We start from the raw sequence: 44185 nt of genomic DNA on the forward strand, positions 1-44185 counted from the left end.
GATCAAGGCCACCGACACCTACGCCGGCCGCGCCCTGGCCAGCCAGGACGGCCTGTCCGACCTGCAGAAGCGGTCCTACCAGGACTGGGTGGACGACAGCTCGACCAAGATCGAGCAGATGTCGAAGATCGAGCACACGCTCCTCGAGGAGATGGACCAGAAGGCCCGCGAGCTGCGCTCGGTCTCCGAGCGCGAGGCGATCATCTCCGGTGCGCTGATCCTGCTCGTGCTCGGTGTCTCCCTCGTCGGCGCCTTCGTCGTGGCCCGCTCCATGATCCGCTCGCTGCGCCGGCTGCAGGAGACCGCCACCAAGGTCGCCCAGGACCGGCTGCCCGAGCTGGTCAAGCAGCTGTCGGAGTCGGACCCGCAGGACGTCGACACCTCCGTCGAGTCGGTCGGTGTGCACTCCCGGGACGAGATCGGCCAGGTGGCCGCGGCCTTCGACGACGTGCACCGCGAGGCGGTCCGCCTCGCCGCCGAGCAGGCCCTGCTGCGGGGCAACGTCAACGCGATGTTCACCAACCTCTCGCGCCGCTCCCAGGGCCTCATCCAGCGCCAGCTCTCGCTCATCTCCGAGCTGGAGTCCCGCGAGGCCGACCCGGACCAGCTGTCGTCGCTGTTCAAGCTCGACCACCTCGCGACGCGTATGCGCCGTAACGGTGAGAACCTCCTCGTCCTCGCCGGTGAGGAGCCCGGCCGGCGCTGGACCCGTCCGGTCCCGCTGGTCGACGTGCTGCGCGCCGCCGCGTCCGAGGTGGAGCAGTACGAGCGCATCGAGCTGGCCGCCGTGCCGACCACCGAAGTGGCCGGCCGCGTGGTCAACGACCTCGTGCACCTGCTCGCCGAGCTGCTGGAGAACGCGACCTCCTTCTCCTCGCCGCAGACCAAGGTCAAGGTCACCGGTCACGCGCTGCCCGACGGCCGGGTGCTGATCGAGATCCACGACACCGGCATCGGTCTCTCGCCCGAGGACCTCGCGGCGATCAACGAGCGGCTCGCCTCGCCGCCCACCGTGGACGTCTCCGTCTCCCGCCGCATGGGTCTGTTCGTGGTCGGCCGCCTCTCGCAGCGCCACGGCATCCGCATCCAGCTGCGCCCGTCCGACTCCGGTGGTACGACCGCGCTGGTCATGCTGCCCGTCGACGTCGCCCAGGGCGCCAAGAAGCCCGCTCCGGGCAAGCCCGGCCAGGGCGGTCCCGGTGCCTCCGGCGGCCCGGCCGCCGCGCAGGCCGCCGCCGGTGCGGCCGCGGCCCGCCGGCAGGCCGGCGCGGGCGCCCCGGGCGGTCCGGCTCTCGGCGCGGGCGCGCCGGGCGGTGCGCTCGGCTCCGGTGCCCCGTCGGGCGGCGGCGGTCGGCTCGGGGCCGGTCAGGGGCCGCGAGCCGCGCTGCCGGGCGCGGGCCAGAACGGCGGCCGTCCGGGTGCGCCGGGCGGTGCGCGCGGACCGCAGTCCCCGGCCGTTCCGCCGCAGGGCCGGCCGGCTCCCGCCGGTGCGGGCGCCGGGTTCGGCCAGGCGCCGGGTGCGCCGCAGGGCCTGCAGGCCGCGGGCACGGGTCAGGACGCCTTCGGCGGTCGCGGTCCGGTGCCGCCGCAGTCCGCTCCCGCGGGCTCCGGTGGCGGCGAGCAGGGCGGCCGGCGCGGGCTGCTCGGCCGTGGCGGCCCGCGGGCCGAGCTGCCGGGCGGCAACCAGCAGCCCCGCACGCCGAGTTGGAGCGACGAGAACGCGCAGCCGCCGGTGCCGCGCGCCTCGCTCGACACCCCGCGCGGCCACGACGAGACCTCCCCCATGCCGCGCGTCGACGACCGGCAGGGCCCCGGCTCCACCTCGGAGTTCCCCCGCCCGGACTTCGGCGCCCCGGCCCCGAACGGCCGCCAGGACACGGGCCGGTTCGGCCGCTCCGGCCAGGACACCGGCCAGTTCCCGCGCCCCGACCTCGGCCGGGCCGGCCAGGACCCCGCGCAGAGCACCGGCCAGTTCCCCCGTCCGGACTTCGGCACCCCCGCGCCCGCCCCGGCTGCGAACAGCGGTCAGAACACCGGCCAGAACACCGGCCAGTTCGTCCGCTCGGACGTCTTCGGTGCGCCCAGCGGCCAGAACAACAACCCGAACGACCCGGCCAACACGGGCCAGTTCGCCATCCCACAGGCCTACGACAGCGGCTCCACCGGCCAGTTCGCCACCGGCGGCTTCGACGGCTCCTCCACCGGGCAGCACAACCTGCCGGGCCGTCAGAACCCGTCCCAGACCGGCCAGTTCGAGCGGCCGCAGGTCAACGGCGACCGGGGTGCGGCGGACTTCGGCGTCCCGCGCCCGCCCGTCCCGCCGCGTCCGCAGCAGCGGCCCGCGCCGCGTCAGGAGCCCGAGGCCCTGCCGCCGGCGACCGGCCCCGGTGACGGCCGTACGCCGCTGTACGACACCCTTGAGACCAACTGGTTCCACGGCGGCCAGCAGGAGCGGCAGCAGCACAACGGCTCGGCTCCGGCCGCGCCGCAGCCGCAGGCTCCCGCGGCCCCCCAGCGTCCCGCCGCCCAGGCTTCCTGGCGCAGCTCGCCCAACGACGACCTCGTGCGGCAGGCGGAGCGCGTCCGGCAGCCGGCCGCGGGCGGCGTCACCACCTCCGGCCTGCCGCGCCGGGTGCCCCGGGCGAACCTCGTCCCGGGCACGGCTCAGCAGCAACAGCACCAAGCCGGTCCGCAGGTCTCGCGTGCGCCTGACGACGTACGCGGCCGGCTGACCAATCTCCGTCGGGGCATCGCGCAGGGTCGTCAGGCCGGCACCGGCCAGACGGGCACCTTCCCGAGCCCCACTCACCAGCAGGAGCGATAGTTGAGCCAGATGAGCCAGGCGGCACAGAACCTCAACTGGTTGATCACCAACTTCGTGGACAACACCCCCGGTGTGTCCCACACCGTCGTCGTGTCCGCCGACGGTCTCCTTCTGGCGATGTCGGAAGGCTTCCCGCGTGACCGCGCCGACCAGCTGGCGGCCGTCGCGTCCGGGCTCACCTCGCTGACCGCCGGGGCCTCCCGGATCTTCGAGGGCGGCAACGTGGCGCAGACGGTCGTCGAGATGGAACGCGGCTTCCTCTTCTTGATGTCCATCTCGGACGGCTCGTCCCTGGCCGTGCTCGCACACCCCGAGTGCGACATCGGCCTGGTCGGCTACGAGATGGCGCTCCTGGTCGACCGCGCGGGCGCGGTTCTCACGCCCGACCTGCGCGCCGAGCTCCAGGGCAGTCTGCTTCACTGACCGGCACCGACACCACCCGTCTCACCAAATCACCGTCCGGCCGCCACAATCCCCCCACCGGCCCCGTCAGACGGCTTGCCCGACCGACTTGCTGTCCCGCCCGGAGGATTCATGACCCCGCCCACCGCCTCTCATGATCCGTACGCGGAGCCGTACGAGGATGAGGGCGACCAGCCACTGGTACGTCCGTACGCGATGACCGGTGGCCGGACCCGGCCGCGTTACCAGCTCGCCATAGAGGCGCTGATCAGCACCACGGCCGACCCGGCAGCGCTCATGGGGCTGCTCCCGGAGCACCAGCGCATCTGCCACCTGTGCCGTGAGGTCAAGTCGGTCGCCGAGGTGTCGGCGCTGCTGGCCATGCCGCTGGGCGTGGCCCGGATCCTTGTCGCGGACCTGGCCGAGGCCGGGCTCGTCGCCATCCACCAGCCTGGTGGCGACGAGACGACCGGTGCGCCGGACGTGACCCTGCTCGAAAGGGTGCTCAGTGGACTTCGCAAGCTCTGAACCGAGCCGGGCCACCACCTCCGCGAAGATCGTGGTGGCGGGCGGCTTCGGCGTCGGCAAGACGACCTTCGTGGGTGCCGTCTCGGAGATCAACCCGCTGCGCACCGAGGCCGTCATGACGTCCGCGTCCGCGGGCATCGACGACCTCACCCACACCGGGGACAAGACCACCACCACGGTGGCCATGGACTTCGGCCGTATCACGCTCGACCAGGACCTGATCCTGTACCTGTTCGGCACCCCCGGCCAGGACCGCTTCTGGTTCATGTGGGACGACCTGGTGCGCGGTGCGATCGGCGCGGTGGTGCTCGTGGACACCCGGCGCCTGGCCGACTGCTTCCCGGCGGTGGACTACTTCGAGAACAGCGGGCTGCCGTTCGTCGTCGCCCTCAACGGCTTCGACGGGCACCAGCCCTACTCCCCGGAGGAGGTGCGCGAGGCGCTGCAGATCGGTCCGGACACCCCGATCATCACGACGGACGCCCGGCACCGGGCCGACGCCAAGAGTGCGCTGATCACCCTGGTCGAGCACGCACTCATGGCACGGCTGAGGTAGATCACCAATTCCGTGCCCGCGTACGGCAGTTGTCGTAGATATACCGGAGTCGACTGTGGCCTTTGACACGGTCGACCCCGGTGTTCATAACGTTTTGACAGAGGAATCGGGTGGTACGGCCACGCGTCGCGGTCAGCCGGTGTCGCTCCGTCCACATAGGCCCCGTCATTTGACGGGGCTCGCTCTTTATGACCGTTTTATCTGGTCCTTACATTGTGCCGAATCATCGCCTTCCACTGTTTGGAAGAGCACTGGTCGACATGCTGGAATGCCTGAACTGCCCAATAGTCAAAGACGTACTCATCAGTCGATGACGCACCGGGCTCTGAGAGACTGCGGCACGACGAAGGTGCCGACCGCCGAGAGGTTGTTGGTCGAGTGAGGCGAAGCAAGAACGGTCCCGAGCCGTCGGCACGGGGCAACTTCACCCCGCCGCCGCGCGGAGCGGCGCCCGCCCCTGTGCCCGGATCCGAGCCGACGGCCCCACCGGCACCCAGTGGCGGCCGTCTCTCGCCGCGCAACTGGCGGGTGCCGACCCGGCTGAACGCGATCCTGCTCATACCCGTGCTGGTCGGCCTGGTCATGGGCGGCTTCCAGGTGAAGAGCTCGATCGACACCTGGCAGGACGCCGAGGACGCCGAGAACACCGCACGCCTGGTGCGCGCCTCCCTCTCCTACGCCGACGCCCTCTACAACGAGCGCGACATCACGGCGGCACCCCTGCTCAAGGGCGCGGCGGCCGAGACCGCCGCCGACAAGAAGACCGTCACCGACGTCCGCGCCGCGACGGACAAGGCAGCCGACGCCTTCGACGAGGCGGCGCAGAACATGCCGCAGAAGGCCGGCCTGTTGCGCCGCCTCAAGCTGTTCCGGGCCGAGGAGCCCAAGCTCCAGACGCTGCGCGCCGCCGCCTACACCTCCAAGCTGCCGGCCGTGCAGACCGAGGAGGGCTACGTCAAGGTCGCCCACCCGCTGATGGAGTTCGCCAACGAGCTCGGTCTGGGCACCGGCAACATCACCTCCTACGGCCGTACCGTCTACGCCATCTCGCTCACCAAGGCGGCCCTGTCGCTGGAGCGGTCGATCGGCATGCACCTGCTGGTCAACCCCGGCCCCAAGGCCTCGGACCTGGCCAAGCAGCGCGTCGCGCTGTCCTCGTACGCCTACCTCGAGGGCATCGCCGTCGAGGAGTACGTCGGCGGTGGCACCGAGCAGGACGCGCAGAACCTCACCAACGCCGAGGCGAAGATCAAGACGGACGGCGCGGCGCTGGCCAAGCAGGCCGCCGCGAAGGCCGCCGCGCAGGGCAAGACCTATGTGCCGCCGCCGTCGAACCCGACCGACATGGTCACCGCCCTGGCGACACTCCAGTCCACCGACACCAGTGAGCGCGCCGCCCTCGCCCAGCAGGGCATCACGGCGGAGAACTGGTGGGCGGTCAACACCCTGAAGTACAACGCGTACCGCGAGATCGAGGCGAACATGGCCGACAAGGCCGTGAACGAGGCCTCGGACATCGCCGCCGGCGCCAAGCGGGACGCCCTGATCACCGGTGCCGCCGTCGTGGTCGCGCTGCTGCTGGCGTTCATCCTGGCCGGCGCCGTCGCCCGCCAGATGTCCCGCTCGATGCGCCAGCTGCGCAACGCCGCCTTCGGCATCGCCGAGCAGCGCCTGCCGATGCTGGTCGACCAGCTCTCGCGCACCGACCCGGGCCGCGTGGACACCCGCGTCCAGCCCATCCCGATCAACACCCGCGACGAGATCGGCGAGGTCGCCCGGGCCTTCGACCAGGTCCACCGCGAGGCCGTCCGGCTCGCCGCCGAGCAGGCTCTGCTGCGGGGCAACATCAACGCGATCTTCACCAACCTCTCGCGCCGCAACCAGTCGCTCATCGAGGGCCAGCTGACCCTGATCACCGACCTGGAGAACAACGAGGCCGACCCGGACCAGCTGGAGAACCTCTTCAAGCTGGACCACCTCGCCACCCGTATGCGCCGCAACGGCGAGAACCTCCTGGTCCTCGCCGGCGAGGAGCCCGGCCGCCGCTGGGACCAGCCGGTCCCGCTGGTCGACGTGCTGCGCGCCGCCTCCTCCGAGGTGGAGCAGTACGAGCGCATCGAGCTCCAGGGCGTCCCCGAGGCCGAGATCCACGGCCGCGCGGTCACCGACCTCGTGCACCTGCTCGCCGAGCTGCTGGAGAACGCCACCACGTTCTCCTCCCCGCAGACCAAGGTCCGGGTCACCGCGACCCGGCTGCCCGACGGCCGGATCATGATCGAGATCCACGACAAGGGCATCGGCCTGACCGCCGAGGACTTCGCGGACATCAACCACAAGCTGGCCAACCCGCCCACCGTGGACGCCGCGATCTCGCAGCGCATGGGCCTGTTCGTGGTCGGCCGGCTGTCCGACCGGCACGGCATCCGCGTCCAGCTGCGTCCCTCGGGCGAGCAGGCCGGCACCACCTCGCTGGTGATGCTGCCGGACGCGATCACGCACGGCGGTGGCGGCGGCGAACAGCAGCCGCTGCACGACGAGTTCACCGTCTCGCAGATCATCCCGGAGCAGAACTTCCGCGGCGAGGACTTCAGCCAGCAGCAGCCGCTGCGCACCGCCGCCGAGCTCGGCTTCGACGACAGCCGCTACGCCGACGTACCGGACGACATCCGGGAACTGGACCCCGTCGGCCGCTCCCTGATGCGCGAGGAGCGCCGGGCGGCCCTGGAGGCCCAGCAGCACGGCCAGCAGCCCGTCCAGGAGGCCCAGGACGGCCCGGAGGCGTACACCGACGCGTTCGACGGCCGGCAGCCGTACGACAACGGCCAGGGCGGCTACCCGGAGCAGACCGGGGCGTACGAGATCCCGCAGGCGTACGAGGAGCCGCGGCAGGCGCCGTACGAAGAACCGCAGCAGGCACCGTACGAGGAGCCGCAGCGGGCTGCGTACGACGAGCAGTACTTCGCGCCGAACGGCGGCCTGCCGCAGAACGACACGTTCTCGTCGAACGGCGGCTACCCCGAGCCCTCCTATGCGGAGCCGGTCCAGGAGGAGCCCGCGGCCGTGCACTCGGCGGCCCCGGACGGCTTCCCGGCGTTCGAGCAGCGGCGCTACCAGGACGACTGGCCGCAGCAGGACGGCTACCAGAACGGCTACCCGGACCAGTACGCTCCGCAAGCGGAATCCACGCAGGCCGCTGACGCGGATGAGCAGGACCGCGTAGGCTTCGACCGTCCGGGACCGGCCCCCTCCGCCGTCCACGAGCTGACCGACGCCGGGCTTCCCCGCCGCGGATCCACCGCGAGCGGTTCGAACGGCGCGCGGCCCGTGAACCAGGAAGCGCCGGCTCCCTCCGCGGCTTCCGAGAGCAACGGCGACGGCGGTTTCTGGCGCTCGGCGAACGACGAGCGCTGGCAGCAGGCGGCGCAGCTCCGTAAGCCCAAGGCAGGCGGGGTCACCTCCTCCGGCCTGCCGCGCCGGGTGCCCAAGGCCAACCTGATCGAGGGAGCCGCCGAGAGCACCCCCCAGGGAGGCCCACAGGTCTCCCGTGCCCCGGAGGACGTCCGGGGCAGGCTGAGCAACCTGCGTCGGGGCGTCCAGCGCGGACGCAACGCCGGGGCAGGCAGTGAAACGAACGGCCAGGGCTTCGGTCCTGACAGCACCTACAACCAGGAGCGTTAGTGTGAGCCCGATGAGCCAGGCGGCACAGAACCTGAACTGGTTGATCACCAACTTCGTGGACAACACCCCGGGGGTGTCCCACACGGTGGTGGTCTCCGCCGACGGACTCCTTCTGGCGATGTCCGAAGGCTTCCCCCGCGACCGAGCCGACCAGCTCGCGGCCGTCGCCTCCGGTCTGACGTCTCTGACGGCAGGCGCCTCCCGGATCTTCGAGGGCGGCAGCGTGAACCAGACGGTTGTGGAGATGGAGCGAGGGTTCCTCTTCATCATGTCCATCTCCGACGGTTCCTCGCTCGCGGTCCTCGCCCACCCGGAGGCGGACATCGGCCTCATCGGGTACGAGATGGCCCTTTTGGTCGACCGTGCCGGTACGGTCCTGACGCCGGATCTGCGCGCGGAGCTCCAAGGGAGCCTTCTCAACTAACAGACGGACGGTGCGTTTTGGCGTCCCGTGGCCGTAAGGTTTCGGGACGCGGCTCCACAGGGATGGGTGCCCGGCACAGTCGGAGGAGGAGAAAGTGGCAACACCCCCAGGCGGTTCGAATTCGGGCAACTGGTCGTACGGCCCTGCCCAGGGCCAGGGCGACGGTGCTCAGAACCCGAACCGTTACAACTTCCCCTCCGCCCCGAACCACCGGCGTCAGCAGCCGTACGCGCCCCAGGGTCCCGGGCCGTCGCCGTACGATCAGCCGCCGGCGCCGCGCATCCAGCCCGTGCAGCCGCAGCGACGCGCCCCCGAGCCGGCGCCCGCGGGGGCGTCGAACAACCCGCTGGTGCGTCCGTACGCCATGACCGGCGGCCGGACCCGCCCGCGCTACCAGCTCGCCATCGAGGCGCTGGTGCACACCACCGCGCAGCCGCACCAGATGCAGGGCCAGTTGCCCGAGCATCAGCGGATCTGCAACCTCTGCCGAGAGATCAAGTCAGTGGCCGAGATCTCGGCCCTCCTGACCATCCCCCTCGGCGTGGCCAGGATCCTCGTCGCCGACTTGGCGGAGGCAGGCCTGGTCGCGATCCATCAGCCCGGCGGCGACGAGAACGCCGGCGGCCAGCCAGACGTGACACTGCTCGAAAGGGTGCTCAGTGGACTTCGCAAGCTCTAGCGGCGGTCCTTCCCGCTCCACCACCTCCGCGAAGATCGTGGTGGCGGGCGGCTTCGGCGTGGGCAAGACCACGTTCGTCGGCGCCGTCTCGGAGATCAACCCGCTGCGCACAGAGGCCGTGATGACATCCGCGTCGGCGGGCATCGACGACCTCACCCACACCGGAGACAAGACCACGACGACCGTGGCCATGGACTTCGGCCGTATCACCCTCGACCAGGACCTGATCCTGTACCTGTTCGGCACCCCCGGCCAGGACCGCTTCTGGTTCATGTGGGACGACCTGGTCCGCGGCGCCATCGGCGCGGTCGTCCTGGTCGACACCCGGCGTCTGGCCGACTGCTTCCCGGCGGTCGACTACTTCGAGAACTCCGGCCTGCCCTTCGTCATCGCGCTGAACGGCTTCGACGGCAACCAGCCGTACTCCCCCGACGAGGTCCGCGAGGCCCTCCAGATCGGTCCCGACACCCCGATCATCACGACGGACGCCCGCCACCGCGCGGACGCGAAGTCGACGCTGATCACCCTCGTCGAACACGCCCTGATGGCCCGCCTGCGCTAGCCGCCGACCCCCCGAAGGGGCCGCCTCCACCCGGAGCCGGCCCCTTTGTCGTACCCCGCTGCCACACTGGACGCCGACCGGCGTTGGGGGGCGTGGGAATGAGCATGGAAGTGGCCGCGGTGCGGCTCGGCCAGACGGTCGCGACGAGTGCGGTACGGCTGTGGCTGGGCGGCCGGCGGGGTGAGCAGGAGCGCCGTGCGCAGATGTCGGAGCTGATCCGGCTGCGGGTCACGGGCCTGCGCTCGCAGCGGAGCGTGGAGCCGCTGCCGGCCCACGAGTTCGCGGGGCTTGCGGAGAACGAGCGGCCGACCGCGCTCCAGGCCGTCACGGACACCTTGGACGAGGTGGAGCTTTCGGCCGGCCTCGGAGCGGGTGACGCTGGCGAAGCCGTCGGTGGCCTGTGTCGGCGTGCGTACGGCCGGCGAGACGGCGCGCGGTCGGTTCAGGGTCCCGGACCTCAAAGCTTCCGTCTCCGGCGTCCGTGTCCCCCGCCGCTGAACGGCGAAAGCCCCGCGCTGAACGGCAAAGCCCCGTCCTCCCCTGGGGAGGACGGGGCCGTGAGCGGGTCCGTGGGGTCAGCGCCAGCTGTGCGGGGCCCGGAAGCCGCCCTCGCGTTCCAGGCGGCGCCAGCCGGCCTTCTGGCGGCCTCGGTGGACGGGCTCGGTGGCGGGCTGGGCGGCGGCGCGGGCCAGGAGGACGGCCGTGATGGCGGCGACTTCCTCGGGGTCGGCGTGGCCCTTCTCGACGCGGATGTCAGGGGTGTTCATAGGTCGAAGTCTCCGTGAGAGAGGTTTCCGCGAGGGTGGCGCGGAGGGTCCGCTGGGTTACTGCGGGGGGTTGCCGTGCTTGCGGGAGGGCAGGTCGGCGTACTTGGTCTGGAGCATCGCGAGGGAGCGGATCAGCACTTCGCGGGTCTCGGTCGGGTCGATGACGTCGTCGACCAGACCGCGCTCGGCCGCGTAGTACGGGTGCATCAGCTCGGACTTGTACTCCTTGACCATGCGGGCCCGCATGGCCTCGGGGTCCTCGGCCTCGGCGATCTGCCGGCGGAAGATGACGTTGGCGGCACCCTCCGCGCCCATCACGGCGATCTCGTTCGTCGGCCAGGCGTACGTGAGGTCGGCGCCGATGGACTGGCTGTCCATGACGATGTACGCACCTCCGTAGGCCTTGCGCAGGATCAGGGAGATCCGGGGCACGGTCGCGTTGCAGTAGGCGTACAGGAGCTTCGCGCCGTGGCGGATGATTCCGCCGTGCTCCTGGTCGACGCCCGGAAGGAACCCGGGGACGTCCAGGAAAGTGACGATCGGGATGTTAAAAGCGTCACACATCTGGACAAAGCGCGCAGCTTTTTCCGAAGCCTCGATGTCCAGGACGCCCGCGAGGGTCTGCGGCTGGTTGGCCACGATGCCCACCACCTGGCCGTCCAGCCGGGCCAGGGCGCAGATGATGTTGCGCGCCCAGCGCTCGTGGACCTCCAGGTACTCGCCGTCGTCGACGATCTCCTCGATGACCTTCGCCATGTCGTACGGGCGGTTGCCGTCGGCCGGGACCAGGTCGAGCAGGACGTCGGAGCGGCGGTCGGCCGGGTCCGAGCACTCCACCCGCGGGGGGTTCTCGCGGTTGTTCTGCGGGAGGAGGGAGAGCAGGTAGCGCACCTCCGCGATGCAGGTCTCCTCGTCGTCGTACGCGAAGTGGCAGACCCCGCTGGTCTCCGCGTGGACGTCCGCGCCGCCCAGGCCGTTCTGGCTGATCTCCTCGCCGGTGACCGCCTTCACGACGTCCGGGCCGGTGATGAACATCTGGGAGGTGTCGCGGACCATGAAGACGAAGTCGGTGAGGGCCGGCGAGTACGCCGCGCCGCCCGCGCACGGGCCGAGCATCACGCTGATCTGCGGGATGACTCCGGAGGCCTTGGTGTTGCGCTGGAAGATGCCGCCGTAGCCGGCGAGGGCCGAGACGCCCTCCTGGATGCGGGCGCCCGCGCCGTCGTTCAGCGAGACCAGCGGGGCCCCGGCCGCGATGGCCATGTCCATGATCTTGTGGATCTTGGTGGCGTGGGCCTCGCCCAGCGCGCCGCCGAAGATCCGGAAGTCGTGGGCGTAGACGAAGACCGTGCGGCCCTCGACCGTGCCCCAGCCGGTGATGACACCGTCGGTGTACGGCTTCTTCGCCTCCAGGCCGAAGCCGGTCGCCCGGTGCCGGCGCAGCTGCTCGACCTCCTGGAACGTGCCCGGGTCCAGGAGCAGCTCGATGCGCTCCCGCGCGGTCAGCTTGCCCTTGGCGTGCTGCGCCTGGGTCGCCTTCTCGCTCGGTCCGGCCAGTGCCTGTGCACGGATCTCGTGCAGCTCGGCCACTCGTCCGCGTGCGTCCGTCGGCTCGCCCGGTGCCTCATCCAAAACGGTCATGTAGTGACCTTACGAAGGACACCGGGGAAAGCGAGCCGTCGACTCCGTACAGTCTCCGGCCCGTTTTCCTGGCACCCCTGAACAGAACCTCGACCGGATGCAGGCTTTCCGACTGCTCAGAGGGCTTCGCGCTTGTGGGGGTCATACAAAGTCGTCAGGTGAGAGCCAGCTCACATCGGTGGCTCGCACATGCCCTGCCCGGAGTAATCCGCAGGGTCAGACGGCGGCCCACGGCGATCGTTTCGACCGTGTCGTCGGCGCGGACGACTCCGCGCACCGGGTGGTCCCAGGTCAGCTCCAGCGGCGTGCCGGTGCGGGGCGGCTCGCTGACGGTGAGGGTAGCGGTACGGCCGTGGCGGCGGAGCAGCACGCTCGCGCCGGCGGACACGGTCAGCCGCCCCGCCGTGCCCGCGGCCCAGAAGGTGGCGGCGGTGAGGCCGAGGGAGGGGAGGTGGACGGCCTGGCGGCCGGCGTCGTTGGCGAGCACCGACAGCCAGCCGGGGTCGGCGGCGCGGGCCGCGACGGTCCGGCGCGTGGCTCCGGGCAGGACGACGTACAGGTAGCCGGCGTCCACCGGGTCGGTGCCGTGGTCGAGCCAGAGGGTCTGCCAGCGGCGGGTGCGGCGCTCCGTCGTGCTGGTGGTGTTGATGTCGGACCAGGCGCCGCTGCGGTCCTCGCGCAGGGTGCGCAGGTCGCCGTGGGGGACCAGCCAGCCGCCGTGCCCCTCCAGGTGGGCCCAGCCCCGGCCGCGTACGAAGGTCTGGGTGCCGTCCTCCCCCAGGTTGCGGTTGTCGACGACCGTCTCGACCGGCACGCCGTCCGCGCAGGTGATCCCGGCCCCCAGACAGATCACCGCGTCGGCCGCGCAGAACCAGGACTTGCGTGCCTGGAGGGTCGAGTCGAGGCCCTTGAGGTGCTGGCCGATCGCCGCGTACTCGCCGTCGGTGGTGCCGCCGACCCAGCGCACGTCGGGCTTGGGGGCGCCCCACTCGCCGCCCGCGCGGTCGGCCAGGCGCTTGGTGGAGACGGTGGTGCCGGGCAGCCGGTACCAGTCCACCGTCGGCCAGAACCAGTCCGTGTACTGGTCGGCGGGCCGTCCGGCGGGCCACCAGTACAGCATTCCGGCGCCGGTGTGCCAGCCGCGCGGGTTCTCGCCGTTGCCGCATTCGTAGTACGTGATGCGGTCGCTGCACAGGGAGAGCGCGGCGGTGAAGCCGGGGCGGCGGTGCACGGCCCGGTCCATGGCCGGGAAGAGGCGGTGGCCGACCGGTTCGCCGGCGGCCTCGACGGGCGCGTCGGCGACCGCGTGCAGGCGGGCCAGGTCGGCGACACCGAACTGAGGGGCCGTCAGGATCGGGGTGACCGTGTCGCGTTGGATCCACCCCTTGATGCACGACTGCCAGCGCGCGCGTTCCGCCGCGCTCGCGCCGCCGGCCAGCAGGGCGATCGCGGCGATGAGCTGCGAGCCGTGGAAGTGGTCGCCGCGCAGGACGTGCTGGTCGTCGCTCTTGAGGTAACCCCGGCTGATCGCGCGGCCGTTGACGCCGTCCATCACCAACCCGTCGTGGATCAGGGGCGCGTAGGCGCGCTCGACGCTGTCGAGGACGATCTGCCGGTTCGGGTCGGTCACCTCCCAGTCGGATCCGGCCAGGAGCGTGAAGAGGCGGCCGAGCCCGTCGAGCATGACCTGGCCGTAGGTGCCCGAGTAGGCGACCCAGGTGTGCTGGACGAAGGAGCCGTCGGCGTAGAGCCCGTCGCCCGTCGTGACGTACGGGAAGACCGGCGACAGGGCGTCCCGGGCGAGGGCGATCCGCTCACCCGCCCGGCCCACGATCCCGCGCAGGGCGACCGAGCGGCACAGGTCGACGCGGTTGGCGCCGGTGGAGGTGCCGGAGTAGTCGGTGAGCATGCTGTCGGGGACGAAGTGGTCGACGGCCGCGCAGGCGGCGCCGATCTGCGCGTCGGTGAGGTGGTCGTGGAGAGCGGCCACGAGGTCCATGAGCAGGCGGGGGCTGCCGATCTGCCATTCCCACCAGTTGCCGTAGCGGGTGGTGGCGGGGTTGTAGACCGTCGCGGAGAGGTGGTCGAGGCCGCGCAGGACGTCCGCGAGGAGGGCCGGGTCGCCGGTGGAGCCGGTGCCCTGCTGGAGGTGGGCCTGCGCCATGGTCCACAGGCGGCTGTAGCTCTGGGTGATGCCGGAGGGCGGGTCGAAGGGGTGGTCCGGCCACAGGGAGGTGGCCGTCGGGGCCATGGCGGCCTGGGCCGCGCGGGCCAGGACGCCGGTCTGGGCGAGGCGGGAGGCGTACGGCTCGGCGGTGGGGTCGTAGCCGGTGCCGAGGGCGATGTCGAGCCAGCGGCGGCGCAGGGCGTCGTAGGGGTCGGCGGCGGCGGCGCGGGCGGCGGGCGCGAGGGTGGCGAGGAGGGCCGCGGTGAGCAAGACGGCTCGGCGGGTGGGTCTCGTGGAACGCCCGGGGTGTGGGTTCATGCCCTGGGCGTCTACCACCTCGGTGTCACCGCGCCAACACTTCGCGGATGACGTTGAAACCGCAATGGAATAGGTCTACGGTCGTTCTCGTTGAGTAGTTCAACATTCAACATCAGTTTCGACTCCCAGGGAGCACGTCATGGCGAACCCCGACCTGACCGCACTGACCGGCGACTACACGATCGACGCGGCCCACTCCACCATCGGCTTCACCGTCCGGCACGCCATGGTCACCAACGTCAAGGGCAAGTTCCTCGACTTCAGCGGGACGCTGCACCTGGACGGCGCCGACCCGTCCGCCTCGACGGCCTCCATCGACGTGAAGATGGACAGCATCGACACCGGGTCCGCCGACCGCGACGGCCACCTCAAGAGCGCGGACTTCTTCAAGACCGACGAGTTCCCGACCATGACGTTCCGCTCCACCAAGGCGGAGTCCCTCGGCGGGGACGACTACCGGATCACGGGTGACCTGGAGATCCTCGGCACCACCAAGCCGGTCACCATCGACCTGGAGTTCAACGGCGCCGCGAAGGACCCGTTCGGCAACGAGCGCGTCGGCTTCGAGGGCAAGGCGGAGATCCTGCGCTCGGAGTGGGGTCTGACCTGGAACGCGGCCCTGGAGACGGGCGGTGTCCTGGTCTCCGACAAGATCAAGCTGAACTTCGACATCTCGGCGATCCGCACCGCCTGAGCCACCCGTCCGCGCCCGTCCCCCTGTATCAGGAGGGCGGGCGCGCGGTCGTGTCCGTGAGGGCTTGAGACCCAGGGGGACACATGACCGTACGATCAGGACCGCAGCACTTCCCGGGTGCCGACCGCACCCACTGGTTCCAGGAGCGCTTCCCCGGCGACGCGATGGAGGTCAACGTCGTCGTCCTGCACACCACGGAGGGGCGTACGCTCCCCGACTACCAGGGCGGTGCCATCGCACCGAACCTGACGGCGGTGCCGGACCTCGCCGCGAAGAAGCTGCGCTGGTTCCAGCACTTCGACATCGACGTCTCCTCGCGCGCCCTGCGCAACGGCCCGGGCGGTGTCGAGACGAACACGCTCAACGTCTGCCAGGCCGAACTGGTCGGCACCTGCGACCCCGCCACCCACGAGAAGTGGGCCAAGGCCGGCAAGGCGCACGTCTTCTGGCCGCAGGCCCCGGACTGGGCGCTGCTCGGGCTCGCCCGGTTCCTGGCGTGGATGCACGAGGAGCACGACGTGCCGCTGCGCGGACCGGCGCTGTGGCCGCCGTATCCCGCGTCGTTCGGGAGCAAGGGCGGCCAGCGGATGAGCGGGCGTCAGTGGAACGCGTTCAAGGGCGTGTGCGGGCACAGCCACGTGCCCGAGAACGATCACGGTGACCCCGGGGCCCTGGACTTCGAGGGGCTGGTCAAGCTGGTGCGGTCGGTGCTGGACGACTGACGCGGGGCGGGCCGCGGCGGGCCCGTGATCCTCACGCGTCCCGCAGCCGGAACAGCACTCCCCCGGCCAGCAGCAGGCCCGCCGCGTACGCCGCCAGTACTCCGAGGCCCGGCCAGGGGCCAATCGGCAGGCGGTCGAAGTTCTTGGTCGCCTGGATGGACAGGGCGGCCGGCATGGGCGTCCAGCGTTGCAGACGGCGTTGCCAGGCCGGGGAGTTGAGGAGGTCGGCCACCAACGGGACGACGTAGAGCAGGCCGAGGCCCAGGGTGATGCCGCCGGCCGTGTCCCTGAGCAGGGTGGCCAGGGCGAGGCCCAGCAGCGCCACCAGGGTGAGGACGAGGACCGAGCCGCCGACCGCGCGCAGGGTGGGCCCCTCGACCGGGATGATCAGGCTCGCCGTCCACAGCGCGGCCGGGATCGCGACCGCCGCGGCGCCCGCCGTCAGCAGGGACAGCGCGGTCGCCTTCGCCGCCAGCGCCCGCCAGCGCACCGGCATCGCGGTGAGCGTCGTGCGGATCGTGCCCGTACCGTACTCCGCGCCCATCGACAGGACGCCCAGGACCAGGCAGGCGGCCTGGCCGAGCCAGACGCCCGTCAGGCTCAGTTTCACCGTGTCCTCGTGGCAGGCGCGCGGGCTCGGGCAGACCTCGGTGGTCAGCGAGGAGGCCGCCGCCGCGCCCACGGCCACCGTGAGGGCGACCGTGGCCGCCAGCAGCCACCACGTGCTGGGCAGGGTACGGAGTTTCGTCCACTCGGCGTGCAGCGCCCTCATGCGTCCCTCCGGCGCAGGCTCCAGGCGGCCAGCAGCAGGGCGGCGACCGCGTAGGCCGCGAGGACGGCGAGGCCGGGCCACGGCGAGAGCGGGTAACAGCCGCTTTCCGGGAGGCAGTTGTGCTGCACCTGGGGGTAGTGGGTCAGCCCCTGCTGGATCGCGAACCCGGCCGCCGGGGTGACCCGCAGCAGCCACTGCGCGGCGGGCAGCGGGAAGGCGAACGACAGGATCTGCGGGAGGATGACGAGGACGACGACGGTCGCGATCGCGCCGGCGGTGCTCCTGAGCGCCACTCCCACGCCCAGGGCCAGGACCGCCACCAGCGCCAGCAGGACCGCGCTGCCCGCCACCGCCCGCAGCGCGGGGTCGTCGAGGACGGAGAGGTCCGGGAAGATCGGGGGCTTGAAGCCGTTAGCGCGCAGCTGCCGCTGGGCCAGGGTGAAGCCGACGGCGGTGGCCAGGAGGCCGGTGACGAAGGTGACGGCGGCGATCACCGTGGTCTTCGCGGCCAGCACCTTCAGACGGGACGGGACCGCCGTGAACGTGGTGCGGATCAGGCCGCGTTTGTACTCGGTGGTCACGAAGAGCGCGCCCAGGGCGACCATGAACAGCACGCCCACGAAGACGCCCTGGAAGCTCATCTGGACGGTGTCGGGGCGGTTCTCGTCGGGGGCGATGTCGCCGTGCCCGACGAGGGTGTAGGTGCCGGCCCTGGCGGTGGTGCTGCCCGGCCGGACGTTGCCCGGCGGCGGGCCGTCGGGGGTCGGGCGGGGCGGACCGCCGACGTCGGCGCTCGTCCAGCGGGCGGCGGCCGAGGTCCCGTCGAGGGTGAGGTGGTCGTAGGTCGCGGTGACCTCGCCGCCACCGGACGTCTCGCTCGTGCCGCCGAAGGAGCGGTGGACGACCTGGTGGGCGGGGGTGGCCGCGAACAGGCCCGCCTGGACGGTGCGGGGCAGGCCCGGCAGCCGTACGTCGGCGATCTTCGACCAGGTGCGGCCGTTTGCCGAGGAGTAGCCGGTGAGGTGGTCGCCCTTCCTCGTCAGCCGCAGCCAGCGGGCGGCGCCGTCACTCGGACCCGCCTTGTCCTCCGTGAAGTTCCACTGCATGCGCACACCGTGTGCGGGGGTGGTCAGCACCGCCGCGTACGGCGAACCGGGGGTGAGGCTCGACTTGACGAGGACGCCGGCCTTGGCCCACGGCTCGATGGTCCGGCCGTCGGAGCTCCTGAGCCCCGTCACACGGGCCGTGATGCTGCCGTCGCCGGTCAGCGGGCGGTGGGTGAAGCGGAAGGAGTCGTCGACGACCGAGCCGCCGGGGCCGAGGACGGCGGGGCCCGAGCCGTTGGTGCTGGAGCCGCTCGCGGAGAGCTGGCAGACGACGACGATGACGACGGCGGCCACCGCGAGGACGACGGACCAGGCGCGCACGGTACGGAACTTGGTCCACTCCGCGTGCAGGAGGTGGCCGAAGTGGGCCCGCGCGGGGTGGAGTTGCGAGCGGTACGGCGTGAGGGTCGCGGTCACGGGGTCACCTCGCCGGTGTCGCCGGCCGCCGTGAACTCGGCGGCGTCCCGGGTGAGTTCCATGTACGCCTCTTCCAGCGTGGCGCGGTGGGCTCCGACCTCGGCGAAGGGGATCGCGGCGGTGGTGAGGAGTTCGACGACCCGGCGGGCGGGCAGGCCGGCGATGGTGAGGGTGTCGCGGTCGGTGACGGCGACGGTGGCGCCCTCGCGGGCGAGCAGTTCCATCGCCTGCGTACGGGCGTCGGTGCGCAGGCGTACGCGGTCGCCGGAGGCGGCGGCGAGGAGGTCGGCGACGGCCGTGTCGGCGATCAGGCGGCCCCGGCCGATGACCACCAGGTGGTCGGCGGTGTCTTCCAGTTCGCTCATGAGGTGGCTGGAGACGAGGATGGCGCGGCCCTCGGCGGCGAGGTGGCGCAGCAGTCCGCGGATCCACTGGATGCCTTCCGGATCGAGGCCGTTGACGGGCTCGTCGAGGAGGAGCACCGGTGGGTCGCCGAGCAACGCGGCGGCTATGCCGAGGCGTTGGCGCATGCCGAGGGAGTAGCCGCCGGCCCGGCGCCTGGCCGCCGTCTCCATGCCGACCTGTTCGAGGACCTCGTCCACGCGGCGGTTGGGCAGGCCGTGGGAGTGCGCCAGCCAGCGCAGGTGGTCGCGGCCGCGGCGGGCGGGGTGCAGGGCGGCGGCGTCGAGCAGGGCGCCGACCTCCAGCAGCGGGGTGCGCAGGGCGTGGTAGGGGCGGCCGCCGATGAGCGCCTCGCCCTCGTCGGGGGCGTCGAGGCCGAGGAGGGCGCGCAGGGTGGTGGACTTGCCGGCGCCGTTGGGTCCGACGAAGCCGGTGACCGTGCCGGGCTCGACCGTGAAGGACAGCCCGTCGACCGCGAGGGTCCGGCCGAACCGCTTGCGCAGCTCGCGGACTTCGATGGTTGCATCGCTCATGGGCAGCAAAGCTAGGACGACCGCCAGGGCCTGTCGTCACGCCACCGGGGTCCCTCGCAGGAGGGACGCCGGGTGGCTGAGGGGTGAGGACAATGACCGGGTGGACGAGGACACGGGACGAACCGGGGCCTCGGCACGGCGACGGGGGACGATACTGCCGGGGGCGGGGACGTGGACGAACGGGTGCGGGTCGGGGGCTCGGTGTGGCGGGCGGGGGCGGTGTTGCGGGTCGCGGGGGCGTGGTGCGGGGGTGTGGACGAACGGGTGCGGGTCGGGGGGGTCGGCTGTGCGCTGGCCGTGCTCGGGGTGGGCGAGGTGCTGGTACGTGGCTCGTTCCCCCAGTCCGGCCTCGCCGCCGCGCTGCTGCTGGCCCTCGCCACGACCCTCCCCCTCGCGTTCGTGCTGCGAGAGGGGGCGGTGCGCCTGGGAAGCGCTGCCGACCGACGCACGGCACGACCGGCAGCCGCCCGTCCCCTCCCCGTCCTCCTCCGTCCCCACGTCACCGCCGTCCTCCCCGCCCTCGCCCTGAGCGCCTGCTGCGTGCTCGCGCTCGTTCCGCTGCGGGCGCTCACCGGGGCCGGGATCATGGCGCAGTTGGGGTGTGTGTACGTGCTCGCGCGGGCGGGGCGGGCCCGGGTCGGCGGGGTGCTGGTCGTGCCGTACGCCGTCATCGCACTCGTCGGCCGGCACCAGGACACCCGCGTCGCCGCGGTCCTGGTGGCCACCCTCGCCTCGGCCGCCGCGGCGACCGGCGTCGCACGCCATGTGCGCAGCACCGCGCTGGCGCACAGCGCGACGGAGCGGGCGTTCGCGGACACGCTGCTGGAGCACGCGGCCCGGGGTGAACGGGCCAGGATCGCGCGGGAGTTGCACGACGTCGTCGCCCACCACATCTCGATGATCGCCGTCCAGGCGGAGAACGCCCGGCTGACCACCGCCGGCCTGCCGCCCGAGGGCGCCGCCCGCTTCCTGGCCATCGGCGACACCGCCCGCACCGCCCTGACGGAGATGCGCCGGCTGCTGGGCGTCCTACGCGAGGACGCGCGCGGCCCGGAGGCCGAAGTGCAGCGCAGACCGCAGCCGGGGCTCGGCCAGCTGCTGGAGCTGCTCGACGAGTCGCGGGACGCGGCCGGGTCCAGGACCCGCCTCATCGTCAGCGGACCGGTCGCCGCCCTCGACCCGGGCATCGAGGTCACCGCCTACCGGATCGTCCAGGAGGCCCTCACCAACGCCCGCCGGCACGCGCCCGGCGCCGCCGTGGACGTCGAACTCCGTTACACCGAAGAGGAGTTGGCTGTACGAGTACGGGACAACGGGCCCGGCCCGCAACGGCCCGGCTCCGCCGGACACGGCCTGCTCGGCATGCGCGAGCGCGTCGCCACCGTCGGCGGCACCCTGCGCACCGGCGCCGCCCCCGGTGGCGGCTTCCTGGTCGAGGCCCGCCTCCCCGTGCACGCGGCGGCCCTGGCATGAGCGTCCGGATCGTCGTCGCCGACGACCACGAGGTGGTCCGCGCCGGTTACGCCGGACTCCTCGCCACCCAGGCCGACTTCACCGTCGTCGGCACCGCCCGCGACGGCGCGGAGGCGGTGCGGGTGTGCCGGGAGCAGGTGCCCGACGTGGTCCTCATGGACGTACGCATGCCGGTCATGGACGGCATCCAGGCGACCGCGCGGCTCCAGGGTCCCCACGCGCCCCGGGTCCTCGTGCTCACCACCTTCGACCTGGACGAGCACGTGTACGACGCGCTGGCGGCCGGGGCGAGCGGATTCCTGCTCAAGGACGTGACGGCGGAGCGGCTGTTCGAGGCGGTACGGGTGGTCGCCGCGGGCGAGGCGCTGCTGGCGCCCGCGATCACGCGCCGCCTGATCGCCGAGTTCGCCCGGCTGCGCCCCAGGGCCCCCGCCCAGGGCACCCTCGCCGCCCTCACCCCACGCGAGACGGACGTGCTGCGCCTGCTCGCGGAGGGTCTGTCCAACCCCGAGCTCGCCGAACGGCTGCACGTGGGCGAGGAGACGGTGAAGACCCACGTCAGCCGCATCCTGTCCAAGCTGGGGCTGCGGGACCGCACGCAGGCGGTGGTGATGGCGTACGAGACGGGGCTGGTCGTGCCGCGGACGGGATGAGCGGGCTCATCCCCCGCAGGACCGGCGGATGACGCGGTCGAGGCGGGCGAACCGGGCGCGGGTGGGCACGACGGCGACGTACCGTTCGCCGCGCGGAGAGCGCAGGGCGAGGTACAGCAGGGGCGTGCCGAGGGGCGGGCGGGGCAGCCAGCAGTCGCAGACGGCGGCCCGGACGGACAGCGTGCGCACCCGGCCCGGCGCGAGGGGTCTGCCGGGCGAGGGGATGCGCAGGATGAGGTCCGGGTACCCCTCGCGGATGCCGGCGACGGCGACGAGCGAGGTGGCGGCGGCCCGCAGCGTGATGCCGAAGTACGGGTTGCCGCGGGCCGGCACGCCGACCTGCCTGATCCGCACGCCGGTGCCGGCGACCGGGGCGGGCGCCGGGGCGGACGGCCGGGGCGCGAGGAGGTAGCCGGCCGACACGGCGAGGACGACCGCGCAGGCCGAGGCGGCGACCGTCAGCCGGGCACGACGGGACAGCGCCCGCCAGCGCTGCCGCAGCGGGGGCTGGTCCGTACCGAGGACCTCGACGACGTCCCGGTCCCCCTCGGGTGACGTCACCATGCCGGGACCCCAGGGGCCGGGACCAGCCGACTGGAATCGGCCGGACGACCCCTTTTCAGCCGGCAGTTGGCGTACTCCGGGCACGCTTCGGCTCGGCGCCCCCGCGTGGGGCGGGCGACGCGCGCCGACGCGGCACCGGCCAGAGCCACCACGCCGCCGCCACCGACAGCACCGCGCCCACCGCGATCCCCTCCAGCCGGGTCGGCAGCAGGCTCTGGGCGTTCTGGCCGAAGTAGCCGAGGAGGAGGGAGAGGGCACAGGTGATGCCGGCGGCCCAGTAGGCGTAGCCGAAGGGGCGCAGCCACAGGGCGACGGCGAGGATCGCGAACATCAGCGCCACCGAGGCGTGGCCCGTGACGCCCGCCGCCGCCACCCCGGTCGCCAGCAGCGTGCCCGCGCACGCCCCGGCGAGCCGCTCGACCCCCTTGCGCAGCACGTCGGTCCGGCCGCGGTTGCCGCTCGCGGCGACGTACGCGGTGAGGACCACCCACGGCCAGTGCCCGTCGAAGAGCAGCCGGCCGAGGGCGAAGGCGGCGGCGATCCCGGTCGCCATCTGCACCGCCATCCGGGTGCTGGGGCGCGGGTGGAGACGGGAGGGGCGGCGCGGCGGCTCGGGGACCCGCTGCGCGGGCCAGGGGCCGTACCGGTCGCCGAGCCCCTGCACCAGCCAGACGTATCCGCACACCAGCGCCCCGATCAGCGCCGACCAGAACCAGGTCACCAGCTCGCCCTGTGCCTCGCGGGGCAGCGCCGGGCCGGGGACGACGAGCAGGGCGACCAGCGGGAGGGTCATCAGCGTGCCGGCCTTCGTGGCGACGGGCCCGAACCGGCGGATCCAGATGGCCAGCGCCATCCACGCTGTGTAGACGGCGGCGCCGAGCGCGTAGTGGGAGGCGATCAGCCGGCCGACGAAGATCGAGGCGCCGGCCGTCGCGGGCAGCAGCACCAGCGAGGTGAGCCGGCGCCGGGTGTCGGCGGTGCGCTGGGTCGAGAACAGGGTGAGGGTCAGGGAGACCGCGAGGACCAGCACGTCGGTGTAAGTCCGGCGGCGCCCTCCAGCGCGAGGGCGGTGCCCCAGCTGAGCAGGACGGCGGTGATCGCAAGAGCCGCTTGGTACGCGTTGCGTATTAGTTTTGCGGTCACTCGCCAGATATTACGGGGGTTATGGCGCCACAGATAGTAAGTCACTGCGTACTAATGCGTACGATCTCTGTCATGAGCCACCGCCCAGAAGCCGACGCCCCAACCCCAGCCCCGGCCGTTTTCGACGCCGAAGCCGCCCGTCTCCGTCGCGGAGTGCTGCGTCTCAACCGTCGGCTGCGCCGGGAACGCGGCGAGGGGAGCCTCAGCGCCAACCAGCTGCTGGTGCTCGGCCATCTGCACCGGCACGGCCCCGCCACGCCCGGCGAGGTCGCGGCGGCCGAGCGGCTGCGGCCCCAGTCGCTCACCCGGGTCTTCGCCGAGCTGGAGACGGAGGGCCTGATCGTGCGCGAACCGGGCCCGACCGACCGCCGTCGGTCCGTGCTGACGCTCACCGCGCGGGGGCGGGCCGCGCTGGAGCGGGACATGGCCGAGCGCGACGCCTGGCTGGCGGGCGCGCTGACGTCGTTGAACCGCACCGAGCGGGGGGTGCTGGAGCTGGCGGCGGCGCTCATGGAGCGGCTCGCGGACCAGGGCTGAGGCCACCGGCCACCGCTCGTGGACCGGCCCTGGCAAGAGCCGGACGGAACCGGCCGGTCCGGCTCAGAACCCTCCGCCGAAGTCCCCTCCCCCGCCCCCGTCCCCGCCGAAGTCCCCGCCGTCGCCGAAGCCGCCGCCGAAGTCGCCGGGGTCGAAGTCCGCGCCGGAGACGTCACCGCCGTCGTAGCCGCCGTACGCGCCGAAGTCCCCGTATCCGGAGCCGTAGTCGGCCGCGTAGGACGGGGCCGCCATCATGCCGCCCAGGACGGTGCCGACGAGAAGGCCGGGGAGCAGGCCACCACCGAAGTAGCCGCCGGCCCAGGGGCCGTAGGCGGGACCGGCGTCCCAGTAGGGCCGGCGGCCGTAGTCGGTGTCGACCTCGCGGACGACGGGGTCGCGGCCGTCGGCGAGGCGGGTGGCGTCGGCCGCGCAGACCGGGACCGCGCGCGGGGCGCCGCCCGGGGGCGTCCAGGTGGCGTCGGCGACGGACGGCCCGTGGCGGGGGTCGAAGAAGCAGGGCGGCCGGCGCTCGGGCAGCGGGCGGCCCTCGCGGCGGGCGGCGAGCTGGGCGAGCGAGAAGCGGCCGTCCTCCAGGGCCTGGGTGACGGCCCGGACGTCCTCCGGTTTCGCGGCGGCCGCCATGGCGGACTTCGCCTGTTCGTAGGCGTCCAGGGCGCGCTCGTAGTCGGCGCGCATCGCGTCGTCGGCGCCCGCCTCCGCCGGGTGGAAGTCGAGGCGGTCCAGTTCCTCGCCGAAGGCGGTGATGTCCTCGTCGACCACCACGCGGAGCCGTTCCAGGGCGGCGCGCTGTTCCTCGGCCCTGCGGCGCCGGTTGCGGCGGACGAGGGTGTACGCCCCCGCCCCACCGGCCACCAGCACCACGCCCACGCCGATCAGCGCGCCGGCGGACACCCCGCCGCCGCTGCCGGACGACGAGCCCCAGGAGGCGGGCGCCGAACCGCCCATGTTGGCCAGGGCCCGGTCGGCGAAGTCGTCGAGCTGGGTCCCGGCGTCCTCGCCCTGGACGCTGGTGACGAGGTTCTGCCGGGCGGTGGCGGACATCACCGTGGCGTCGGCGCGGGCGTCGAAGCGGTCGCCGAGGCGGATGCCGTAGAGGCCGGTGACGCCGGTGGCGGTGCGCAGGTTCGCGAAGAGGTTCTCGGTGGGGTAGCCGGCGGGCAGGACGACGATGAACAGCGGTTTGTCGGCGTCCTTGATCTTCTTGGCCAGGGCGTCCGCGTCGCCGGTGGACAGCTGGGCGGAGGCCGCCGGGTCGACGTAGACCGGGCTCTCGCGCAGGGCCTGGGCGATCGTCGAGACGCTCGTGGCGGCGGAGGCGGGCGGGGCGCCCGCCGACAGCACGGCCAGGGCCACGAGCGCCAGGGCGAGGAGCAGCCCTGGGAGGCTTCGGGTCCGTACGGGGGCCTGCGCGCCGGCCTTCATACCTCGACGCTACCCGAACCCTCCCAGAGCCGACGCGTCAGGCGGCCCGGTACGCCGCCGTCAGTTTCTCGACCGCCGCCCCGTACCGCCCGGTGAGCGAGAGATGGTCGGCGTCGGCGAACGGTTTCGCGACCGCCTCCGTCAGGTGCTCGCCCACCTTCTGCTGGACGATCAGCCGGGCCTTGGTGACGAGCGCGCGGCCGGCCTGGTCCGCTCCGGCGCGTTCGGCCGCGGCCGCCGCGACGGCGAGCGCCTTCAGCGTGGCCGCGCCGCCCGAGGGCACCCTGGTCTTCGTCGTCAGCCCCCAGCCGTACGGGAACTGCGGGTCGTACGACGCGTCGCCGACGTTGATCGGCAGCTGCGCCTCGGACTTCGGCCAGGTGACGGGGAGCCGGCCGGTGAAGGGCCGCTTGCCGTAGAGCACGTCGGCCACGCCGTCGCCCTCCGTGCCCGGCAGCCAGGAGGCGACCAGCGCGTCGATCTCGCCGAGCCGGTCGCCGATCAGCAGCGGGCGCCCGGAGACGATCAGCACCGCGCACTTCATGGCCGCGCAGACCTTGTCGACGGCGGCCTGGTCGGCAGCGGACAGCTGGAGGCTGTGGCCGTTGCCGACGTCGCCGACGCCCTCGGCGTACGGGGTCTCGCCGACGACGACCACGCCGACGTCGTGACCGCTCGTCGGGGCGGAGGCGTCCTTGGAGTAGGTGACGTCTCCGGCACCCGCGTCCTTGCGCAGGGCGTCCAGGATGGTCGTGCCCTGGGTGTGGGTGCCGGACGCGCCCTGCCAGGTGATGGTCCAGCCGCCGGTCTGGTTGCCGAGGTCGTCGGCGTTGGACCCGGCGACGTACACCTTCTGGTTCCTCCTCAGCGGCAGCACGCCTCCGCTGTTCTTCAGCAGCACCTGCGACTCGGCGGCGGCCTGCCGGGCCACGGCCCGGTGCGCGGCGGAGCCGATCGCGGAGGCGCCCGCGGTGTCGGCGTACGGGTGCTCGAAGAGCCCGAGCCGGAACTTCTGCGTGAGGATGCGCGCCACGGCGTCGTCGATCCGCTTCTCGCTGACGCGTCCCGCCTGCACCTCGGCGGTCAGGGCGGAGGTGAAGTCCTTGTAGCCGTACGGCACCATCATCATGTCCACGCCCGCGTTCACGGCCGTGCGGACCTGCGCCGGGTAGTCGCCGGGGAGCTGGTCGATGGCGTTCCAGTCGCTGATGACGAACCCGTCGAAGCCCATCCGGCCCTTGAGCACGCCGTTGATCATGTCGGCGCGGGCGTGCATCTTCACCGGGCCCTGGCCGTCGCCGAGGATGTCCAGGGAGGAGTACGAGGGCATGACCGAGCCGACGCCCCGGTCGACGGCGGTCCGGTACGGCGCCAGGTGGACGGCCTCCAGCTGCTGCCGGGTGACCTTGGTGACGCCCTGGTCGATGGTGTACGAGCCGGTGGTGGAGGAGCCGTACTCGGTGCCGCCGTCGCCGACGAAGTGCTTGGCGGTGGCGAGGACCTTGTCGTTGCGGTCCAAGTCCCGTCCGTCGGCGCGTCCTTGGAGACCCTGGATGATCGTCTCCATGGACTGGACGAGGGCGGGATCCTCGCCGAAGGACTCGTAGGAGCGGCCCCAGCGCTCGTCGCGGGAGACGCAGAGGCAGGGGGCGAAGTCCCAGGGGATGCCGGTGGCGCGGACCTCGGAGGCGGTCACCGCTCCCGCCCGCTCGGCGAGTTGCGGGTCACGGCTCGCGCCGAGGCCGATGTTGTGGGGCATGATCGTGGCGCCGGCCAGGTTGTTGTGGCCGTGGACGGCGTCGACGCCGTAGATGAGCGGGATCTGCAAGCGGGTGGCCTGGGCGCGGAGTTGGAAGCCGTCGATCATCCTGGCCCAGGCGGCGGGGGTGTTGGGCGTGGGGGTCGAGCCGCCGCCGGACAGCAGGGAGCCGAGGTCGTACGCCGTGACGTCGGCACCCTCCCCGACGGCCCCGCGCTCGGCCTGGGTCATCTGGCCGGCCTTCTCCGCCAGGGTCATCCGGGACAGGAGGTCGGCGACGCGCTTCCGCACCGGCAACTTCGCGTCGAGGTACGGCAGTCCGTGGGCGTCGATGACGACCTGCGGGGGCTCGGCGGGCGGCTTGGCGCCGGTGACCGTGAGCTTCAGCGGGATCGTCTCGGCGGATTCGGCGGAGCGGTCCTTCAGGGTGGGGACCTTGATGGTGCGCGTCGCGCCGGAGGCGGTGCCCGCGGGGAAGGTGAGGGTGCCGGAGACCGGGGTGTAGTCCTTGCCGGGGTCGGCGGTGCCGGTCGTGGCGGTCTCGTAGGCGACGGTGACGGGTTCGTCGACGGGCGCCGACCCGGTGGTGCCGAGGGTGACCTCGACGGTGGCCGTGCCGCCCTCCTTGACCGGGTAGACGGCGGCGTCGGTCGTCACGCTCGCCCGCAGGGACTGGTCGGCCTTGCCGTACAACTCGACGTCGTCCATGGCGAACCGGCCCTTGACGCCGACGGGGAGGGTGACGGCGTACCCCCACATCGCGGTCAGTCCGAGGACGTGGTCGATGCCGCCGACAGGCTGGTAGTCGGTGCGGTAGGCGAAGTCGGTGAAGGGGATCTCGACCTGCTTCCAGCCCGTCCAGTCGTCGGTGAAGGAGGTCGCCCACAGCTCGGACGCCTCGCCGTTCGCGCCGCCGTCCTTGATCTCGAAGGCGATCTTCTTGCCGTTGCCCTGGCCGTCCCACCAGAACCGGATGCCCTTGTGGGCGGACCAGTCGTGGGCGGGGCCGTCGGCCGCGTAGTCGTGGGTGAAGCCGCCGTAGCCGCTGATGTCGTAGGTGCCGGTGAGGACCTTCGCGCCCTCGGGGGCGTCGGGGGTGGCGGTCAGCTCCAGCGCGGGCGGGTCGTCGCTGTCGCCGCCCCAGGTGAAGATGCCCTCGGCGGGCTGGGCGGCGAAGGGGACCTCGCCCTCGAAGCGGTCGACGGGGGCGGGCGGGGGGTCGTCGGCGGCGACCGCGTGCGCGGAGGCGAGCGGCAGCAGGCCGGTCAGCAGGGCGGCGGAGGCGAGCAGGGCGGTTCTTCGCATGACCTTCCCTCAACTCTCTTATCCGTCTTACGACTTATTTCACCCCGTGAGTTAACGGGCGACCCGCCAGGTCGTCAAGACGCCGCGCAGCCCCCGAGTCACCGCGGCCGACTTTGCCCGGGACCGCGGCGGGGTAAAGGAGGCGTATGACTGACGGGGGGTACGCGTGGACGGACGAGGGTGAGCGGACCGTCTACCGGCGGGCCGTCCTCGACTGCCTGGACGACCACCGCCTGAGCGAACTGCTGGAACGACGACCTGCGGTCACGCGGGAGGTCGTCGCGGAGGCGATGTGTGCGGCACCGTACGTGGGGAGGGTGCTGGAGGGCGAGGGGCCGAGGGTCTGGCATCGCTGCTACCGGTGGGTGCACCGGGTGGGTGCGCCGTACCGGTGGGTGATGCCGGCACGGGAGTCGCCGCGGGAGCTTCTCGGGGACGACGACGTCACATGGCGGCTCATGCTCGGCGGCCTCACGGCGGCCTGGATCGCCGTCTTCAGGGACTGGTGGTCTCTGGCTGCCGGGGGCGCCCTGCTCCTCCTCGTCGGCATCCCCCTCCGCCGCTTCCTGCGCCGGGTCGTGCGGGGCCTTCCCGCTCCGCGCAAGCGTGCGGCGCAGGCCGTGGCGCTCGCGCCGTGGGCGTTCGTGCTCTGGCTCGTGGACGAGTGGGCCAAGGCGCGCTGGCTCGGGGAGATGCGCGGCAACGGGCTCGACCGGGAGGTGGCGCGGGCAGTCGAGGACTTCCTCGGTGAGGACGCCGGCACGCTCCTGGTCACCAGCGCCCACGAGGGCCTGAGTTCCCCACGCCACAGGTCCTACTTCGTCGGGATCGGCCCCGCGGTCGAACTGGAACGGAAGATGAGCCAGTTGTCGGGCGGCGCGATCGCCCTGAGCGGGCCGCGTGGGGTGGGCAAGACGACGCTCATGGAACACAGCGTGCGGGAGCGGGACTTCGCGGTCTTCGCGCACGCTCCGGCCACCTACACGCCGTACGACTTCCTGACCTCGCTGTTCGTGAGTGTGTGCCGGGCATACGTCATCCGGGCCGGGTACAGCGCACCGGAGTTCGTGCGGCTATCCTACCTGCGTCGCCTGGGCCGTCCGTTCCGGCGCCTGAGCGGGCGGCTCGCCCATGTGCTCGTCGCCGTCGCGCTCCTGGCCCTCGGCCTGTTCGGCGCGACCAGGCGGTCACTCGACGATGTGCAGGGGGCCTGGGTGAGGCGCCTTCTGGTGCCCGGCTGGGAGCGGGTCGCCGGTTTCGTGGAGGACCTGTTCGCCGGCGCGAGGCCGACGGTGGCGCTGTGTCTCGCCCTCGCCGCCGTGCTGTCGTTGGCGGTGCGCGAGTACCGGGTGACCGCCTATGTGCTGAGGCAGGCCGGCAAGGCCCTGACGCTGCTCGTCACCAGCGGACTTCTCCTGGGCGCGCTGCTCCTCCTCGGGTGGACCTCCCCATGGCCGGTCGTCGTGGCTCTCGCCTGGGTCGTGTGCTGGTACTTCTACCTCGACGCCTCGACCAGGCCGACGCTGCGCATAGGCCAGTGGGCCGGGGACAAGGGCCGGCTGTTCGGCCCGCCCACCAAACTGCTCCCCTTCCTCTTCGTCGCGCTGCTCCTCTACGACGAGTCCGCCCGTACGCCGGTCGCCGACAACCACCACGCGGTCAGCCTCGGCCTGCTCATGCTCGGTGTGCTCCTGTTCAACCACGAGCGCGGCGCCTTCTCCCTCCCCCACCCCCCACCCCCGCTCGTCACCGCCTGCCGCAACCACCTCTACCGCCTGCAGACCGTCCAGAGCTCCAGCGCGGGACTCACCACCGGCGCCACCCGGTTCCTCGCCCTCGGGTCCGCGCACAGCACCTCGCTGACCACCGTGCCGCCCAACTACCCCGCCCTCGTGGGTGAGTTCAGGGCACTGCTCGCCGAGATCGGGCGGGACGAGCACACGAAGGGCAACCGGGTCGTCGTCGCCATCGACGAAGTCGACCGGCTCGGCAGCGACACGCAGGCCCTCGCCTTCCTGGCCGAGATCAAGGCGATCCTCGGGGTGCCGCACGTGCACTACCTGATCTCCGTCGCCGAGGACGTGGGCGCCGCCTTCGTCCGGCGCGGGCTGCCGAACCGGGACGTGACCGACAGCTCCCTCGACGACGTGGTCCACGTCCGCCGGTGCACGCTCGCGGAGTCCGCGGAGATCCTCCGCGCACGCGCGCCGGGCATCGGCGACGCCTACATCGTGCTGGCCCACGCCCTGTCCGGCGGCATCCCCCGCGACCTGATCCGCTACGGCCGCCGGCTGCTGGAGATCCGGCTCGTCACGGAGCAGGTCGAACTCCCGGACGTGGCACAGACGTTGATCATCGAGGAGCTGTCGGAGACGCTCGCCGGCTTCCGTACGCTGCTCGCCAAGCAGCACTGGACGCCGGGCACCCAGGGCGTGCTGGGCTCGTTCCGCAGTCTCGCCGCGCATCTGCGGGTCGCCTGTCCGTGCCCGGAGCCGGTGGAGCAACTGCGGGGCGCGCTCACGCACTTCGTGGCGTACGAGGTGGACGGTCTGCCCGAGGAGTCCCGCGGGCTGATCGACGAGGCCGCCGCCTACGCCTACCTCTCGCTCACCCTGCTGGACATCTTCGGCGCGCCCGGCTTCACCCTGCGCCGGGCCGAGGCCGCGCGCCGTTCTCCCGACGGCAACCCCGACCTGCTCGCCGAGGCCCGCCAGGAGCTCGCCGTGTCGCCGTACAGCGCGCGCCCCGTCATCGACGGCATCCGGCGGGCCTGGCTGCTGGAGCCGGTGTCCGGGCAGGGGCCGCGGCCGGCGGTGACGATCCCGCCGCCCCGCGGCACGGCCTGTACGGCGGGACACCGTCCCGTCGGCTGACCTACTCGGCCGGCTCCACGCCCGCCCGCAGCAGCCCGTACGTGTACGCGTCCTCCAGGGCCTGCCAGGACGCGGCGATGACGTTCTCGGCCACGCCCACCGTCGACCACTCGCCCGAGCCGTCGGACGTGGAGATCAGGACGCGGGTGGTGGACTCGGTGCCGTGCACGCCCTCCAGGATGCGGACCTTGTAGTCGACGAGGTCGAGCTTGGCGAGCTGGGGGTAGATGCGTTCCAGGGCCACGCGCAGCGCACGGTCGAGGGCGTTGACCGGGCCGTTGCCCTCCGCGGTGGCGACGATGCGCTCGCCCTTGGCGAAGAGCTTGACCGTGGCCTCGTTGGCGTGGGTGCCGTCGGGGCGGTCCTCGACGATGGCCCGCCAGGACTCGACCTCGAAGTAGCGCAGGGGCCTGCCCTCCACCTCGGCGCGCAGCAGGAGTTCGAAGGAGGCGTCGGCGGCCTCGTAGGTGTAGCCCTTGAGCTCGCGCTCCTTGACCCGCTCGACCACCCGGCCGACCAGCTCCCGGTCGCCGCCGAGGTCGATGCCGAGCTCCTTGCCCTTCAGCTCGACCGAGGCGCGGCCCGCCATGTCGGACACGAGCATCCGCATGGTGTTGCCGACCAGCTCGGGGTCGATGTGCTGGTACAGGTCCGGGTCGACCTTGATCGCGGAAGCGTGCAGGCCGGCCTTGTGGGCGAAGGCGGAGACGCCGACGTAGGGCTGGTGGGTGGAGGGGGTGAGGTTGACGACCTCGGCGATGGCGTGGGAGATCCTCGTCATCTCCCGCAGGCGGCCCTCGGGGAGGACCTTCTTGCCGTACTTCAGCTCCAGGGCGGCGACGACCGGGAACAGGTTGGCGTTGCCGACCCGCTCGCCGTAGCCGTTGGCCGTGCACTGCACGTGGGTCGCGCCGGCGTCGACGGCGGCCAGCGTGTTGGCGACCGCGCAGCCGGTGTCGTCCTGGGCGTGGATGCCGAGCCGGGCGCCGGTGTCGGCCAGCACCGTCGAGACCACGGCCTTAACCTGCGCCGGCAGCATGCCGCCGTTGGTGTCGCAGAGGATCACGACGGAGGCGCCGGCCTCGGCGGCGGCCCGTACGACCGCCTTCGCGTACTCGGGGTTGGCGCGGTAGCCGTCGAAGAAGTGCTCGCAGTCGACGAAGACGCGGCGGCCCTGCGCGGTCAGGTACGAGACCGTGTCGCGGACCATCTCCAGGTTCTCGTCCAGCGTGGTGCGCAGCGCGAGCTCCACGTGCCGGTCGTGGGACTTCGCGACCAGCGTGATGACCTCGGCACCCGACTCCAGGAGCGCCTTGACCTGCGGGTCCTCGCTCGCCTTCGCGCCCGCCCGGCGGGTGGCGCCGAAGGCGACCAGCTGGGCGTGCCGGAAGTCGATCTCCTGCCGGGCGCGGGCGAAGAACTCGGTGTCCCGCGGGTTGGCGCCGGGCCAGCCGCCCTCGATGAAGCCCACGCCGAAGTCGTCCAGGTGCCGTGCGATGGCGAGCTTGTCCGCGACGGTGAGGTTGATGCCCTCGCGCTGCGCGCCGTCGCGCAGGGTGGTGTCGAAGACGTGGAACGAATCGTCGAGCTCGCTGGTTGCGGTCATGGTCTCAAGGCTCCTGTGGTCGGATCTCGGTCGTTACCGGAATGACCGGCTCCACCGTCCTCCAATGATCCCTCGCGCTCCGCTCCCGGCTGCAGGTGGGCCAGAAAAGCGAAAAACCTCTCGCGGGTGCGAGAGGTCTGCGCGCGGGTCGAGGACGACGGTGTCCGCCCGTACCTGGTCGTACGTGGCGGTCACTGCGGACCGGCGCGCCTGCTGCCAATAATCATGGCGAACGAGAGCACGGGGGCAGTCTGGCACAAGCCGCCCCCGCGCTCACCGGTTGTCTCAGTATGCGAACCGTGGGTGGGATCAGCGCAGGTGGCGCACGACGACGTCGACCGTGCCGTCGGTGTCGCCGGGCACCGGGTCGTCGGCGTACGAGGAGAAGGAGACCGCCAGGCCGTCCGACCGGATGACCGGACCGCGGAACTCCCCGTCACCGGTGCGTCCCCGCGTGCTCACGCCGACGAGCCCCCCGGCACCGGCCACCGGGTCCGCGGCCCGGACCGGCGCGTGGGGTGGCGGTGAGGTGGGCCGGCTGCGAGACGAAGGCCATGAAGCGGCCGCTCGTGCAGGCCGACGGGTCGTGGGAGCGGCCGTCGGGGGACTGGCCGTTGCTGGGCCGCGTAGCTGACCGGGTGGGTGCCGGTGGTGTCCCCGCTGTAGGCGGTCGCGGCCGAGGTGAAGGCGGTGCCGGCGTGTTCGGTGTGCGGCGGCTGGTCCGCGGTGCCCGCCGAGGTGGCTGTCAGGGGCGCCATGGCGGTGACGGAGGGCGCTGAGGCGGCGTGGTGGTCCCCCATGACGTTTCCGCATGGGACGCACGTCCCCCGACCCTGCGCCGAGGGCCCCCGTAACGCGTACGAGCCGCGCGGGAGTTCAGGCGTCCTGCGCGAGGAGCGAGTCGGTGAGGAAGTCCCGCACGTGGGCGAGGACCTGGTCGCGGTCCGTGCCGCGCAGGCCGATCGCCACATGGATGGAGAAGCCGTCCAGCAGGGCGCGCAGCCGGGAGGCGAACCGGTCCGGGTCGACCCGGCGGAACTCGCCCCGTGAGACCCCCTCCGCGAGCAGTGCCACCAGGTCGCGGTGCCAGGCGCCCTCGATGGCGGCCTGCCGGGCGCGGGCGTCGTCGTCGGCGTTCTGCGAGCGGTTCCACACCTCCAGCCACAGCGTCCAGTGCGGGTCGCGGTGGCCGTCGGGGACGTACAGGTCGACGTACGCGTCGAGCCGCTCGCTCACCGGGCCGGTGCCCGCCAGCAGCCGTCCGCGCTCGGCGCCGAGCCGGCCCTCGCTCCACTCCAGGGTGCGCAGCAGCAGTTCGTCCTTGGAGTGGAAGTAGTACAGGAGATGGCCGCTGCTCATGCCGACCTCGCGGCCGAGGGCCGCCATGGTGAGCTTCTCCAGACCGCGTTCGGCGATCATGCTCATGGCGGCGGCGAGGACGTCCTCGCGCGGCGGCGCGTTCCTGCGCGCACCGGCCATCCCCTGCTCCTTCAGATCCTCGGCTGCTGCTGGGTGATGCAGTGGATGCCACCGCCCCCGGAGAAGATCGTACGGGCGTCGACGAGGGTCACCGTGCGCTCGGGGAAGAGCCGGCGGAAGACGCCGGCCGCGATCTCGTCGCGCGGGTCGTCGAAGCCGCACAGCACGACGCCGCCGTTGCAGAGGTAGTGGTTGATGTAGGAGTAGTCGGCCCAGTGGCCGTCGGCCTCCAGCACGGTGGGGGCGGGGACCTCGACGACCTCCAGCCGGCGCCCGCGCGCGTCGGTCGCCGCCCTGAGGATTCCGATCACCTCCTGGGTGACCTCGTGGTCGGGATGGGCCGGGTCGGGCTGGGAGTGCGCCACGACGACGCCCGGGCGGGCGAAGGCCGCGACGATGTCGACGTGCCCCTGGGTGCCGTACCTGCCGTAGTCGGCGGTCAGACCGCGCGGCAGCCACAGGGCCTTGGTGGTGCCGAGCATCGCGTGGATCTCCGTCTCGATCCGCTCCCGGCTCCAGCCGGGGTTGCGGCCGGGCTGGACCGTCTCGGTGAGCAGGACCGTGCCCTCGCCGTCGACGTGGATCGCGCCGCCCTCGTTGACCAGTTCGCTGTCCAGTACGGTCGCCCCGGTGAGGTCGGCCACCTGGCGGGCGATCTCGGCGTCGTGCTCCCAGCGGGCCCAGTCCTGGCCGCCCCAGCCGTTGAACACCCAGTCGACGGCGGCCAGTCGGCGGCCGTCGGTGACGAACGTGGGGCCGATGTCACGCATCCACGCGTCGTCCAGCTCCCGTTCCACCAACTCCACGTCCGGGCCGAGCAGTTCGCGCGCGGACGCGCCCTGGCCGGGGCCGTGCACCACCGTCACCGGTTCGAAGCGGCGCACGGCACGGGCCACGGACGCCCAGGCGGCGCGGGCCGCCGCCACCTCCTCGTCGTCGGCGAAGGTCGGGTTGGGCCCGGGCCAGGCCATCCAGGTGCGCTCGTGCGGGGCCCACTCCGGGGGCATGCGGTAGGTCATCGTCGAGTCCTAGAGGAAGTACAGGCGGTTGAGGGAGACGGAGTCGGCCGGCTCGGAGCGGATCGGCTCTCCGTCGAGGGTGACGAGCCCGGTGCGCCGGTCCACGTCGACCGTGCCGGTACGGGAGTTGAGGCGCAGGTCGGCGGGGCCGATGCCGCGGGTGCCGCGGACGGCGACCCTGCGCCTGCGCGTCGGCATCGAGTCGTTGCCCTGGTCGAGGGCCGCCCGCGCGACGAAGGCGACGGAGAGGTCCGCGGGGGTGGCGCCGTACGCGCCGAACTGCGGTCCCAGGACGAGGGGTTCGCAGGTGTCGGTGGCCGCGTTGGGGTCGCCGGTGACACCGTACGCCGGGAAGCCGGCCTTGAGGACGAGCTGCGGTTTGGCGCCGAAGTACTCCGGCCGCCACAGCACGATGTCGGCGAGCTTGCCGACCTCGATCGAGCCGATCTCATGGGAGAGGCCGTGGGCGATGGCCGGGTTGATGGTGAGCTTGGCCAGGTAGCGCAGGACGCGCTCGTTGTCGTGGCCGCAGTCCGGGGCGCCGAGCTCGGCCTTCATCTTGCCGGCCATCGCGAAGGTGCGGCGGACCGTCTCCCCCGCCCGGCCCATGCCCTGCGCGTCGGAGGAGGTGATGCCGATCGCGCCCAGGTCGTGCAGCACGTCCTCGGCGCCCATGGTGCCGGCCCGGATGCGGTCGCGGGCCATGGCGGCGTCGCCGGGCAGGTCGGTCTTCAGGTCGTGGACGGAGACGATCATGCCGTAGTGCTCGGCGACCGCGTCCCGGCCGAAGGGCAGGGTGGGGTTGGTGGAGGAGCCGATGACGTTCGGGACGCCGGCCATCTTCAGCACGTTCGGGACGTGTCCGCCGCCGCAGCCCTCGATGTGGAAGGCGTGGACGGTGCGCCCTTCGAGCACTGCGAGCGTGTCCTCCACCGACAGGCACTCGTTCAACCCATCGCTGTGCAGGGCGACTTGGACGTCGTGCTCCTCGGCGACCCGAAGTGCCGTGTCCAGGGCCCGGGCGTGGGCGCCCATGTCCTCGTGCACCTTGAAGCCGCTCGCCCCGCCCTCGGCCAGCGCCTCCACCAGCGGCGCCGGACCGGACGACGAACCCCGGCCCAGGAAGCCGACGTTGACCGGCCAGGCGTCGAAGGCGTTGAAGGCGTGCCGCAGCGCCCAGGGCGAGTTGACGCCGACGCCCCACACCGGCCCGAACTCCTGCCCGATGACCGTGGTGACGCCGGAGGCGAGCGACGCCTCCATGATCCGCGGCGACAGCAGGTGGACGTGGGTGTCCACGGCCCCGGCGGTGGCGATGAGCCCCTCACCGGACACGATGGAGGTGCCGGTGCCGACCACGACGTCGACGCCGTCGAGCGTGTCGGGGTTCCCGGCCCGCCCGATCGCGTGGATCCGCCCCTCCCGGATACCGATGGACACCTTCCGGATGCCCTGCACGGCGTCGATCAGGACCACGTTGCTGACGACGACGTCACAGGTCTCCCGGACGGCCGCCGCCTTCAGGTGCAGTCCGTCGCGGGCGGTCTTGCCGAAACCGGCGAGGAACTCGTCGCCGTAGCGCTGGGAGTCGGACTCCACGCGCACCACCAGCCCCGAGTCGCCGAGCCGGATGCGGTCACCGGCGCGGGGGCCGTGCGTGGCCGCGTACTCGTACGGGGTGAGGCGGCGGGCCTCGGCCGGGTGCCCTCCGGGACGGCTCATCGCACGCTCTCCTCTGCACCGGCTCCCAGGTAGCCGCAGGCGGCGGCCCGCCGCAGCGCCTCCGCGCGGGCGCCGGGCGCGTCCAGCGGCCCGTCGACCAGCCCCGCGAACCCGATCGCGACCCGCTCCCCGCCGATCGGCACCAGGCCGACCTCCAGCGTCTCCCCGGGCCCGAACCGCACCGACGAGCCGGCGGGCACGGCGAGCCGCATGCCGTAGGCGTCGGCACGGGCGAAGTGAAGACGCGGGTTGGCCTCGAAGAAGTGGAAGTGGGAGGTGACGGAGACGGGCACGGTCGCGGTGTTGGTGACGCTCAGCCGTACGACCGCCTCGGGCTCGGCGTGCTCCGGCCCCGGCAGCAGCGCGCCGGGGGCCCCGGCGCCCAGCCCGCCGCCGATCGGGTCCGTGACGACCGCGAGCCGCGAGCCGTCGTCGAAGACGGCCTCGACGTGCACCTCGGTGACGACGTCCGCGACCCCGGGCAGCACGTCCTCCGGCCCGAGGACCGCCCGCGCCCGCTCGATCGCCTCGGCGAGCCGTGCGCCGTCCCGCGCCGCCTCGCACACGGTGTCCGCGATCAGCGCGGTGGCCTCCGGCACGTTGAGCCGAAGGCCGCGCGCCCGCCGGGCCCGGGCCAGCTCGGCCGCCCCGAAGAGCAGCAGCCGGTCGCGTTCGGTAGGGGTCAGCCGCATGTCGTCGCCTCCTTTTAGAGCGACACTCTAACGGCAGGCGCCGGGAAAGGAACCATGGAGACCCCGATGAGGCCCATCACATTGAGTGCTGCTCTAAACGCCGAGGCGCAGGTCAGCCCACGTCCAGCCCCGGCAGGAACCTGCTCGCACCGAAGGCCGGTTTCAGGTCCGTGAACCAAGTCGCTCCCTCGTCGTACGCGGCGAAGAAGGGGCGGTCGACGAGCGCGGGGTCGCGGGCCTGGATGAGGTGCAGGACGAAGACCTTCTCGCCGGCCACCTCGGCGACGCCGTCCACGCACACCTTGCCCGGCATCGCCGACATCACCGGCCCCCGGACCGTGCGGGCGAGGCCCGAGACACGGGCGTAGGCGTCGCGGAAGATCTCGTGGCCGCGGGCCAGCGGCACCCCGAAGTAGCCCTGCGGTCCGGTGTCGCGCTCCACGAACTGGTAGTACGGCACCGCGCCCAGCGTGGTCGTCTCCTCCCACAGCTCGGCCCACGCCGCCGCGCTGTCGTTGATGCCGGCCACCAGCGGGCCCTGGCAGCGGATCACCGCGCCGGTGTCCCGCACCCGCCGCATCGCCTGCCGGACGACGGCCGGGCGCAGCTCCTGCGGATGCGTGAAGTGGGCCATCAGCGCCAGGTGCCGGCCGCTCGCCACGACCTGCTCGAACAGGCGCAGCAGGTCGTCGGCGTCGCGGTCGGTGGTGAAGCGGTAGGGCCAGAACGCCAGGGCCTTGGTGCCGATACGGATCGAGCGGATCGTGTCGGTCTCCAGCAGCGGCTCCACGTACCGCCGCAGCACCGCGGTGCTCATCACCAGCGGGTCGCCGCCCGTGATCAGGGCGCTGGAGACCTCGGGGTGGGCGCGCAGATAGGCGGACGTGGTCGCGATGTCGTCGGTGGCGATGCGCAGTTCGGCCTCGCCGACGAACTGCGGCCAGCGGAAGCAGTACGTGCAGTAGGCGTGGCAGGTCTGGCCCTGGCGCGGGAAGATCAGCACCGTCTCGGGGTACTTGTGCTGGAGCCCCGTCAGCCGCCGCCCCTCGTGCACGGGGACGTTGGCGTCGAGCTGGCCCGAGGGGTGCGGGTTGAGCTTCATCCGGATCTCGTGCGCCGCCCGCTGGAGCTCGCGCCGGGGCGCCTGCGCGGCCAGCAGGTCGGCCATGCGGCGCAGGTCGGGCGCGGGCAGCATGCCGGCCTGCGGGAAGGTGAGCCGGAAGACCGGGTCGTCCGGTACGGCCGTCCAGTCGATCAGCTCGTCGACGACGTAGGCGTTCGTGCGGAACGGCAGGACCGCCGACACGGCCCGCAGCGCGAGCCGCTGATCGGCCGTCAGGGACACGCGGCGCAGCAGACCGTCCAGGTCACGGGGCGTGAAGGCGCGGTAGCGGGGGCTCGACCGGGGAGCCGGGTGGTGCGCTGAACTCATGTGTGCCAGGGCCCTCTTATTCCGTGACCAGGACCGGCGGCCGCAACTCGACGAAGGCGGTCGCCGACGCATCGTACTTCTCCGCGAAGTGCTGGATGAGCCGCCCGTGCAGCTCGCTCTCGTCGTCCACCACGACCACCTCGTGCGCCCCCGGCCTGCTCAGGGCCTCGCTGTAGGCGGTGAGTTCGTCGAGGCGGTGGCGGGCCAGGTAGGTGACGAGGTCGGGGCCGGAGACGTAGAGACAGTCGTCGACGAAGACGAAGCGGCAGGTGAACTGGCGGCGCGCGGCGTCCGCGTCGACCAGCGTGACCGGCAGATGGGTGAACCGTTCCATCGGCTTGCCCTGCTGCCACAGCTCGTCGAACCGCTGCTCCACGAAGGCGCCGAGCGGGCTGCGGACGGCCACCTCCAGCTGGACGCCCTCGCCGGAGAGGCGGCCGACGGTCAGGAAGGAGACCAGGCACCGCTCGTCCCAGCGGTACAGCGTCACCCCGGGGGAGGTGGAGCACAGCCGTACTTCGAGGAGCTGGCGGGCGTCGGCGTCGAGGCGGCCGGCGAAGCGGTGCAGGGTGCGCAGGTTGCGCAGGATGTCCCGGCGGATGTCGGCGCTGCGCTCGCCCAGTTCCCGGCCGCGCAGGATGACGGCGAGGGAGTCCGGGTCGAGCAGCAGGATCTGCACCCGGGCGCCGTGCGCGGTGGCCGCCTTGACCCCGCGGAAGAGACGCTCGGAGAACTGCGGGCTGAAGAGGTTGGAGAAGGTGTCCAGCACCTTCACGTTGGAGGTGGCGCCGTGCACCTGGGCGCTGAACCACTCGTAGTCCAGGCGCGTGTGCTCGCGGACGCGGCCCTCCTGGGCGCGGGAGATGAGCGGGCCGATCACGAAGACGGTGATGACCACGCCGACCAGGTCGGTGCCCAGGTTGAGGGCGAGGTTGGCGCTGTAGGCGTCGACCTCCCTGGCCCGCCACAGCAGGAGCCCCGCGACCGCGGCGAGCAACGCCACCACGGTGAGGCTCTGCGGGCGCCTCGGTGTGCGCAGCGCCCTCAGCAGCCACCGCAGTCGCGGTATCGGCCCACCCCTCACCCGCGCTCCCTCCCCCGTGTCCCCCGCCGTGTGCCGCGGAATCAGTGGATACCCGCGCGGGGGAGGCGATACGCGTACGGGACCGGCCCGGCTCGGTGGTACGGCCGGCTCAGCCCAGGCGGTGCATCCAGCCGTGGCGGTCCTCGGCCGTGCCGCGCTGGATGTCGAGCAGGGCCTGGCGCAGCCGCACGGTGACCTCGCCGGGCTCGCCGCCCGACTGCTGCCACTCGGCGCCCTCGCGCTTGACCGTGCCGACGGGGGTGATCACGGCCGCCGTACCGCAGGCGAAGACCTCGGTGAGGCTGCCGTTCTCCGCGTCGCGCTGCCACTGGTCGATGGAGACGCGGCCCTCCTCGGAGGTGTAGCCGAGGTCGCGGGCGACGGTCAGGAGGCTGTCACGGGTGACGCCCTCCAGGATGGAGCCGGTCAGGGACGGCGTGATGATCTTGTCGCCGTACACGAAGTACAGGTTCATGCCGCCGAGTTCCTCGATCCACTTGTGCTCGACCGCGTCGAGGTAGCAGACCTGGTCGCAGCCCTTGGCGGCGGCCTCGGCCTGGGCGAGGAGGGAGGCGGCGTAGTTGCCGCCGGTCTTGGCGTCGCCGGTGCCGCCGGGGACGGCGCGGACGCGGTTCTCGGAGAGCCAGATGGTGACCGGCTTGACGCCGCCGGGGAAGTAGGCGCCGGCCGGGGAGGCGATGACCAGGAAGAGGTACTCGTTGGCGGGCTTGACGCCGAGGCCCACCTCGGTGGCGATCATGAAGGGGCGCAGGTAGAGGGACTCCTCGCCGCCGTGCGCGGGCACCCACGCCTGGTCCTGGCGGACCAGGGCGTCGCAGGCCTCGATGAACGTCTCGACGGGCAGCTCGGGCATGCCGAGGCGGTGCGCGGAACGCTGGAAGCGCTCGGCGTTCTTCTCGGGGCGGAACATGGCGACGGACCCGTCGGGCTGGCGGTAGGCCTTCAGGCCCTCGAAGATCTCCTGCGCGTAGTGCAGGACCATGGTGGCCGGGTCGAGGGAGAGCGGGGCGTACGGGACGAGCTGGCCGTCGTGCCAGCCGCGGCCCTCGGTCCACTTGATCGTCACCATGTGGTCGGTGAAGTGGCGGCCGAACCCGGGGTTCGCCAGGATCGCGGCGCGCTCGGCGTCGGAGAGCGGGCTGGCGGAGGGCTTGAGCTCGATCGTGGGCGTCGTCATGAGTGGTTGTCCTTCACCGGTTTGGGTAGTGACGGGCCGCGCTCACGCCTTGTACTGCCAGTGGCCAGTGCTAGGACGTCCGAGCATTCCCTCAATCCGCGGCTCCGCGTTCGATTATCGCGCGCGGGTCGCCGGGGAAGAAAACGGCGTGAATGCGGCCCAGGGGATGATGGTGGCACCCGGCGGGGACACAGGGGAAGCCGCCGGGTGCGGAGTGACCCGGCGGCTTCGAAAGGTTTCGAGTACGCGGCCGGATCAGCCGGCTACTCGTACGGCCAGCGCGTCACCGATCTCCGACGTGCTGCGGGCGGGCTTGCCGGCGCGCTCGCCGAGGTCGGCGGAGACGGCCTCCTCGATGCGGGCGGCCTCGGCCTCGTAGCCGAGGTGGCGCAGGAGCAGGGCGACGGACAGGACCGTGGCGGTGGGGTCGGCCTTGCCCTGGCCGGCGATGTCGGGCGCGGAACCGTGGACCGGCTCGAACATCGAGGGGAACTCGCCGGAGGGGTTGATGTTGCCGCTCGCGGCGACGCCGATGCCGCCGGAGACGGCCGCGGCGAGGTCGGTGATGATGTCGCCGAAGAGGTTGTCGGTGACGATCACGTCGAAGCGCTCGGGCTGCGTGACCAGGTAGATGGTCGCCGCGTCCACGTGCATGTACTCGGTGGTGACCTCGGGGAACTCCGCGGCCACCTTGTTGAAGATGTTCGTCCACAGGTGACCCGCGAAGGTCAGCACGTTGTTCTTGTGGATCAGCGCGAGCTTCTTGCGCGGGCGGGCCTGGGCGCGGGCGAACGCGTCGCGCACCACGCGCTCCACACCGAAGGCGGTGTTGACGGAGACCTCGGTGGCGACCTCGTGCTCGGTGCCCTTGCGGATGGTGCCGCCGTTGCCGGTGTACGGGCCCTCGGTGCCCTCGCGGACCACGACGAAGTCGATCTGCGGCTCACCGGCGAGCGGGGTGGCCACGCCCGGGAGCAGCTTGCTGGGCCGCAGGTTGACGTGGTGGTCGAAGGCGAAGCGGAGCTTGAGCAGGAAGCCGCGCTCCAGGACGCCGGAGGGGACGCTCGGGTCGCCGATGGCGCCCAGCAGGATCGCGTCGTGCTGCCTGAGCGCGTCGAGGTCGGCGTCGGTGAGGGTCTCACCGGTGGCGTGGTAGCGCTTGGCGCCGAAGTCGTACTCCTGGGTCTCCAGCTTCACATCCTGCGGAAGGACGGCGGAGAGGACCTTCAGGCCTTCGGCCACGACCTCCTGGCCGATGCCGTCACCGGGGATCACTGCGAGATTGATGCTGCGAGACATGCGGGCACCCTACTCCTCGTCCCATGGGATGACACAGCCTGTCCGCGATACGGACATGCCACCGAGGGGTGACGTCAACAAGTCGACCCGCGTTCACCCGTATGCCTTGCGGGCGTTGGCCCGCGCAGGGAACTTCTCAGCCATGGACCTTCCCGACGTCGGCATCCCGCCCGGGCTCGCGCGCCGGATGAGCATGGCCGAGCAGTACGAGTACGTGCGCACGAAGCTCGTGGCGCGCCGCACGCTGGTGACGGCGGGCGCGGTGGCGGCGGGCGGTCTGCTGGCCGGCTGCGGCGGGCCGGGCTCCACGGGGGCGGCGGCGCCCTCGCCGTCGGCGTCCCGCGTGCACGGGTCCGCCGTCTCCCCCTTCGGCCGCCACCTCGCTTTCGGCGGTGACCCGAAGACGCAGATGCGGGTGTCGTGGCAGGTGCCGCTCGCGGTGCGCAAGCCGTTCCTGCGGCTCGGCCTGGCCCCGGACGACCTGGGCCGCAAGGTCGAGGCCGAGGTCCGCGCGCTGCACACCCCGGGCGTCAGCGGCGTACGCCTGGCCCTGGACCAGTACTACCTCCACGCGGCCGTCGACGGCCTGCGCCCCGGCACGACGTACTACTACGGCGTCGGCCACGAGGGCTTCGACCCGGCCTCGGCCGCCCACCGCGCGACGATCTCCACCTTCCGCACGGCGCCCGCCACGCCCGAGCGGTTCGTCTTCACGGCCTTCGGCGACCAGGGCGTCAGCCAGGCGGCAGCGGCCAACGACCACGTCATGCTCCGCCGGAACCCCGCCTTCCACCTCCACGCCGGCGACATCTGCTACGCCGACGGCAACGGCCAGGGCAAGACGTCGGACGGCTACGACCCGTCCGCCTGGGACCTGTTCCTCAAGCAGAACGAGCCGGTCGCGAGGACCATCCCCTGGATGGTGACGACCGGCAACCACGACATGGAGGCCTGGTACTCCCCCGACGGCTACGGCGGCCAGCTGGCCCGCTTCTCGCTCCCGGCCACCGGCTTCGACGCCCGCACGGCGCCCGGGGTGTACGCCTTCACCTACGGCAACGTCGGCTTCGTGGCCCTGGACGCCAACGACGTCTCGTACGAGATCCCGGCCAACTTCGGCTACACGCACGGGAAGCAGACCGAGTGGCTGGACCGCGAGCTGGCCGACCTGAGGTCGTCCGCGTCGGTGGACTTCGTCGTCGTCTTCTTCCACCACTGCGCCTACTCGACCTCCGCGCACGCCTCCGACGGCGGGGTGCGGGCCCAGTGGCTGCCGCTGTTCGCCAAGCACCAGGTGGATCTGGTGATCAACGGCCACAACCACGTGTACGAGCGCACGGACGCGGTCAGGGACGGCCGGGTGGGCAGGGCGGTGCCGGTCGGCGGGTCGACCGATCCCACGCGGGACGGGATCGTGTACGTCACGGCGGGCGGCGGCGGACGGGACCTGTACGGCTTCCCGTCGGGCGTGCGCGAGAGCTACGAGGGGCACACCACGCCGCACGACCGGATCGACAGCTTCCACTGGACCAGGTCGCGGACCTCGCAGGCGGAGACCGTGGAGTGGTCCCGGGTGCGGTACCGCGGCTTCTCGCTGCTGTCGGTGGAGGCGGTCGCCGGCACCAGGCCGGTCCTGAAGGTCTCGGCACTGACGGACGCGGGCGAGCGGATCGATCACTTCGAGGTGCGGCGCGGGGTGTGACCCCCGCGCC

General features: G+C 72.4%; 35 protein-coding genes and 1 pseudogene (1 of these 36 cut by a window edge). 16 read left to right on the forward strand and 20 right to left on the reverse strand.

What is annotated here, in order from left to right:
* The 9 genes and pseudogenes from ACYF6T_RS24845 to ACYF6T_RS24885 form a co-directional block, all read left to right on the forward strand.
* Positions 1-2824 carry the 3' portion of a sensor histidine kinase gene (locus tag ACYF6T_RS24845; protein ID WP_461699072.1) on the forward strand. It extends 1013 nt beyond the left edge of the window, so 2824 of the gene's 3837 nt are visible here — the last part of the coding sequence; its start codon lies off the left edge, out of view; its stop codon occupies positions 2822-2824.
* A 9-nt stretch (positions 2825-2833) separates the two neighbouring features.
* Positions 2834-3247 (forward strand): roadblock/LC7 domain-containing protein, encoded by a 414-nt coding sequence (locus tag ACYF6T_RS24850; RefSeq protein ID WP_030382516.1) that lies wholly within the window; start codon positions 2834-2836, stop codon positions 3245-3247.
* A 111-nt stretch (positions 3248-3358) separates the two neighbouring features.
* Positions 3359-3754 carry a DUF742 domain-containing protein gene (locus ACYF6T_RS24855; RefSeq protein ID WP_016432454.1) on the forward strand — a complete coding sequence of 132 codons (396 nt, stop codon included), beginning with the start codon at positions 3359-3361 and terminating at the stop codon, positions 3752-3754.
* Positions 3735-4310 carry a GTP-binding protein gene (locus ACYF6T_RS24860; protein WP_461699074.1) on the forward strand — a complete coding sequence of 192 codons (576 nt, stop codon included), beginning with the start codon at positions 3735-3737 and terminating at the stop codon, positions 4308-4310. The genes ACYF6T_RS24855 and ACYF6T_RS24860 overlap by 20 nt, the downstream gene beginning before the upstream one ends.
* A 378-nt stretch (positions 4311-4688) precedes the next feature.
* Positions 4689-7988, forward strand: coding sequence for a nitrate- and nitrite sensing domain-containing protein (locus ACYF6T_RS24865; protein WP_461699076.1), 3300 nt, complete (start codon positions 4689-4691; stop codon positions 7986-7988).
* Between the two features lie 10 nt (positions 7989-7998).
* Entirely contained in the window at positions 7999-8412 is a 414-nt protein-coding gene (locus tag ACYF6T_RS24870) for a roadblock/LC7 domain-containing protein (protein WP_004983065.1), read from the forward strand.
* 94 nt (positions 8413-8506) lie between these two features.
* A complete protein-coding gene (locus tag ACYF6T_RS24875; RefSeq protein WP_461699080.1) occupies positions 8507-9091 on the forward strand; it encodes a DUF742 domain-containing protein in 585 nt (194 codons plus the stop codon).
* Entirely contained in the window at positions 9072-9653 is a 582-nt protein-coding gene (locus ACYF6T_RS24880) for a GTP-binding protein (protein WP_003997631.1), read from the forward strand. Before ACYF6T_RS24875 ends, ACYF6T_RS24880 begins: the two co-directional genes overlap by 20 nt.
* A gap of 104 nt (positions 9654-9757) precedes the next feature.
* Positions 9758-10000 (forward strand): annotated as a pseudogene (locus ACYF6T_RS24885) (NACHT N-terminal Helical domain 1-containing protein); the annotation flags it as partial.
* A gap of 228 nt (positions 10001-10228) precedes the next feature.
* On the opposite strand, the gene ACYF6T_RS24890 reads toward ACYF6T_RS24885, so the two are convergent.
* From ACYF6T_RS24890 to ACYF6T_RS24900, 3 genes are all read right to left on the reverse strand, one after another.
* Positions 10229-10420 (reverse strand): acyl-CoA carboxylase subunit epsilon, encoded by a 192-nt coding sequence (locus tag ACYF6T_RS24890; protein WP_461699081.1) that lies wholly within the window; start codon positions 10418-10420, stop codon positions 10229-10231.
* Between the two features lie 57 nt (positions 10421-10477).
* Positions 10478-12061, reverse strand: coding sequence for an acyl-CoA carboxylase subunit beta (locus ACYF6T_RS24895; protein WP_461699082.1), 1584 nt, complete (start codon positions 12059-12061; stop codon positions 10478-10480).
* 154 nt (positions 12062-12215) lie between these two features.
* Positions 12216-14546 (reverse strand): polysaccharide lyase 8 family protein, encoded by a 2331-nt coding sequence (locus tag ACYF6T_RS24900; protein ID WP_461699083.1) that lies wholly within the window; start codon positions 14544-14546, stop codon positions 12216-12218.
* Between the two features lie 139 nt (positions 14547-14685).
* On the opposite strand from ACYF6T_RS24900, the gene ACYF6T_RS24905 reads away from it, so the two are divergent.
* On the forward strand, positions 14686-15240 hold the full coding sequence (locus ACYF6T_RS24905) for a YceI family protein (protein ID WP_461699084.1): 555 nt from the start codon (positions 14686-14688) through the stop codon (positions 15238-15240).
* Positions 15241-15323: 83 nt separating this feature from the next.
* A complete protein-coding gene (locus ACYF6T_RS24910) occupies positions 15324-15962 on the forward strand; it encodes a hypothetical protein (RefSeq protein ID WP_461699086.1) in 639 nt (212 codons plus the stop codon).
* A 31-nt stretch (positions 15963-15993) separates the two neighbouring features.
* On the opposite strand, the gene ACYF6T_RS24915 is transcribed toward ACYF6T_RS24910, so the two are convergent.
* The 3 genes from ACYF6T_RS24915 to ACYF6T_RS24925 are packed head-to-tail and all read right to left on the reverse strand — an operon-like array spanning position 15994 to position 19192.
* Positions 15994-16734, reverse strand: a complete 741-nt coding sequence (locus ACYF6T_RS24915) for an ABC transporter permease (protein WP_461699088.1) — start codon at positions 16732-16734, stop codon at positions 15994-15996.
* Positions 16731-18257, reverse strand: coding sequence for a DUF1349 domain-containing protein (locus ACYF6T_RS24920; RefSeq protein WP_461699089.1), 1527 nt, complete (start codon positions 18255-18257; stop codon positions 16731-16733). Before ACYF6T_RS24920 ends, ACYF6T_RS24915 begins: the two co-directional genes overlap by 4 nt.
* Positions 18254-19192 (reverse strand): ABC transporter ATP-binding protein, encoded by a 939-nt coding sequence (locus ACYF6T_RS24925; RefSeq protein ID WP_461699090.1) that lies wholly within the window; start codon positions 19190-19192, stop codon positions 18254-18256. Before ACYF6T_RS24925 ends, ACYF6T_RS24920 begins: the two co-directional genes overlap by 4 nt.
* Before the next feature lie 291 nt (positions 19193-19483).
* On the opposite strand from ACYF6T_RS24925, the gene ACYF6T_RS24930 reads away from it, so the two are divergent.
* Together ACYF6T_RS24930 and ACYF6T_RS24935 are read left to right on the forward strand one after the other, a co-directional pair.
* On the forward strand, positions 19484-20665 hold the full coding sequence (locus ACYF6T_RS24930; protein ID WP_461699115.1) for a sensor histidine kinase: 1182 nt from the start codon (positions 19484-19486) through the stop codon (positions 20663-20665).
* A complete protein-coding gene (locus ACYF6T_RS24935) occupies positions 20662-21318 on the forward strand; it encodes a response regulator (RefSeq protein WP_461699091.1) in 657 nt (218 codons plus the stop codon). Before ACYF6T_RS24930 ends, ACYF6T_RS24935 begins: the two co-directional genes overlap by 4 nt.
* Before the next feature lie 6 nt (positions 21319-21324).
* Here ACYF6T_RS24935 and ACYF6T_RS24940 read toward each other — a convergent pair whose 3' ends face one another.
* On the reverse strand, positions 21325-21882 hold the full coding sequence (locus ACYF6T_RS24940) for a hypothetical protein (protein WP_461699092.1): 558 nt from the start codon (positions 21880-21882) through the stop codon (positions 21325-21327).
* Between the two features lie 55 nt (positions 21883-21937).
* Complete coding sequence (locus ACYF6T_RS24945; protein ID WP_461699093.1) at positions 21938-22912, reverse strand: FUSC family protein; 975 nt, start codon at positions 22910-22912, stop codon at positions 21938-21940.
* 185 nt (positions 22913-23097) lie between these two features.
* Here ACYF6T_RS24945 and ACYF6T_RS24950 point away from each other — a divergent pair, with 185 nt between their 5' ends.
* Positions 23098-23562 carry a MarR family winged helix-turn-helix transcriptional regulator gene (locus ACYF6T_RS24950; RefSeq protein ID WP_461699094.1) on the forward strand — a complete coding sequence of 155 codons (465 nt, stop codon included), beginning with the start codon at positions 23098-23100 and terminating at the stop codon, positions 23560-23562.
* A gap of 63 nt (positions 23563-23625) precedes the next feature.
* On the opposite strand, the gene ACYF6T_RS24955 is transcribed toward ACYF6T_RS24950, so the two are convergent.
* Complete coding sequence (locus tag ACYF6T_RS24955) at positions 23626-25005, reverse strand: hypothetical protein (protein WP_461699095.1); 1380 nt, start codon at positions 25003-25005, stop codon at positions 23626-23628.
* 37 nt (positions 25006-25042) lie between these two features.
* A complete protein-coding gene (locus tag ACYF6T_RS24960; RefSeq protein ID WP_461699097.1) occupies positions 25043-28069 on the reverse strand; it encodes a glycoside hydrolase family 3 protein in 3027 nt (1008 codons plus the stop codon).
* Between the two features lie 146 nt (positions 28070-28215).
* Between ACYF6T_RS24960 and ACYF6T_RS24965 the strand changes: the two genes are divergently transcribed.
* Positions 28216-30942, forward strand: a complete 2727-nt coding sequence (locus ACYF6T_RS24965) for a hypothetical protein (RefSeq protein WP_461699098.1) — start codon at positions 28216-28218, stop codon at positions 30940-30942.
* A gap of 1 nt (position 30943) precedes the next feature.
* Here the strand turns inward: ACYF6T_RS24965 and cimA are convergent, their stop codons facing one another.
* The 10 genes from cimA to ACYF6T_RS25015 form a co-directional block, all read right to left on the reverse strand.
* A complete protein-coding gene (gene cimA, locus ACYF6T_RS24970) occupies positions 30944-32548 on the reverse strand; it encodes a citramalate synthase (protein ID WP_461699100.1) in 1605 nt (534 codons plus the stop codon).
* 309 nt (positions 32549-32857) lie between these two features.
* Positions 32858-33010, reverse strand: coding sequence for a hypothetical protein (locus ACYF6T_RS24975; RefSeq protein ID WP_461699101.1), 153 nt, complete (start codon positions 33008-33010; stop codon positions 32858-32860).
* Positions 33011-33424: 414 nt separating this feature from the next.
* Positions 33425-34027 carry a TetR/AcrR family transcriptional regulator gene (locus ACYF6T_RS24980; RefSeq protein ID WP_461699102.1) on the reverse strand — a complete coding sequence of 201 codons (603 nt, stop codon included), beginning with the start codon at positions 34025-34027 and terminating at the stop codon, positions 33425-33427.
* An 11-nt stretch (positions 34028-34038) separates the two neighbouring features.
* A complete protein-coding gene (locus ACYF6T_RS24985) occupies positions 34039-35046 on the reverse strand; it encodes an agmatine deiminase family protein (RefSeq protein WP_461699103.1) in 1008 nt (335 codons plus the stop codon).
* 9 nt (positions 35047-35055) lie between these two features.
* Positions 35056-36768 (reverse strand): urease subunit alpha, encoded by a 1713-nt coding sequence (locus ACYF6T_RS24990; RefSeq protein WP_461699104.1) that lies wholly within the window; start codon positions 36766-36768, stop codon positions 35056-35058.
* The gene (gene ureA, locus ACYF6T_RS24995; RefSeq protein WP_461699105.1) at positions 36765-37460 is read right to left on the reverse strand and encodes an urease subunit gamma; all 696 of its coding nucleotides are present in this window, start codon (positions 37458-37460) and stop codon (positions 36765-36767) included. The genes ACYF6T_RS24990 and ureA overlap by 4 nt, the downstream gene beginning before the upstream one ends.
* Positions 37461-37572: 112 nt before the next feature.
* A complete protein-coding gene (locus ACYF6T_RS25000) occupies positions 37573-38892 on the reverse strand; it encodes a KamA family radical SAM protein (protein ID WP_461699106.1) in 1320 nt (439 codons plus the stop codon).
* A gap of 16 nt (positions 38893-38908) precedes the next feature.
* Entirely contained in the window at positions 38909-39976 is a 1068-nt protein-coding gene (locus tag ACYF6T_RS25005; protein ID WP_461699107.1) for a hypothetical protein, read from the reverse strand.
* Positions 39977-40085: 109 nt separating this feature from the next.
* Positions 40086-41174: a branched-chain amino acid aminotransferase gene (locus tag ACYF6T_RS25010; RefSeq protein ID WP_461699108.1), complete on the reverse strand. Its 1089-nt coding sequence runs from the start codon at positions 41172-41174 to the stop codon at positions 40086-40088.
* Between the two features lie 255 nt (positions 41175-41429).
* Positions 41430-42473: a 3-isopropylmalate dehydrogenase gene (locus ACYF6T_RS25015; RefSeq protein WP_461699109.1), complete on the reverse strand. Its 1044-nt coding sequence runs from the start codon at positions 42471-42473 to the stop codon at positions 41430-41432.
* A gap of 142 nt (positions 42474-42615) precedes the next feature.
* On the opposite strand from ACYF6T_RS25015, the gene ACYF6T_RS25020 reads away from it, so the two are divergent.
* Positions 42616-44175: a purple acid phosphatase family protein gene (locus tag ACYF6T_RS25020; protein ID WP_461699111.1), complete on the forward strand. Its 1560-nt coding sequence runs from the start codon at positions 42616-42618 to the stop codon at positions 44173-44175.
* Positions 44176-44185 lie beyond the last annotated feature (10 nt).

Source organism: Streptomyces sp. 7R007 (assembly GCF_054850255.1).

What these genes read in the sequence shown, in the direction of transcription:
- ACYF6T_RS24965 (WP_461699098.1), top strand. Translation starts at nt 28,216, where the DNA reads ATGACTGACGGGGGGTACGCGTGGACGGACGAGGGTGAGCGGACCGTC.
- ACYF6T_RS25000 (WP_461699106.1), bottom strand. Translation starts at nt 38,892, where the DNA reads ATGAGTTCAGCGCACCACCCGGCTCCCCGGTCGAGCCCCCGCTACCGC.
- ACYF6T_RS24900 (WP_461699083.1), bottom strand. Translation starts at nt 14,546, where the DNA reads ATGAACCCACACCCCGGGCGTTCCACGAGACCCACCCGCCGAGCCGTC.
- cimA (WP_461699100.1), bottom strand. Translation starts at nt 32,548, where the DNA reads ATGACCGCAACCAGCGAGCTCGACGATTCGTTCCACGTCTTCGACACC.
- ACYF6T_RS24950 (WP_461699094.1), top strand. Translation starts at nt 23,098, where the DNA reads ATGAGCCACCGCCCAGAAGCCGACGCCCCAACCCCAGCCCCGGCCGTT.
- ACYF6T_RS25020 (WP_461699111.1), top strand. Translation starts at nt 42,616, where the DNA reads ATGGACCTTCCCGACGTCGGCATCCCGCCCGGGCTCGCGCGCCGGATG.
- ACYF6T_RS24925 (WP_461699090.1), bottom strand. Translation starts at nt 19,192, where the DNA reads ATGAGCGATGCAACCATCGAAGTCCGCGAGCTGCGCAAGCGGTTCGGC.
- ACYF6T_RS25010 (WP_461699108.1), bottom strand. Translation starts at nt 41,174, where the DNA reads ATGACGACGCCCACGATCGAGCTCAAGCCCTCCGCCAGCCCGCTCTCC.
- ACYF6T_RS24960 (WP_461699097.1), bottom strand. Translation starts at nt 28,069, where the DNA reads ATGCGAAGAACCGCCCTGCTCGCCTCCGCCGCCCTGCTGACCGGCCTG.
- ACYF6T_RS24915 (WP_461699088.1), bottom strand. Translation starts at nt 16,734, where the DNA reads ATGAGGGCGCTGCACGCCGAGTGGACGAAACTCCGTACCCTGCCCAGC.
- ureA (WP_461699105.1), bottom strand. Translation starts at nt 37,460, where the DNA reads ATGCGGCTGACCCCTACCGAACGCGACCGGCTGCTGCTCTTCGGGGCG.
- ACYF6T_RS24910 (WP_461699086.1), top strand. Translation starts at nt 15,324, where the DNA reads ATGACCGTACGATCAGGACCGCAGCACTTCCCGGGTGCCGACCGCACC.
- ACYF6T_RS24940 (WP_461699092.1), bottom strand. Translation starts at nt 21,882, where the DNA reads ATGGTGACGTCACCCGAGGGGGACCGGGACGTCGTCGAGGTCCTCGGT.
- ACYF6T_RS24850 (WP_030382516.1), top strand. Translation starts at nt 2,834, where the DNA reads ATGAGCCAGGCGGCACAGAACCTCAACTGGTTGATCACCAACTTCGTG.
- ACYF6T_RS24955 (WP_461699095.1), bottom strand. Translation starts at nt 25,005, where the DNA reads ATGAAGGCCGGCGCGCAGGCCCCCGTACGGACCCGAAGCCTCCCAGGG.
- ACYF6T_RS24990 (WP_461699104.1), bottom strand. Translation starts at nt 36,768, where the DNA reads ATGAGCCGTCCCGGAGGGCACCCGGCCGAGGCCCGCCGCCTCACCCCG.
- ACYF6T_RS24980 (WP_461699102.1), bottom strand. Translation starts at nt 34,027, where the DNA reads ATGGCCGGTGCGCGCAGGAACGCGCCGCCGCGCGAGGACGTCCTCGCC.
- ACYF6T_RS24870 (WP_004983065.1), top strand. Translation starts at nt 7,999, where the DNA reads ATGAGCCAGGCGGCACAGAACCTGAACTGGTTGATCACCAACTTCGTG.
- ACYF6T_RS24985 (WP_461699103.1), bottom strand. Translation starts at nt 35,046, where the DNA reads ATGACCTACCGCATGCCCCCGGAGTGGGCCCCGCACGAGCGCACCTGG.
- ACYF6T_RS24935 (WP_461699091.1), top strand. Translation starts at nt 20,662, where the DNA reads ATGAGCGTCCGGATCGTCGTCGCCGACGACCACGAGGTGGTCCGCGCC.
- ACYF6T_RS24890 (WP_461699081.1), bottom strand. Translation starts at nt 10,420, where the DNA reads ATGAACACCCCTGACATCCGCGTCGAGAAGGGCCACGCCGACCCCGAG.
- ACYF6T_RS24905 (WP_461699084.1), top strand. Translation starts at nt 14,686, where the DNA reads ATGGCGAACCCCGACCTGACCGCACTGACCGGCGACTACACGATCGAC.
- ACYF6T_RS24855 (WP_016432454.1), top strand. Translation starts at nt 3,359, where the DNA reads ATGACCCCGCCCACCGCCTCTCATGATCCGTACGCGGAGCCGTACGAG.
- ACYF6T_RS25015 (WP_461699109.1), bottom strand. Translation starts at nt 42,473, where the DNA reads ATGTCTCGCAGCATCAATCTCGCAGTGATCCCCGGTGACGGCATCGGC.
- ACYF6T_RS24895 (WP_461699082.1), bottom strand. Translation starts at nt 12,061, where the DNA reads ATGACCGTTTTGGATGAGGCACCGGGCGAGCCGACGGACGCACGCGGA.